This window comes from Limnohabitans rimovensis (SeqCode), assembly GCF_965234775.1.
Classification (GTDB): domain Bacteria; phylum Pseudomonadota; class Gammaproteobacteria; order Burkholderiales; family Burkholderiaceae_C; genus Limnohabitans; species Limnohabitans rimovensis.
Genome location: NZ_OZ248562.1, coordinates 1643974 through 1701644, shown reverse-complemented (window position 1 = coordinate 1701644; position 57671 = coordinate 1643974). Strand labels below are relative to the sequence as shown.

The 57671-nt window shown below is 55.4% G+C and carries 43 protein-coding genes, 3 tRNA genes, 3 rRNA genes and 2 pseudogenes (2 of these 51 only partly in view); 28 read left to right on the top strand and 23 right to left on the bottom strand.

The genetic code is table 11. The features are described 5' to 3' along the window. A protein-coding gene (locus AC8GFZ_RS08215) for a hypothetical protein (protein WP_506644154.1) crosses the window boundary here: on the bottom strand, window positions 1–581 show its 5' portion. It extends 19 nt beyond the left edge of the window; 581 of the gene's 600 nt are visible here — the first part of the coding sequence; the start codon lies at window positions 579–581; the stop codon falls past the left edge of the window. 184 nt (window positions 582–765) lie between these two features. Between AC8GFZ_RS08215 and AC8GFZ_RS08210 the strand changes: the two genes are divergently transcribed. From AC8GFZ_RS08210 to AC8GFZ_RS08170, 9 genes and pseudogenes are all read left to right on the top strand, one after another. After that, a tRNA-Phe gene (locus tag AC8GFZ_RS08210) sits at window positions 766–841 on the top strand. Window positions 842–1137: 296 nt separating this feature from the next. After that, window positions 1138–1248: pseudogene (locus AC8GFZ_RS08205) on the top strand (hypothetical protein); the annotation flags it as partial. 137 nt (window positions 1249–1385) lie between these two features. Beyond that, entirely contained in the window at window positions 1386–2825 is a 1440-nt protein-coding gene (locus AC8GFZ_RS08200; protein ID WP_506644152.1) for a hypothetical protein, read from the top strand. Window positions 2826–2987: 162 nt separating this feature from the next. Further along, on the top strand, window positions 2988–3977 hold the full coding sequence (locus tag AC8GFZ_RS08195; protein WP_506644150.1) for a glycosyltransferase family 10 domain-containing protein: 990 nt from the start codon (window positions 2988–2990) through the stop codon (window positions 3975–3977). Then, window positions 3971–4882, top strand: coding sequence for a glycosyltransferase family 2 protein (locus AC8GFZ_RS08190; protein ID WP_506644148.1), 912 nt, complete (start codon window positions 3971–3973; stop codon window positions 4880–4882). Before AC8GFZ_RS08195 ends, AC8GFZ_RS08190 begins: the two co-directional genes overlap by 7 nt. A 40-nt stretch (window positions 4883–4922) precedes the next feature. Further along, window positions 4923–5639 carry a DUF268 domain-containing protein gene (locus AC8GFZ_RS08185; protein ID WP_506644146.1) on the top strand — a complete coding sequence of 239 codons (717 nt, stop codon included), beginning with the start codon at window positions 4923–4925 and terminating at the stop codon, window positions 5637–5639. Next, window positions 5636–6856, top strand: a complete 1221-nt coding sequence (locus AC8GFZ_RS08180; protein WP_506644144.1) for a CgeB family protein — start codon at window positions 5636–5638, stop codon at window positions 6854–6856. The genes AC8GFZ_RS08185 and AC8GFZ_RS08180 overlap by 4 nt, the downstream gene beginning before the upstream one ends. Then, window positions 6856–7671 (top strand): glycosyltransferase family 2 protein, encoded by an 816-nt coding sequence (locus AC8GFZ_RS08175; protein WP_506644142.1) that lies wholly within the window; start codon window positions 6856–6858, stop codon window positions 7669–7671. Before AC8GFZ_RS08180 ends, AC8GFZ_RS08175 begins: the two co-directional genes overlap by 1 nt. Window positions 7672–7719: 48 nt before the next feature. Continuing rightward, the gene (locus AC8GFZ_RS08170; RefSeq protein ID WP_506644140.1) at window positions 7720–8910 is read left to right on the top strand and encodes a glycosyltransferase family 4 protein; all 1191 of its coding nucleotides are present in this window, start codon (window positions 7720–7722) and stop codon (window positions 8908–8910) included. 10 nt (window positions 8911–8920) lie between these two features. On the opposite strand, the gene AC8GFZ_RS08165 is transcribed toward AC8GFZ_RS08170, so the two are convergent. Both AC8GFZ_RS08165 and AC8GFZ_RS08160 read right to left on the bottom strand, forming a co-directional pair. Further along, complete coding sequence (locus AC8GFZ_RS08165; RefSeq protein WP_506644138.1) at window positions 8921–9793, bottom strand: DMT family transporter; 873 nt, start codon at window positions 9791–9793, stop codon at window positions 8921–8923. A gap of 4 nt (window positions 9794–9797) precedes the next feature. After that, complete coding sequence (locus AC8GFZ_RS08160; RefSeq protein ID WP_506644136.1) at window positions 9798–11876, bottom strand: ATP-dependent helicase; 2079 nt, start codon at window positions 11874–11876, stop codon at window positions 9798–9800. Between the two features lie 54 nt (window positions 11877–11930). Here AC8GFZ_RS08160 and AC8GFZ_RS08155 point away from each other — a divergent pair, with 54 nt between their 5' ends. Next, entirely contained in the window at window positions 11931–12899 is a 969-nt protein-coding gene (locus AC8GFZ_RS08155) for an AEC family transporter (protein WP_506644134.1), read from the top strand. Between the two features lie 4 nt (window positions 12900–12903). Here AC8GFZ_RS08155 and priA read toward each other — a convergent pair whose 3' ends face one another. The 3 genes from priA to AC8GFZ_RS08140 form a co-directional block, all read right to left on the bottom strand. Further along, complete coding sequence (gene priA, locus AC8GFZ_RS08150; RefSeq protein ID WP_506644132.1) at window positions 12904–15063, bottom strand: replication restart helicase PriA; 2160 nt, start codon at window positions 15061–15063, stop codon at window positions 12904–12906. A 335-nt stretch (window positions 15064–15398) separates the two neighbouring features. After that, on the bottom strand, window positions 15399–16514 hold the full coding sequence (gene hemE, locus AC8GFZ_RS08145) for a uroporphyrinogen decarboxylase (protein ID WP_506644268.1): 1116 nt from the start codon (window positions 16512–16514) through the stop codon (window positions 15399–15401). Between the two features lie 58 nt (window positions 16515–16572). Further along, window positions 16573–18732: a protein-disulfide reductase DsbD family protein gene (locus tag AC8GFZ_RS08140; RefSeq protein ID WP_506644130.1), complete on the bottom strand. Its 2160-nt coding sequence runs from the start codon at window positions 18730–18732 to the stop codon at window positions 16573–16575. Between the two features lie 76 nt (window positions 18733–18808). On the opposite strand from AC8GFZ_RS08140, the gene AC8GFZ_RS08135 reads away from it, so the two are divergent. Further along, a complete protein-coding gene (locus tag AC8GFZ_RS08135) occupies window positions 18809–19615 on the top strand; it encodes a creatininase family protein (protein WP_506644127.1) in 807 nt (268 codons plus the stop codon). An 8-nt stretch (window positions 19616–19623) separates the two neighbouring features. On the opposite strand, the gene AC8GFZ_RS08130 is transcribed toward AC8GFZ_RS08135, so the two are convergent. The 4 genes and pseudogenes from AC8GFZ_RS08130 to AC8GFZ_RS08115 form a co-directional block, all read right to left on the bottom strand. Further along, window positions 19624–20295: a histidine phosphatase family protein gene (locus AC8GFZ_RS08130; RefSeq protein ID WP_506644125.1), complete on the bottom strand. Its 672-nt coding sequence runs from the start codon at window positions 20293–20295 to the stop codon at window positions 19624–19626. A 72-nt stretch (window positions 20296–20367) separates the two neighbouring features. Beyond that, window positions 20368–21225: a PhzF family phenazine biosynthesis protein gene (locus tag AC8GFZ_RS08125; protein WP_506644123.1), complete on the bottom strand. Its 858-nt coding sequence runs from the start codon at window positions 21223–21225 to the stop codon at window positions 20368–20370. Between the two features lie 32 nt (window positions 21226–21257). Further along, a pseudogene (locus tag AC8GFZ_RS08120) lies at window positions 21258–21874 on the bottom strand (LysE family translocator). A 36-nt stretch (window positions 21875–21910) separates the two neighbouring features. After that, window positions 21911–23812, bottom strand: a complete 1902-nt coding sequence (locus tag AC8GFZ_RS08115) for an ATP-binding cassette domain-containing protein (RefSeq protein WP_506644121.1) — start codon at window positions 23810–23812, stop codon at window positions 21911–21913. Window positions 23813–24375: 563 nt separating this feature from the next. On the opposite strand from AC8GFZ_RS08115, the gene AC8GFZ_RS08110 reads away from it, so the two are divergent. The 5 genes from AC8GFZ_RS08110 (at window position 24376) to rrf (ending at window position 29667) form a co-directional block, all read left to right on the top strand. Further along, a 16S ribosomal RNA gene (locus AC8GFZ_RS08110) occupies window positions 24376–25906 on the top strand. Window positions 25907–26004: 98 nt separating this feature from the next. After that, window positions 26005–26081, top strand: a tRNA-Ile gene (locus AC8GFZ_RS08105). Window positions 26082–26154: 73 nt separating this feature from the next. After that, a tRNA-Ala gene (locus AC8GFZ_RS08100) sits at window positions 26155–26230 on the top strand. A 327-nt stretch (window positions 26231–26557) separates the two neighbouring features. Next, window positions 26558–29439 (top strand): 23S ribosomal RNA (locus AC8GFZ_RS08095). A 114-nt stretch (window positions 29440–29553) separates the two neighbouring features. Continuing rightward, a 5S ribosomal RNA gene (gene rrf / locus AC8GFZ_RS08090) occupies window positions 29554–29667 on the top strand. Together the 16S, 23S and 5S rRNA genes with 2 tRNA genes alongside form the textbook arrangement of a ribosomal RNA operon. Before the next feature lie 55 nt (window positions 29668–29722). Here rrf and AC8GFZ_RS08085 read toward each other — a convergent pair. Continuing rightward, complete coding sequence (locus AC8GFZ_RS08085; RefSeq protein WP_506644119.1) at window positions 29723–30637, bottom strand: MBL fold metallo-hydrolase; 915 nt, start codon at window positions 30635–30637, stop codon at window positions 29723–29725. Between the two features lie 76 nt (window positions 30638–30713). Here AC8GFZ_RS08085 and AC8GFZ_RS08080 point away from each other — a divergent pair, with 76 nt between their 5' ends. Genes AC8GFZ_RS08080 through AC8GFZ_RS08050 form a run of 7 tightly spaced genes read left to right on the top strand, consistent with a single transcriptional unit; the run spans window position 30714 to window position 38476 of the window. Beyond that, window positions 30714–31583, top strand: coding sequence for a CorC family transporter (locus AC8GFZ_RS08080; RefSeq protein ID WP_506644117.1), 870 nt, complete (start codon window positions 30714–30716; stop codon window positions 31581–31583). Further along, window positions 31580–33157 (top strand): apolipoprotein N-acyltransferase, encoded by a 1578-nt coding sequence (gene lnt, locus AC8GFZ_RS08075; RefSeq protein ID WP_506644115.1) that lies wholly within the window; start codon window positions 31580–31582, stop codon window positions 33155–33157. The genes AC8GFZ_RS08080 and lnt overlap by 4 nt, the downstream gene beginning before the upstream one ends. 51 nt (window positions 33158–33208) lie before the next feature. After that, window positions 33209–34114: a glycine--tRNA ligase subunit alpha gene (gene glyQ, locus AC8GFZ_RS08070; protein ID WP_506644113.1), complete on the top strand. Its 906-nt coding sequence runs from the start codon at window positions 33209–33211 to the stop codon at window positions 34112–34114. Between the two features lie 2 nt (window positions 34115–34116). Then, the gene (gene glyS, locus AC8GFZ_RS08065) at window positions 34117–36252 is read left to right on the top strand and encodes a glycine--tRNA ligase subunit beta (protein ID WP_506644111.1); all 2136 of its coding nucleotides are present in this window, start codon (window positions 34117–34119) and stop codon (window positions 36250–36252) included. 18 nt (window positions 36253–36270) lie between these two features. After that, entirely contained in the window at window positions 36271–36846 is a 576-nt protein-coding gene (gene gmhB / locus AC8GFZ_RS08060) for a D-glycero-beta-D-manno-heptose 1,7-bisphosphate 7-phosphatase (RefSeq protein WP_506644109.1), read from the top strand. A gap of 4 nt (window positions 36847–36850) precedes the next feature. Next, window positions 36851–37588 (top strand): lysophospholipid acyltransferase family protein, encoded by a 738-nt coding sequence (locus AC8GFZ_RS08055; RefSeq protein WP_506644107.1) that lies wholly within the window; start codon window positions 36851–36853, stop codon window positions 37586–37588. 9 nt (window positions 37589–37597) lie between these two features. Continuing rightward, window positions 37598–38476 carry a M48 family metallopeptidase gene (locus AC8GFZ_RS08050; RefSeq protein WP_506644105.1) on the top strand — a complete coding sequence of 293 codons (879 nt, stop codon included), beginning with the start codon at window positions 37598–37600 and terminating at the stop codon, window positions 38474–38476. On the opposite strand, the gene AC8GFZ_RS08045 is transcribed toward AC8GFZ_RS08050, so the two are convergent. After that, complete coding sequence (locus tag AC8GFZ_RS08045; protein ID WP_506644104.1) at window positions 38448–39518, bottom strand: MBL fold metallo-hydrolase; 1071 nt, start codon at window positions 39516–39518, stop codon at window positions 38448–38450. The genes AC8GFZ_RS08050 and AC8GFZ_RS08045 overlap by 29 nt on opposite strands. 115 nt (window positions 39519–39633) lie before the next feature. Here AC8GFZ_RS08045 and AC8GFZ_RS08040 point away from each other — a divergent pair, with 115 nt between their 5' ends. The 5 genes from AC8GFZ_RS08040 to AC8GFZ_RS08020 are packed head-to-tail and all read left to right on the top strand — an operon-like array spanning window position 39634 to window position 44200. After that, window positions 39634–40035 carry a MerR family transcriptional regulator gene (locus AC8GFZ_RS08040; protein ID WP_506644102.1) on the top strand — a complete coding sequence of 134 codons (402 nt, stop codon included), beginning with the start codon at window positions 39634–39636 and terminating at the stop codon, window positions 40033–40035. Beyond that, on the top strand, window positions 40032–40466 hold the full coding sequence (locus tag AC8GFZ_RS08035) for a PaaI family thioesterase (RefSeq protein WP_506644100.1): 435 nt from the start codon (window positions 40032–40034) through the stop codon (window positions 40464–40466). The genes AC8GFZ_RS08040 and AC8GFZ_RS08035 overlap by 4 nt, the downstream gene beginning before the upstream one ends. A 14-nt stretch (window positions 40467–40480) precedes the next feature. Next, complete coding sequence (gene can, locus AC8GFZ_RS08030; protein WP_506644098.1) at window positions 40481–41167, top strand: carbonate dehydratase; 687 nt, start codon at window positions 40481–40483, stop codon at window positions 41165–41167. Window positions 41168–41191: 24 nt separating this feature from the next. Further along, a complete protein-coding gene (aceK, locus tag AC8GFZ_RS08025) occupies window positions 41192–43000 on the top strand; it encodes a bifunctional isocitrate dehydrogenase kinase/phosphatase (protein ID WP_506644096.1) in 1809 nt (602 codons plus the stop codon). Window positions 43001–43018: 18 nt separating this feature from the next. Further along, window positions 43019–44200 (top strand): acetyl-CoA C-acyltransferase, encoded by a 1182-nt coding sequence (locus tag AC8GFZ_RS08020; protein WP_506644094.1) that lies wholly within the window; start codon window positions 43019–43021, stop codon window positions 44198–44200. An 18-nt stretch (window positions 44201–44218) separates the two neighbouring features. Here AC8GFZ_RS08020 and AC8GFZ_RS08015 read toward each other — a convergent pair whose 3' ends face one another. From AC8GFZ_RS08015 to AC8GFZ_RS07965, 11 genes are all read right to left on the bottom strand, one after another. Next, a complete protein-coding gene (locus AC8GFZ_RS08015; RefSeq protein ID WP_506644092.1) occupies window positions 44219–46141 on the bottom strand; it encodes a helicase HerA domain-containing protein in 1923 nt (640 codons plus the stop codon). Between the two features lie 71 nt (window positions 46142–46212). Next, window positions 46213–47043 carry a prepilin-type N-terminal cleavage/methylation domain-containing protein gene (locus tag AC8GFZ_RS08010; protein ID WP_506644090.1) on the bottom strand — a complete coding sequence of 277 codons (831 nt, stop codon included), beginning with the start codon at window positions 47041–47043 and terminating at the stop codon, window positions 46213–46215. A gap of 10 nt (window positions 47044–47053) precedes the next feature. Then, window positions 47054–48283, bottom strand: a complete 1230-nt coding sequence (locus AC8GFZ_RS08005; RefSeq protein ID WP_506644088.1) for a hypothetical protein — start codon at window positions 48281–48283, stop codon at window positions 47054–47056. Between the two features lie 346 nt (window positions 48284–48629). After that, window positions 48630–49562 carry a hypothetical protein gene (locus tag AC8GFZ_RS08000; RefSeq protein ID WP_506644086.1) on the bottom strand — a complete coding sequence of 311 codons (933 nt, stop codon included), beginning with the start codon at window positions 49560–49562 and terminating at the stop codon, window positions 48630–48632. A gap of 8 nt (window positions 49563–49570) precedes the next feature. Next, window positions 49571–50377 carry a hypothetical protein gene (locus AC8GFZ_RS07995; protein WP_506644084.1) on the bottom strand — a complete coding sequence of 269 codons (807 nt, stop codon included), beginning with the start codon at window positions 50375–50377 and terminating at the stop codon, window positions 49571–49573. 128 nt (window positions 50378–50505) lie between these two features. Beyond that, a complete protein-coding gene (locus AC8GFZ_RS07990) occupies window positions 50506–51594 on the bottom strand; it encodes a type II secretion system F family protein (protein WP_506644083.1) in 1089 nt (362 codons plus the stop codon). Beyond that, window positions 51591–53336: a GspE/PulE family protein gene (locus AC8GFZ_RS07985; RefSeq protein ID WP_506644081.1), complete on the bottom strand. Its 1746-nt coding sequence runs from the start codon at window positions 53334–53336 to the stop codon at window positions 51591–51593. Before AC8GFZ_RS07985 ends, AC8GFZ_RS07990 begins: the two co-directional genes overlap by 4 nt. Next, the gene (locus AC8GFZ_RS07980; protein WP_506644079.1) at window positions 53333–53890 is read right to left on the bottom strand and encodes a hypothetical protein; all 558 of its coding nucleotides are present in this window, start codon (window positions 53888–53890) and stop codon (window positions 53333–53335) included. The genes AC8GFZ_RS07985 and AC8GFZ_RS07980 overlap by 4 nt, the downstream gene beginning before the upstream one ends. Beyond that, window positions 53868–55133 carry a type IV pilus inner membrane component PilO gene (locus tag AC8GFZ_RS07975; protein ID WP_506644077.1) on the bottom strand — a complete coding sequence of 422 codons (1266 nt, stop codon included), beginning with the start codon at window positions 55131–55133 and terminating at the stop codon, window positions 53868–53870. Before AC8GFZ_RS07975 ends, AC8GFZ_RS07980 begins: the two co-directional genes overlap by 23 nt. A 4-nt stretch (window positions 55134–55137) precedes the next feature. After that, window positions 55138–56820, bottom strand: a complete 1683-nt coding sequence (locus AC8GFZ_RS07970) for a secretin GspD/PilQ domain-containing protein (protein ID WP_506644075.1) — start codon at window positions 56818–56820, stop codon at window positions 55138–55140. 6 nt (window positions 56821–56826) lie between these two features. Further along, window positions 56827–57671, bottom strand: partial view of a TcpQ domain-containing protein gene (locus AC8GFZ_RS07965; RefSeq protein ID WP_506644073.1) — the 3' portion only. Its footprint extends 118 nt past the window's final position; the window shows 845 of its 963 coding nt (coding positions 119–963); the start codon falls outside the window, past its right edge; the stop codon is at window positions 56827–56829.

Genomic DNA, 57671 nt, shown 5'->3' with positions numbered 1-57671 from the left:
TTTAAGTGAACCCGGCCAGCGACCCATTGGGCAACACCTGTGTAGCGGACCACCCAAACAAACAACATAGATCCCAGCACTGCGCCGGCCAAGTCACCCACGGCCATGGCCACAAAGTCTTGCAATGAGGTTTCTGTATAGGCTTGTATCAGATGCCACAAAATGAAATGCAAGCTGGGGTTGATCAAGGTGTAAACACCTGCCAGCAACAGCAACTCCCTCAACTGGGTCAATGCGACAGGTCGATGGATCATCAAATGCAGTAAGCCGTAGGCGGCCACAGCGCTGCTGCAAGAAGCCAACACATTCATCCATGCCAAGCCATTTAAGAATTGGTTTGACAAAAGAATCAACTCAGCACCACCCAGGGCAGTGGCACAAGTGCCCCACAGGGGACCCAGAATCAACAAATTGGCCAAACGCAGAAAAGAGGGTAAGTAGACCCAAGAAATGTTGGGTGTGACCTCCCAAAATTCGAACACCCAAAGGTTGGCCAAATGGGCAGACATGTACACCAAAGAGCCGACCAGCATGAGCACGGCTTTCTCAACAGAGATCGAATAAAAACGGGAGATTTGCATTGCTCAATTATCTGAGTGAAGAGGCAAGTGTCAACCTTGCGTGTCAGTGCTTGCTGTAGACAAAGCGTCGGAAACGTTTGGTGCAAAAAAGCAACTCTTGCCAGCTTGGGACGGGTGATGTTGTGACCTCAAAGCCATGCGAGGACGCTGCTGGCGGGCAACGATGGTGATACAATTTGGCGATGGCCCGGTAGCTCAGTCGGTAGAGCAGAGGATTGAAAATCCTTGTGTCGGTGGTTCGATTCCGCCCCAGGCCACCAAATTTCAAATTCTCAAAATGCTAAAGCAGCAAATGCTAACCAGCCTATTTATTTGAACCGGCACGGAGGTAGCGTGCATTGCCTTAATTTTTTTATTGGTGGTTAAGAATAAAACAGATGATTTAACATCTTGGCTGATTCAAGGACTAAGTGCAACTTTATCAACTAAGCATTGGCTGGCTTGATACGTCTTTTTTTACAAGAAAAGATCCGTGTCTATGTGCATAAGCTTATCCAAATGGTGAGCAAGTTATAAATAGAGACTTCAATTTATTTAAGCAAGAGAGAGGAAGTCGAAATTCACGGAAAGTCAAATTGTTGGGATGTTGGGCGAAGGTGAAGCTGATCTGCTTGTGGCTGAAATATGCCGCAAACATGGTGTCTACAACGCCAATTACCACAAATGAAAAAGCAGAAAATTAGAACGATCTTATGCAAATTTAAATATATCAAAAAACGATTCGTATTCGACTCGCTCGCAAAGGTATGTTAACAATCACTCTAGCGCGTTGCGCATCCTAATAAATCAACAATTATGTAAAAAATGCTTAGTATTGCTATAGGTAGGATTGCTCAGTTTGCGCTTTTATTGCTTACGTTAAGGGCTGCGACAGAATTCTTGTTGCCGATAGAAATCGGAAAGGTTTCTATTGTCGTCTCGACAGTGGCATTTTTCGCATTGCTACTAATTAATCCAGTCGGTATGTTCATAAATCGGCGGATGAATGCCTGGAAACAAAAGGGTTTGCTTGTTGAATATTATGGTTTATTTTGGAGGTATCTTTTAATTGTAAACTTTTGTGCTGCGATGGTACTTGTAACATTGCATTTGTTTGATATATGGAAATCGAGCTTTGAAATGCTTTGGTTTTTATTGCTGGTTTGCGGAAACTTAATTTTCGCAACAATTAATCAAACGGTAATCCCTGCGTTAAATATGTTTGGATACAAAGGTTGGTTTGCCCTACTTACAGTAGCGACTGTTGCGGTGAGCTTAATAAGTGCTATTATTTTTGTGCATACATTATTGCCGAGTGCGGAGTATTGGTTATGTGGACTATTGTTTGGGCAAATAGCAATAGGAATGCTGGGAAAGAAAATTCTATATAAAAAATTACATCATTTAAAAGGCAGTCGAGGGAAGACTGTGATAGTTAATCAGCATAATATATATGCGCTATTAAATTATGCTTGGCCAGTATCTTTAGCTGTGGGATTCGGGTGGATTCACAGTCAAGGGTATCGGTATTTGATGGAAAATCAATTGGGATTGGCTGAGCTTGGATTGTACGTTGCAGGCTTTGGAATTAGTGCTGGCTTGATGATGGGAGTGGAGTCCATCTTATCAACATTTTTACAGCCAAAATTTTATAAAAGTCTAGAGGATTCTAAGGTGGACTCAATCCCTCGAGCGTGGATAGAGTATGCTCAAATAATCATCCCCTCACTACTATTGTTCACAATTTTTCTTACGCTAACAGCGTCAGAACTTACTCGAATATTTCTAGGAGTTGGCTTCAAACAGTCTTCACAGTTTATAGTATTTGGTGCAGCTGCAGAGATGGGTAGGCATGTAACTGCTATATATAGTTTGGCAGCTCATGCGCACATGAATACCAAAGTGCTTATTTTGCCTAACTTTGTTGGGGCTGTTGCAACAATTGCATTGTTGTACCTTCTCATGCCTCACTATGGCTCATTAGGTGTAGGTGTTTCAATGATTCTTGCTTCAATAGCGGCCATGACAGTTAGTGCTATTTTGACTAATCAATACTTTAAAATAATATTGCCGCTAAAATTCATTGTTAAGAGTGCAGTAATGGGATTAGGGCTTTGGGTTTTATATTCAGTCATTAAACAAATATTTAATAATGAACAAAGTATTATCGAGGCATTAATAGTTTTGGGTCTTATTGGATTATGCTATACTGTTTTTCAGTATTTTCTTCTACGCCCATCGTTTAAAGATGTGGTGCAGAATTAAAAATTAACGTGATAAAAATCAATGGTGCAAATGATGCATATCGCTTTATGTAGTAATTTTGAGGTATTCAAAGGTGACCGATTGCGCGATAAGCAATGGAGTCGAAGATTTCCTGGATCGGGTTGGGTTACGTGTCTTTATCAACTCGGTGTCGAGTCATGCGTGAACATTGTATCGGGTGATATAGCTATAGAGAATATTAAAACTCATAAATGGATGGCTAAAGAGGTATTGGTGATACAAGATTTAACATCACAGGAGGCCGAATATTTGCTAAGCATGGGCGCCGTTCCATTCATGATCACCTGTTTTGAATCGCCAATTTATGAACCTAATTTCTATAAATATGCTGATGAAATATCACGCAAATTCAAGTATAAACTGGGATTTTCCTTTGTGAATGATGGAGTTGGCATTGACAAATCAGATGAGGTTTTGGAATGTAAATTTCCATCTTATTATCGTGAGGACATGAGAGATATACGACCATGGAGTACAAGGAAGAATATCGTTGCAGTCGCCGCAAATAAGTACAGAACCAATAAAATATTTAGGCCAAAAAGGTTGACTTTCATGGCTGTGGCGAGACAAATAAAAACCATTATGTGGAGCTTACGTTCTGCCTCATTCAAAAGAGCGTTGGCAGAATCGCTTCATGATCAACGACTAGAGGCTCTGGCCTTTTTCGCTGAGCAGAGAAATATTGATATATATGGAAAAGACTGGGACAATTGGGGTGAGTTGCCAAATAACTTGGCTAAAAGATTTGAGGAGGTGATCCATAGTGCATATATGGGTATTTGTCAGGATAAATTAGATTTAATTTCAAATTATCGTTTTACATTGTGTTTTGAAAACATGGTTCAACCAGGATACATCACCGAAAAAATAATTGATTGCTTTGTCGCTGGCACTTTGCCTATTTATTTTGGAGCGCCTGATATTGAAGACTATTTACCGTCAAATTCTTATGTTGATGTGAGAAAATTCGCCACATATGAGCAACTCAGGGTTTTCCTGAGTTCAATGGATGAAAATGATGCCCTGGACATGATAAAGGCGGGTCGAGATTACCTAAAAACAGATTTAGGTCAAATGCACAGTTATGAGGGATTTTCGTTAAACATTTTTAGATTGATAAAAACATGTTGAGTATTACGGTATGTATATTATCCTTCAATCGCGCTGAATATTTACGAGAGGCAATTCTTTCAGTTTTAGGTCAAACCAAACTGCCGCAGAAGATACTTATATATGATAATGGAAGTGACAGATCTGTTTATGAATGCATTCAGCATTTATTGGATGACTGGGTGCTTTGGATAGATGTGGACGTAACTCAGCCTTACGAGTCGAACTTTCAAAGGGCCATGAATGAATGCAAAACACAATACGTGATGATGCTTCATGATGATGACAAGCTATGTACGAGCTTCATTGAAGATCAAATGGAACTTTTCATAAAAAATCCGAGGCTTGTTGCGGTATCGTGCAATGGGTATGTAATAAACGAAAAAGGTAGTCGGAATGGTGAAACGCTAACAACATTTCGGGAAATAGAAAATGTTGAGATAATTTCGTGCAGTGGGCAAGTCGCTTTGAAATATGCATCAAATTCATGTATTCCTTTCTCCCCTGCAATTTATAGGGCCGATGTGGCTAAACATATTAAGCTGAGAAAGGAGTATGAAAAGGTTGGTGATGCTGTATTTTTTTGTGATTTGGCAGAATTTGGCCCAATTGCATATCAAGCAAAACCACTCTACGAGTGCCGCAGGCACTCGGGACAGGACTCTAAACATTTTGATTTCGACTTGCTAAGCCAATTGGAAGCATTTTTTTGGACCAGAACCTGCATCAATGATGATGAAAAATCGAAGTTGCATGCATTATTACTAAATCAAAATATGCTAAGAAAGTCGAGGCAAATAGCAAATTACATACAAAGTGGATATTTCAGAAAAGCAATGAACTTATATAGAGATCCAAGTTTCAGTATATGTAAGGCAATTCTTGCAATCTATGCGCGCATTCGTCAAAAGATGAAACAAAATTAGTGGAAGGTCCTATGAAATGAAAATAATAAGGCACTGGTTAATGGCCTTTCTGTACCCTAGGCCTTTGATCGGCTTGTTTTTTCTTCCTCGATTTTTAATCCAATGGATGAAATATTGCATTGCATCAAAAGAAACAAATATCAGGTTTTCAGACACACATCCTTGCTTGGGTGACTGGACAACACACACGCCATTCGATGCTCATTATTTTTATCAAGGGGCTTGGTTAGCAAGAAGAGTGTTAATAAATAAGCCATCCAAACACACAGATGTTGGATCGAGCGTTTTGACTATAGGCGTATTGAGTGCAGCAGTTGAAACAGTATTTGTCGATTTTCGCCCACTCAAGGTTAATCTACATTCTTTGACTTCAGTGGCAGGGAATATTCTAGATCTTTCATTTCCTGATAATTCGATCGAATCCTTGTCATGCCTTCATGTGATAGAACACATTGGTTTGGGGCGCTACGGTGACCCGATTGATCCAGAGGGAAGTCACAAAGCCGCTGCAGAACTTCAGCGTGTTGTGTGTCCTGGCGGAAAACTCTATTTGTCTTTGCCGATCGGTCGTGAACGAGTCTGCTTTAATGCACATCGGGTATATGCCCCATCAACAGTATTGGCTATGTTTGCTCAAATGAAGTTGATTGAGTTTTCGATTGTGGATGATGAAGCGCTATATCGTGAGCATGCATCAATACAGGATAGCGATAAACTGGAATATGGTTGTGGACTTTTTATATTCAATAAATTGTGAAGATTCTTTGTGTTTTAGGGGAGCATAACTACGGCAACCCAGAGCGAGGTGATTGCTATGAATATGTGAATTTTTTGCCTGCATTGCGCAATCTTGGACATAAAGTGGAATTCTTCGAGTCATTTAATCGAAGTCGATATCAAAATTTCGCTGAACTCAATCGAAAATTGCTGGAGACGGTGATAGACGATCAACCCGATGTCGTTCTATGTGTATTATTAGGTTACGAAGTATGGCAAGAAACTTTGCAACTGATACGTGATCAGTCGACTGCAACATTGATCAATTGGTCAACGGATGACTCTTGGAAGTATGAGCAATTTTCCAAATTGGTTGCTCCTGTATTTCATTTGTATGCAACAACTTATGCAAGTGCCTTAGAAAAAGCTAAAAAGGATGGATATAAAAACTTCTACTTGACGCAGTGGGCTGCAAACTCGAACTCAATGCAAAAACCATTGCTTGCAAGCGAGTGCAAGTATCAAGTGACATTTATCGGAACGGCATATGGTAAACGCCCACAATTGGTGTCACGCTTAGCTGAAGAGGGAATAAAAGTAGAGTGTTTTGGCTTTGGATGGAAGAATGGGCCAGTTCATTCAGAGGACATCCCTCGGATCATAAGAGATTCTGTCATCAGTTTGAACTTTGGTGATTCAGGCATTCAGTGGAAAGGTATTAGACCGGTACGCAGCAGGCAGATAAAAGCCAGAATATTCGAGGTGCTAGGCGCGGGTGGATTTTTGATCACGGAAAATGCAGAAGGATTGAGGAATTTCTACTCTCCTGATGAAATTGAAACATTTGAAGGGGTGGATGAGCTTGGAAGTAAGATCAAAAAATATTTGACAGAATATGCATATCGAGACCGAATCGCTGAGTCTGGATATAAAAGAACTATTGATCATCATACCTACGAACTTCGTTTCAGTAAACTGCTTGATGCCGCTGAGAAAATGAAGATAAAAAGAGACGAATATTTGACCACTGAGATCGATATGCAAATGTTCTCGGTTATCGAAAAAAAGCACCAGGTAGGCATTGCCCTGCGACTTTTTGGACAATTGTGGCGGCTCCCTTTTATATTGCTATGGGGCAAAGTGCGCGGACCACGTGCTGCGAGAAGGCTCATGTTTGAGTTAAGCTGGCGATTGATGGGGCGCAAGACGTACTCAGCATCTGGCTGGACAGGTCGACTGTTTTATCTGGAAAGTTAATGCGCGCACCAGTTAGTGTTGTCATACCCTGTTATCGATGCTCGGAAACAATAGATCGTGCGGTGTGGTCAGTAATTCGGCAAACATGTCCACCCAGAGAGATCCTACTGGTTGAAGATTGCAGCAATGATGAAGGTTTGACTATTGCCGCATTGCATCGACTTAAAGAATCACATTGTGGAGATACTCACATTCAGATCGTACAACTGAAAGAGAATGTGGGACCAGGTGGCGCAAGAAATGCGGGCTGGGATTTGGCCCGAGAGCACTATATTTCATTCTTGGATGCAGATGACAGCTGGCATGAACGCAAGCTGGAACTTCAACACCAGTGGATGGACGCTCACCCCGAGGTGATGATGACTGGGCATAGAAGTATTTTATGGTTGGCAGACAACAAGTCTGCTGAGGTAAGCGAGCAACTGAAAGCCTGGCAGGTCAGTAGTCGTGGCATGCTGATATCAAACCGTTTTCCAACGAGAACGGTCATGCTGCGAAAAAATTTACCTTGTCGCTTTGATCCCAAGAAAAGGCATGCCGAAGATTACTTACTCTGGCTTCAAATAGTTTTGGGTGGTTGGTCAGCATGGTTAATTGATGCAACGCTAGCCTATTCATACAAAGAAGAATTCGGAAAAGCTGGACTGTCCAAACATTTATGGCAAATGGAACGGGGCGTGCAAGATACCTTGCAGAGAATTTGCAGGGAAAAATTGATCTCGAATGCGGCATGTCTTTTCGCCATGCTGTTTTCAATATTGAAGTTCATCAGAAGACTGGTATGGGTACACGCTTATTACCGTTGGAAAAAATGAACACGCCGCCCACAGTCAAAATCACGAAATGAAATTAATTTCGTATGAATGGGTGAAGTTCAGATGAAACATGCTGAATTGAATCTGCATAGGTTGGACTTGAAACCCACCATACTATTTGTGGCAACAACGCCCTTTGCAGTCAATCCATTTTTGTCAGCTCACCTGGTTGCCTTGTCGGGCAAGTACAAGGTTGTTCTGTGTGTCAACGTTGAGGCTTATGAACTGATCCCCTCTTTGGCTGATTCAGTCAAAGTAGTCCATATCCCATTCGCCAGAAAAATGAATCCGCTGAGGGATTTAATAAATCTATTTCAGCTTTTGATATTGGTTTGGCAGATCAAGCCACTGTCCATTCACAGCATCACGCCCAAGGCTGGGCTGCTGGCGATGCTCGCTGGTTATTTGCGACGAGTGCCCAATCGATGGCACACCTTCACAGGGCAGGTTTGGGTCACAAGAAAAGGCTGGAGTCGTTTTTTGTTAAAAGCGCTTGATCGACTGATCGTTACATTGGCAACGAAGGTATTTGCAGACAGTGAATCTCAATGTCGATTTTTGGTGGTTGAAGGTCTGGTTGATCGAGATGGCATTGGTATGTTGGGAGCTGGCTCCATCGCCGGCGTCGATTTACAGCGTTTTAAGGTGGATCCCATTGCACGTCGCAGACTGCGACAACAAATGGGTGCTGTGGAAGAAGCCTGCGTCTTTATATTTGTGGGCAGATTGGCCCGAGACAAAGGGGTGTTTGACCTTGTTCAGGCTTTCAAAAAAATGGCAGATACTGTTGCAAGCGTAGAAATGTGGATGGTCGGTCCAGATGAAGAGGGGCTGCTCCCTTCACTACAGCAAGCAGGAAGCGGTTGCTTGGCTCCAATCAGATGGCTGGGAAAAACATCTGAACCAGAAAAATACATGGCAGCTGCCGATGTTTTGATGCTGCCGAGTTATCGAGAAGGGTTTGGATCGGTCATCATCGAGGCGGCTGCTTGTGGCATACCTGCCATCGCTTACCGAATTGATGGCGTTATTGACGCGGTTGTTGAAGACGTCACAGGAATTCTCGTGCAAGTGGGCTCGGTCCACGACTTGGTAGATGCAATGAACGCCATCCATCAAGATGGCAATCGCAGATCCCATCTCGGAGACTGTGCGCGAAAAAGGGCAGAGCAAGAATTTAGCGGTCAGGTCGCCACAGCTGCATGGCTAAAACATTACCACGATGCGTTGGGTGCGTGAGCTTATGTGGCTAACGCCCCCGAATTTCTCTCCACAACAAATACAACCCACTCCCCACCACCACGCAAGCCCCCAAAAGAACAGCCGAGTCAGGCACATTTCCAAACACCAACCAGCCTAGCGCAGACATATAAATAATTTGCTGATACAAAAAAGGGCCCAGCACTGCAGCCGATGCCCGGCGGTGGGCCAGGGTGACACAGTAGTGGCCCAAGCCTCCGAGCAGGCCGGTCAGTGCGATCCAGCCCCAGGTGCTCCAGTGTTGTGGGGTTTGCCACTGCCAGATTCCAAAAGGTGTGAGCACCACGGCGGCGACTGCGGCAGCCAGCCATTGCGTTGCTTCTGCTGATTCGGTTTTGGCCATGTGGCGCGTCAGCAAATTAAAGCTGGCATACAAGATGGCATTGAGCAAGGTGAGCAATATCGCCGGGTGAAAAGCGTGCGATCCCGGTCGGATGATGATGAGCACGCCCGCAAAACCGGCCAATATCGCGATCCATCGGCGCAGATCGAGTTTTTCGCCCAACCAAAGAGCGCTGAAAACCGCGATCAAGATGGGCACAGAAAACTGCATCGCACCCGTTTCGGCCAATTGCAAATACTGCAATGCCCAAAAATTCAGCGCCGTCATGGCACACATCATCAAACCGCGCAAAGCGTGCAGGCGGGGGCGTTGAACGGTGATCAACAGACGTCCATGTTGTGGCCACAGCAGTGCTGCCATGATTAACACATGGGTGGCAAAGCGCAACCAAACCACTTGAAGCACGGGCAGTTCTTGGACCAAATATTTGGCCAAGGCGTCCAAGGATGCAAACATCAGTGTGGTGAAGCTCACCAGGGCGATGCCGATGCGGCGCTGCTCGGGGCTGTTGGGCAACATGGGCTTAGCTGTCTTGCGTCGCTTGTGAAGCCGCCTTGGCCGCAAACTCAGCCCGTAATGCACGCAGTTTGGCGCGTGGGTCTTCTTTGACGGTCGTGTCGTCCAATCCCATTTCTGCGATGAAGCGACTGGGCACCCCCACCACCATGTCCCGGCCCTTTTTGCGCTTGCGCGCCCAACTGACCGCCAAGGTGTGTTGGGCTCGGGTGATGCCCACATACATCAAGCGGCGCTCTTCCTGCAAATGAATCGCTTGTAATTCGGTCAACACGCCTTCCACCACGGGGGTGTCTTGCCGAAAGGGCAGCAAACCTTCGTTGACGCCTACCAACATGACGTGCGGCCATTCCAGGCCCTTGGCGGCATGCAATGTGGACAAGGTGACGACGTTTTGATCGGTTTCGCGCTCGCTCAGGGTCGATAGCAAAGAAATGGTTTGGGCCACTTCGAGCAAATTTTTACGCTCGGATACCAAGCTCACCCCAGCCGCGTCATCGATGACGCCGCCACAGCGCTGGGCCATCCACTCGCAAAAGTCCAACACATGGCCCCAGCGTGCAACGGCCATTTTGTCGGTATCTTCTTGGTCATGCAGATGTTGCTCATAGCCAATGTCTTTGAGCCAGTCCATCAAAAAGCGTTGAGCGTCTTCAGCGCCTTCGGTGTGGCGGGCCCGGTATTGCAAGTCATTGATGCTGCGGCCAAACTCATGCAGTGACGCCACGGCCCTGGCGCTCAGCACACTGCCCAAGCTGTGGCTGAACAAGGCTTCAAACAGGCTCAGCTTGTATTGATTGGCAAACTGACCCAGTTGTTGCAAAGTTTGGTGCCCCACGCCACGCTTGGGCGTGGTGATGGCGCGCACAAATGCTGGGTCGTCGTCGTTGTTGACCCACAGTCGCAACCAAGCGCACAGATCTCGGATTTCAGCGCGGTCAAAAAAACTTTGACCACCTGAAACTTTGTAGGGGATGCTGGCCTTTCTAAAGGCCTTTTCCAGCACGCGCGATTGGTGGTTGGCGCGGTACATCACACAAAAATCGCGCCATTCACGCGGTGAGGCCGTGCTGCTGGCCCCATCGGCTGCGCGCAGCGACTGAATGCGCGCTACCACGCGTTCGGCTTCATGCTCCTCGTTGTCGGCGTCCACCACCCGTACTGGATCGCCTTCCCCCAACTCGCTGAACAAGGTTTTCGGATAGAGCTTGGGGTTGGGGCGAATCACATTGTTCGCAGCCCGCAAAATGGCGCGGCTGGAGCGGTAGTTTTGCTCCAACTTGACCACCCGCAAGCGTGGAAAGTCAGCGGGCAGTTTCTTAAGGTTGTCCAGCGTGGCGCCACGCCAGCCATAAATGGATTGGTCATCGTCGCCCACAGCGGTGAGGCATTGGCGTTCACCGGCCAGCAGTTTGAGCAACTCATACTGCGTGGCATTGGTGTCTTGGTATTCGTCCACCAACCAATGGCTGATTTGTTCTTGCCATTTCGAACGCACTTCGGGGTGGTTTTGCAACAGCTTTAGAGGCAGACCGATCAAGTCGTCGAAGTCCACGCTTTGGTAAGCGCTCAAGCGCTCTTCATATCGCGCCATGATGCGCGCAGTGATGCGTTCATTGTCATCTTGCGCCTGGGCTTCGGCCATGGCGGCATTGAGCCCCATGTTTTTCCACAAGCTGATGGCCCACTGCCATTGACGGGCGGTGGCCGCATCGGTGGTGCCGCCGGCGTCCTTGAGCAAACTGGTCACATCATCGCTGTCCAAAATGCTGAACTGGGGCTTGAGTCCCAAAGCCGCACCGTCTTGTCGCAAGATGCGAACGCCCAGGGCATGAAACGTACAGACCGTGACCTTTTGTGCGGCCTTGCCGATGAGTTTTTTGACCCGCTCGCGCATCTCGGCCGCGGCTTTGTTGGTGAAGGTGATGGCGGCAATCGCGCTGGGATCGACGCCAGACTGGATCAGCAGTGCCAACTTGTGGGTGATGACGCGGGTTTTGCCCGAACCTGCACCGGCCAAAACCAAGCAAGGGCCTTGCAAAATGTGGACGGCTTCGAGTTGGGCGTTGTTCAGGCCAGTTGACATGCAGATGACACGCAGGGGCAAAACGCTTGATCATAGCCGGGCACAATGCCACCCATGTCAACTGTTTTGTGGGTCACTTTTCCTTTTTTCGCACTGGTGTTGGCGGGTTTTGTGGCGGTCAAGCTCAAATTTTTGAGCATGGAGGCCATACCTGGCTTGAACAGCTTTGTTTTGTTTTTCGCGCTCCCTTGTTTGCTGTTTCGCTTTGGCGCCAACACCCCCATTGCGCAGTTGTTGGATGTGCCCTTGTTCATCACCTATGCGATTTGTGGTTTGCTCATGGTCACCTTTGTCGTGGCTTGCAGCTTGAACGATCGCATTCGGTGGAACGACGCATCCTTGGGAGCACTGGTCGCAGCCTTTCCCAACACCGGTTTTTTGGGCGTGCCTTTGTTGGTGGCCTTGCTGGGTCCGAGCTCTGCCGGTCCGGCCATCGTGTCCATCATTGCTGATTTGCTGTTCACTTCGTCCTTGTGCATCGCCTTGTCTCGATTGGACAGCGCAGGTGAACACGGTTTTCGCCATGCGGCGGTCAACGCGGTCAAGGGGGTATTGGCCAATCCCATGCCTTGGGCCGTGTGTTTGGGTGCATTGTTTTCTGCCAACGAGTGGCATTTGCCCGAGGCGGTGGACAAAACTTTGGGGCTGTTGGCAGACGCGGCGTCCCCGGTGGCTTTATTCACCATTGGTGCGGTACTCGCACGTTCACATGCGCGCGCCCGCATGAGTCAGCAGTCTGTCACTTTGATGCGCGACTATTTGCCTGTGGCCGTCGTCAAATTGGTGCTGCACCCCATGCTGGTGTTGCTGGTGGGAACCAGTGCCATTCAAATGGGCGCGGCCCTGGACCCCTTTGCTTTGATGGTGGTCGTCTTGGTGGCCGCTTTGCCCAGTGCCAGCAATGTGTCCATGCTGGCCGAGCGCTTGGGGGCCAACAATGGGCGCATCGCTCAAATCATCTTGGTCACGACCGCCTTGGCGTTTTTGACTTTTTCTGGCGCGGTGGTGTTGCTCAAGCCATGAGGCCTTAAATCACCAAAGGATCGACGTCGATGGCCCAGCGCAACACTTGGCGGTGGTGTTGCCGAGCCGATCTGAGCAAGGGCTGCCAGGCGGTTAAAAAGGATTGCAAGGCGGTGCGAGAAGTGCCTTCGACCAACATTTGAGCCCGCTCCACTTGGGCCACCCGTTGAATACCCAAAGGAACCGGCGGGTACAAAGTGAGCTGATGGGCACCTGGCAAATCCGTCGCCACTTGGGCCACAGCGGTTAAAAAGGCTTGGGCCGCTTCTTGTGTCCGCGCCTCAGCGCGCAGCAAGGCCTGAAAGCTAAACGGTGGCATGCCGGCCTGGGCCCGCTCTTGCAGTTGATCTTGGGCAAATTGGGGGTAGTCGTGGCGCTTCAAGGCGTCAAACAAGGGGTGTTGTGGAAAGTGGGTTTGTATCCACATCTCACATCCGTGGCCTTCTTGAAGCGACCATTGGGCGTCTCGCCCAGCCCGCCCTGCGGCTTGCATCAGCAGGCTGAACAAGCGCTCAGGGGCGCGAAAGTCGCTGGAGAACAAAGCGCCATCGGTGTCAATGGCCGCGACCAGGCTGACGCGGCGAAAGTCATGGCCTTTGGCAATCATTTGCGTGCCCACCAGCACATCGACCTCACCCGCATGCACTTGTGCCAACTGTGCCTCCAAGGTCCCTTTGGCACGGGTCGAGTCGGCATCGATGCGGGCAATGCGCGCTGCCCCACCGCCGGGCCGAACCACCCCTTCCAGCTGAGCGGCCAAAAGCTCCTCCAACTGTTCTGTGCCGCGGCCCATGGCCCGCACATCGGTGTCGCCACATTCGGGGCAGGCACGCGGTACCGCTTGGGCAAAGCTGCAGTGGTGACACCGCAAACTGCGATCCAGTTTGTGAAACACCTGAAATGCACTGCAGTGCGGGCATTGGCTCTTCCAGTGGCACGAAGGGCAGTGCAACACCGGTGCATAGCCGCGGCGATTGAGCAGCACCAACACCTGTTGACCCATGGCGATGCGCTCGCGCATGGCGTCCAGCAACACCGCCGAAAAAATGGTCCGTCGAGGCTGGCGGTTCATGTCCACCCGCCGCACCAAGGGCAATGCACTCTCCCCCACCCGCGCGGGCATGTGCAGCCGCACATAACGCCCCGCTGGCTTGTCCTCGCTGGCGGGTCGGCTGTGGTGCCAACTCTCCAGTGAAGGCGTGGCCGAACCCAGCAGCACTTTGGCGCCTTCGAGCTGGCCGCGGTAAATGGCCAAGTCGCGTGCCGAGTAGCGCGCCCCCTCTTGTTGCTTGTAACTGGGGTCGTGTTCTTCATCGACCACAATCAGGCGCAAATGGGGCAATGAAGCCAGCACCGCCATGCGGGTGCCCAGCACCATGCGCGCTTGACCGCTGTGGGCCGCCAACCAACTGGCCAGTCGCTGGGCTGGCGTCATGGCGCTGTGCATCGCGACCACGCAACCTGGTCCCAACCAAGGTTCAAACCGTTGGCGAAAGCGTTGCTCCAACTGGGGTGTGAGGTTGATCTCGGGCACCATCACCAAGGCTTGTGCCATGGGCTCAGCCTGCAACAAGCGTTGAACCGCTTGCAAATACACCTCGGTTTTGCCACTGCCTGTGCTGCCAAACAGCAAAAAGGGGCCTTTGTTTGCCGCCAATTGACCCAAAACGGTTTCTTGTTCCGCGGTGAGCACCAAGCCCTGTGGGGGTGCACCCAGACTCACCTGCGGCGGCGACTGGGTTTGTGTCACACCGGTGGTTTTGGCCTTGCCTTTTGGGATGCCCGCTTTGCGCTCAAGGCGACGCGTCAATTGCACCGGGCTGAGTTCACGCAAGGAAGGGGGCAGGGCGGCCAAAGCCACTTCGCCTTCACTGCGCTGGTAATAGCTGGCGGTGAAGCGAATCAGTGCTTGCCAACTGGCATTGAGAGGCGGCAAGCCTGTCAATTCACCAGAAATGGCACGCAAACGAAGGGGTTTCACAGGTGGAACTGGGTCGTCTGCCTGTGGCTGGTGGGGCCACACAATGCCAAGCAACTCGCGTTGGCCCAGTGGGACGCGAACCAAGGTTCCCAGCGCAAGTGCCTCCTCACTCAAATAGGTCAAAGGCCCGCCAATGCCGCTGTGCGCTGGGGTTTGGACCAAAACGGACAGGTGGACGGGCATGGCGATGGGTTTGTGTGCGGATGGTCAAGCGATGGACATGAAATCGGGTTTAAGTGCTTGATTTGCAAGCGCTTTGAACTAACCCCAAGATTCTGTGGATAACTTTGTTGATATCTTGCATTTCAGCCGCTCAAACCCTTGTCTGGCAAGGCTTTGAACAGAATGCCCGATTTTCAGGCAGTTCTGCAGCGCTATATGAATCAATGACTTAGGGGAATTTCAAGGGGCGAAAAAAAGAGCGGTCTCCAAACAGGGGCTTACTGCACCGCAACACAAATTTTGTGCATAAGTCAAGTCTCCCGACTAAACTTTGTTCGTAAAAGTGACCCAAAACATCATTTTTTCCGCAAAAACCGTGAGTGGCTGTGCACCGCGTCCACCAAGGCGCTGACATGCTCGGGCGGGGTGAACTGGCTGATGCCGTGACCCAGGTTGAAGATATGCGTCGGGCCGGTGGTGGTGGTGTCGGTGTGGGGTTTGCCAAAGCTGTCCAGCACGCGATGCACCTCGGTGGCGATTTGTGCAGGCGGCGCAAACAAAATATTCGGGTCGATATTGCCTTGCAGCGCTTTGCCAGGGCCGCCGACCTCACCGCCCACCAAACGTCTTGCGGTGCCGAGGTTCATGGTCCAGTCCAAGCCCAGCACCTCGCAGTCCAGGTCTTTCATCTCGGGCAGCCACAAACCGCCGCCCTTGGTGAACACCAGGCGTGGAATCACCGCGCCGTCATGGCTGCGTTTGAGCTGCGCCAACACGCGGCGGGTATAGGCCAGGCTGAAGTCTTGGAAGGCACCATCGGCCAGCACGCCGCCCCAGCTGTCAAACACCATCACCGCTTGGGCACCGGCTTCGATTTGGGTATTCAAATAGAGGGCCACCGCGTCGGCATTGATAGCCAAGATGCGGTGCATCAGGTCGGGGCGGCTGTACATCAGGCTTTTCACCAGCCGGTAATCGTCCGAGCCGCCGCCTTCCACCATATAGCAAGCCAGCGTCCAAGGGCTGCCGGAAAAACCGATGAGGGGCACGCGGCCGTTCAAGGCTTTGCGGATGCTGGTGACCGCGTCAAACACATATTGCAGCTTGTGCATATCGGGCACGGCCAGTTCGGCCACAGCGGCTTCGTCGCGCACCACTTTGGCAAACTTGGGCCCTTCGCCTTGGGCAAACGACAGACCCAAGCCCATGGCGTCGGGCACGGTCAAGATGTCAGAAAACAAAATCGACGCATCCAGCGCATAGCGGTCCAGCGGCTGCAAGGTTACTTCGGTGGCGTAGTCCACGTTGGTGGCCAGCCCCATGAAACTGCCCGCCTTGGCGCGGGTGGCACAGTACTCGGGCAGGTAGCGTCCGGCTTGGCGCATGAGCCAAACGGGGGTGTGGTCGGTGGCCTGACGCAAGCAGGCTTTAAGGAAGGTGTCGTTGAGGAGTGGTGCGTTCATAAAGCTTATTGTGGCAGGGCGTGGGGAGCGGTTGACACCGGGTCTTCACGGTGAGGAGGTGGCGGGATCAGCGCTGCGCCATGGTGTTCAGGATCAGATCTGGGCTGAGCAATTCAGACAGGACTTGTGGCGGTTTTCCCGGCCTGTAAAGCACGTAGACAGGCACGCCGCTGCGCCCCAATTCGGTCAAGGCGCGGGTGATGGCCGGGTCACGTCGTGTCCAGTCTGCCCGCATCAGGGTGGTCTGGCTCTGCGCAAAACCGCGCAAAACCTCGGGCTGGTTCAGGGTGGTTTGTTTGTTGAGTTGACAAGTCACACACCAAGCGGCTGTGAAATCGACAAAAACTGCTCGACCCTGGTTCAACTCTGCTTCGACGGCGGTCGGTGACCAGTTTTGCCAAGCCGATTCCGCCGCCCGGCCCGACGCTTCAGGCGCATTCAAGCGGGGCCAAACGAGTCCTGCGCTGGCCACACATGCCAGCAGTGCCACAGGCCCAAGCCAACGGCGCATGGATTGGGGCAAGTGCCAGGCCCATATCAAAGCGCTCACGGCCAACAAGACAAGCAGCATGGCCATGGCCGCGTCCAAACTGGTTTGTTGGCCCAAAACCCACAACAGCCACACCACCGTCACCCACAAGGGGAAAGCCATCAGCGTTTTGAACACACCCATCCACGCGCCTGGCCGGGGTAAAAACTGGCCCAGCGCGGGCCAATGGCTGAGCAGCGCATAGGGCAGGGCCATGCCCAGGCCCATGGTCGCCAAAACCGCCAAGGCGCTGGGCCAGGTTTGGCTCAGGGCCCAACCCATGGACACCCCCACAAAGGGTGCAGTGCAGGGAGAAGCCAGCCCCACTGCCAGCACCCCTGAGGCAAATGCATTGATGCTTGAATGGCGCGATTGCCAACCACCCCAAGCGGCGGGCCAGATGTTCCCCCATTCAAACAAGCCCATCAAATTCAGCGCGAGGGTGGTGAACAGCAAGGCCAGGGCGCTGACAAACAGCGGGGACTGCAACTGAAATCCCCAGCCGAGTTGCTCACCGGCCGAGCGAAACATCAACACCGCTGCACCCAGGGCGACAAAAGTGAGCACCACCCCAGCGCTGTAGGCCATCCCATCCCAACGCCGTTGCCGAGCGCTTTGCCCCGGCAAACCCAAAGCCACCACCTTGATGGCCAAAACCGGTAACACGCAGGGCATCAGGTTGAGCACCAAGCCGCCCAAAAGGGCGGTGATCAAGGCCAACCAAAAACTGGCACCCCATGTCGCATCGTTTGGATTGTTGCTGGCGTTCGTGGGGATGGGTGGCAGTGCTGACGGCAAGCCATGGGTGCTGGCGCCAGGTTGGGGCAGCGCAGGCCAGTCGCCTCGCACGGGCAGGTTTACCCGCCAGGCCGTGGACTCAGATCCGGTGTTGAAAACCAACAACACAGGCAGCTGATCAGGCTGGGTGCTGCGCATGGGGTGCAGGGGCAAACCGATTTGTAACTGGTCATCACGCCATTGGCTTTGGCTGCGTGGGTGGGTTTCGCCGGCATGGTCGGTCACTTCGGGCAACTCGACAAACACCGCAGGTTTTTGGCCCCAAAGGGCACGCGGCAGGCCCGCAACCGTCAGCGCCAATCGGTCTGGGTGCACTTGCGCATTGGAGGCACCCAGTGGCAGCACCTGCGGTTGTTGGCGCAACAAGGCTTCAAACAGGGGGCCGTGCACCGCTTGGCTGCTTTGGCTGGCGATGCGCAACACAAAGCGGCCTTCTTGAGGAATGCATTCTTGACGGCACACCAGCCAGTTGGCTTGCAACACCAATTCGGACGGTTCAGACAGACGGGCCGATGCGTTCAGGGTCACAGGCGCGGCCAACAAAACCTGGCCTTCGAAGCCATAGTTGGTCATCTCTCCCACTCGGATTTTTTGCGGGATGGGCCAATGGGTATCGCCAACCGTCCAGCCCGCGGGCGCTTGCCACTGCAATTGGGTGGGCAAGCCAGAGTCACCCGGGTTTTTCCAGTAGGTGTGCCAATCTTTTTGATGCTGGATGTGCAAACCCAACCACATGGTTTGACCGGGCCCCATGCCTTGGGGGGCCCATACCATCAATTCCGCACGCACTTGAGGCGTGGTGACCACCGCTGGGTTGCTTTGTGCCCAAAGGCCGCCCACAAAGCCCAAGGCCAGAGCCAAGGCGGACAAGCCATTGCGAAGGTGAATAAAGCAGGACATGGGGTGTCGATGGTAGCGAATGGTCTAAAACAAGTCAGCGCGGCCCGCTTTGTCGCAAAGTCCTTAAGATCCAGGGATGGACATCCAATCTCATTTCTGGGCCCAACTCACCACCACCGACTTTGCACAACTCGACGTCGCACGGGCCGTGGCCGTTTTGCCCTTGGGTGCCACCGAACAGCATGGCCCCCATTTGCCCTTGAATGTGGACACCACCCTGGTGGATGGCGTGGTGGCGGCTTCGCTCAACCACTTGACCAGCGCTGATCCAGTGCTGTTTTTGCCCACCCAAAACCTGGGTCTGAGCACCGAGCACACGGCGTTTGCGGGCACCCTCAGCGTGGCCCCGGCCACCTTGATCGAACTGTGGTGTGACATCGGCGCTGGTGTGGCCCGTGCGGGCTTGAAAAAAATGGTCTTGTTCAACGCCCATGGGGGAAATGGCGGGTTGATGGATGTGGTGGCCCGCGAGTTGCGCGCCCGCCATGGCCTTTTGGTGTTTGGCACCAGTTGGTACCAATTGCCGTTGGGAGAAGCGGTGATGGGCTTGTTCAGCGCCGAGGAACACCGCTTCGGCGCCCATGCAGGTGCCATCGAGACGGCCATGATGTTGGCCTTGGCGCCCAAAGGTGTGCGGATGGACCAGGCCCAAAACTTTTTATCAGCGGCACAGCACAAGGCCGCGCATTACCCCATCTTGGGCGACGGGCGCAGCGCCAAACAAGGTTGGCACATGCAAGACTACAACCCCTGTGGGGCGGTGGGCAATGCCACATTGGCCAAGGCCGAAGATGGTCAAGCTTTGGTGCAGGCTGCAGGTTTGCAGTTGGCGCGATTGCTGCGCGAGGTGGTTGAATACCCCCCGCTGGGATTGGGCCAATAGGCCACCCATCAGGTGTAAGTGACCCAGCCTTGGTGGGCCAGCCCATCCAGGTGGTTGATGGTGTTGTGGCTGACCAATGACAAACGCTTGGGTGTGTAGTGCATTTCACTCACCGCGGTATTGCGGATGCGCATATTGATTTCAATCGTCACTTCTGGGGGCGTTTGCAAGACATGGCCCACCGCTGTGGCGATGGGCCCGCCGCTGGACACCAGCAACACATCGCCACTGTGCTGGGCCTGCACATGCACCAAGGCGGACGTGACGCCGTGGACAAAGTCGGGGTAAGACGGCATGCCTTGGGGCTGGGCTTGGCCGCGCATCCAGGCTTGCAAGCCTTGGCGCAACAAACCAAAGTGGTGTTTGTAAAGCTCAGGGGTGTCGGGCTTGGCCAAGGGCTCGGGGTGGATGGCGTGAATCACCGCATGGCTGTCGTATTCGTTCAAGCCGGGCCACACCAAATGCTGCAGCTCGGCTTGGCCCATGCCTTGGGCAATGCCCCGCCATGTTTGCTGTTGACGCTTCAAGCTGCCGGTGATGACGGCTTCAAATGTCAATCTGCGCTCTTGAAAATAAGCGCCTAAGCGGCGACTTTGGCGCTGGCCGAGTTCGGACAACTGGTCATAGTCGTCGGCGCCAAACGAGGCCTGGCCGTGGCGCACCAAGTAAAGAGTTCCCATGGCGGGCATTGTCGCGAATCGGTGTTCGTTATGTCGTCTCGCGGGGGACGCGGGCCGCATCAAGCCAGGGGATCAAAGCGTCACTTGGCCTTTGATGCAGACCACGGACTCCCCGCCCACCCACACCTGCCCTTGGGCATCTTGTTGCACATGCACCCGACCGGCGCGGCCCAAGGCCGTGCCTTGGCGCGCCACGTAATGAGTGGGCGCAAGCCCTGCGCCGATCAGCCATTGGCCCAAGGCGGCGTTCAGACTGCCGGTGACCGGGTCTTCGGTCAAGCCCCCATGGCCTGGGAAAAACGCCCTGACCTCGAACGCCTCTGCTGGACCGTTCGTGCTCTGCTGAGACGCTTGATCCAAGGGGGCCACCACCCCAACCTCCATACCCGCCAAAATCTGGGCGTTGGGTTGGAGGGCCAGCACTTGCTGGGCACTGGCCAGCATGACACCGCGCCACTGGGGCCCGTTGTCGCACCAAGCGTGGTGCAAGATGTCTTTTCTGGCCAAACCCAAGCCCTGCGCAATGCGCAGCACCTCATCTTCGGGCAATGGGCCGCTGCGCCGCAGCGGGGGTGCGGCAAAGGCCAGCCGCTGACCGTTGCGCCGAATGCGCACCAAGCCCACGGCGCATTCCTGCACCACTTCTGCGCCCTGGGGCATACCGCCCGCGTCCAACCAAGCATGGCAACTGCCCAAGGTGGGGTGTCCAGCGAAGGGCAGCTCGCGGCCTGGGCAAAAAATGCGCAGCGCATAGTCAGCCCCTGCTTTGGTGGGGGGTAAAACAAAGGTGGCTTCAGATAAGTGGGTCCAGTCGGTGAAGGCCTGCATGACTTCGGTCGATAAGCCTGTGCCATCCAACACCACCGCCACGGGGTTGCCCAGGTAGGGGGTAGCTGTGAAGACATCTATTTGGGCGAAAGCGCGTTGCATGGCTGAACTCTTGTTTGCAAAGGAGGGATCCATCATGCCCGCAAAATCCAGCCAGCGGTGATGACCAACAGCAAGGCCATGCCCCGGTTGAACCAAATGAGGCGGTGGCCCTTTTCCAACCATTGCCGCAACACCGATCCGATGCACGCATAAGTGAAGTTGCTGCAAAAGGCAAATGCCATGCCCACGCCAACCACTTGCACCAAACGCTCAGTGGGGTTGGTTGCCGCTTGTCCATTGGCATGGATGACCCAACCGCCGGTCAAGGTGATGGCCAACATCCAGGCTTTGATGTTGAGAAATTGAAGCCCCACGCCTTGCCAAAACCCCAAATTCAAGCGTGATTCGTCTGCCGTGCCCAAGCGTTTTGTGCGGCTGAGCTTGAAGGCCAACCACAACATATATACGCTGCGCCAGAACATTGAATGGCCCAGCGCAGTGGCGGGTTGTCGGTGATCAACAAGCCCAAGCCTGCGCCGCACAGCACCAACAGCAAGGCCCAACCCAGGGGCACCGCCAAACAAAAGCGCAATGCCCGGCGCAGGCCGTGGTTGGCCGCCAGCGCTGTCGATAAAGTGGTGTTGGGGCCAGGGGAAAAGCTGACCGCCGTGCACATCGCCAGCAAAGCCGCCCATTCGGAGTTACCCATGGCGCCCCCATGCGGCTTTGGATGGGTGGCGCCACATCAACGACTGCCCAGGGTGTCCCAGCGTTGCAGAGCCTGCATCAACTCGGACTCAATGGCCTCGATGCGCGACCCCAGTTGGGCCGCTTTGACATGGTCTTGGATGAACAACTGGCCGTCGGCCAAAAGTTGATTGAGTTCGTTTTGTTCACGTTCCAAGGCCTCGATCAAGGCCGGCAAAGCATCCAACTCGCGCTGCTCTTTGAAGCTGAGTTTGGTTTTTTTGGCCGGCGGGGTGGAGGTTTCTTCTCGGTTTGGTGACGCAGGCAACATGGTGGGTTGACTGGCGATTGGTTCCACGTAGGAGCCCGCGTTGAGGGCCATGGCCCGGCGTGACTGCTGCAGCCAATCTTGCACGCCACCCACGTATTCACGCCAACGTCCGTCGCCTTCGAAGACCAAGGTATTGGTGACCACCTCATCCAAAAATGTGCGGTCGTGGCTCACGATGAACACCGTGCCATCGTAGTTTTGCAACAACTCCTCCAGCAACTCCAAGGTGTCAATGTCCAAGTCATTGGTGGGTTCATCCAACACCAACACGTTGGCGGGTCTGGCGAACAAACGCGCCAGCAGCAAGCGATTGCGCTCGCCGCCCGACAGCGACCGGATGGGAGAGTGCGCTCTGCCAGGCGAAAAAAGAAAGTCTTGCAAGTAGCTTTTGACGTGCTTGCGCTGGTTGCCAATTTCAATCCATTCGCTGCCCGGGCTGATAAAGTCTTCAAGGCTCGCGTTCAAGTCCAGGGCTTGGCGCATTTGGTCGAAATACGCGACTTGAATTTTGGTGCCTTGGCGCACTTTCCCGCTGTCGGGGCCAATTTCCCCCAAGATCAGCTTGAGCAGGGTGGTTTTGCCCGCGCCATTGGGGCCCATCAGACCCACTTTGTCGCCACGCAGCAAGGTGGCGCTGAAATCTCGAACCACGGTTTTGCGCTCGCCATTGGGGCCCGCGAACCACTTGCTCACGCCTTCCAGTTCAGCCACGATTTTTCCGCTGGGTGCGCCGCTGGACAGGCCCATGTTCACCCGGCCCTGTACTTCACGGCGTTGAGCGCGCTGTTGGCGCAATTGCTCCAACCGCACAATGCGACTTTGGCTGCGCGTGCGGCGCGCTTCCACCCCTTTGCGCACCCATACCTCCTCTTCAGCCAGCAACTTATCGGCCCGCGCTTGGACCACGGCCTCTTGTGCCAACTGCACCTCTTTTTGTTGTTGGTATGCCGCGTAATTGCCGGGATATGACAGCAAGCGACCCCGGTCAAGTTCAACAATGCGCGTGGCCACTTTGTCCAAAAAGCTGCGGTCGTGGGTGATGATGACCATGCTGGTGCGCGACTCGATCAGCAGGTTTTCCAGCCACTCGATGCTGTCGAGGTCCAAATGATTGGTGGGTTCATCCAGCAACAAGATGTCGGGTTGTTGCACCAATGCCTGGGCCAGCGCAACCCGTTTGGCGGTACCGCCCGAAAGTTCAGAAACCCGCGCCAGAGGATTGAGGCGCAGACGGTGCAACGTCTCCTCTACCCGTTGCTCCCAGCCCCAGCCGTGGCGCGACTCGATGGCGTTTTGCAACAGATTTAAGTCGCCTTCGCCCAGCGAATAGCTGTCGATCCAGGCGATCACCTCAGACAGGCCTTGCCGCACCGCCTCATGAACGGTCCATTCAGGGTCGAGCACAGGCTCTTGTTGCACCAAAGCCAAACGAACCCCTTGTTGCAACTGCAATTGACCATCATCCGGTTTTTCAAGGCCCGCCAAAATGCGCATGAGAGAGGATTTGCCCGTGCCGTTGCGACCAATCAAGCCCACGCGCTCAAGGGGTTGCAGTGAAAAATCCGCATGATCGAGCAATGCGGCTTGACCAAACGCCAATTGGGCTTGTTGTAGTTGAAGCAGGCTCATGATGTGGGGTAAGAGTAGGAGGTGCGCGCAGCCATCTGGCAGAGCGAACAGTCTGCGTGTAAACGCACAGCAGTTCAATCATTCTCGCTGACAAAAAAGAGGCGCTGTTCAAGAGAGACCCCCGAGCCGGCCATCGACACCAGATCAAAACACTTTCTCAAAGAAATTAAGTCATTTAGATTCAACGGCTTAGGTGATCTTGGCGCGTGAGATCACTGGTTCATGAGGAAAATAAATGCAGTTAGTTGACCGTGGTCTAAATTCCGGTATATACTGCAAGGCTTCGCTCAAGCGGAATGGCCTTCAAATGGCCATCCAAATGGGTAAAGACCCTAGGTGTTGACAGGACTTAAATAATCGTGTCATAATCCTTGGCTCAGCTGATCACAGCTAATCAACGGTTCGTTAACAACTTACAGCCGATAAGCGTGGGCGTTTGAAGGCAATTGCCAAGGTTCTAGTAACCGAGGCCGCAAGGCCTCAAACGCTCATGAGAATAGAAGTGAAGTTCACTTCAATTCCTTTTCTATGAGTTGCTCGAAAGAGCAAAAAAATTCAAGATCGAACTATAGAGTTTGATCCTGGCTCAGATTGAACGCTGGCGGAATGCTTTACACATGCAAGTCGAACGGCAGCACGGGGGCAACCCTGGTGGCGAGTGGCGAACGGGTGAGTAATACATCGGAACGTGCCCAGTCGTGGGGGATAACGTAGCGAAAGTTACGCTAATACCGCATACGATCTACGGATGAAAGCGGGGGATCGCAAGACCTCGCGCGATTGGAGCGGCCGATGTCAGATTAGGTTGTTGGTGAGGTAAAGGCTCACCAAGCCGACGATCTGTAGCTGGTCTGAGAGGACGACCAGCCACACTGGGACTGAGACACGGCCCAGACTCCTACGGGAGGCAGCAGTGGGGAATTTTGGACAATGGACGAAAGTCTGATCCAGCCATTCCGCGTGCAGGACGAAGGCCTTCGGGTTGTAAACTGCTTTTGTACGGAACGAAAAAGCCTTGGCTAATACCCAGGGTCCATGACGGTACCGTAAGAATAAGCACCGGCTAACTACGTGCCAGCAGCCGCGGTAATACGTAGGGTGCGAGCGTTAATCGGAATTACTGGGCGTAAAGCGTGCGCAGGCGGTTTTGTAAGACAGAGGTGAAATCCCCGGGCTCAACCTGGGAACTGCCTTTGTGACTGCAAGGCTAGAGTGCGGCAGAGGGGGATGGAATTCCGCGTGTAGCAGTGAAATGCGTAGATATGCGGAGGAACACCGATGGCGAAGGCAATCCCCTGGGCCTGCACTGACGCTCATGCACGAAAGCGTGGGGAGCAAACAGGATTAGATACCCTGGTAGTCCACGCCCTAAACGATGTCAACTGGTTGTTGGGTCTTTGCTGACTCAGTAACGAAGCTAACGCGTGAAGTTGACCGCCTGGGGAGTACGGCCGCAAGGTTGAAACTCAAAGGAATTGACGGGGACCCGCACAAGCGGTGGATGATGTGGTTTAATTCGATGCAACGCGAAAAACCTTACCCACCTTTGACATGTACGGAATTTGCCAGAGATGGCTTAGTGCTCGAAAGAGAACCGTAACACAGGTGCTGCATGGCTGTCGTCAGCTCGTGTCGTGAGATGTTGGGTTAAGTCCCGCAACGAGCGCAACCCTTGTCATTAGTTGCTACGAAAGGGCACTCTAATGAGACTGCCGGTGACAAACCGGAGGAAGGTGGGGATGACGTCAAGTCCTCATGGCCCTTATAGGTGGGGCTACACACGTCATACAATGGCTGGTACAGAGGGTTGCCAACCCGCGAGGGGGAGCTAATCCCATAAAGCCAGTCGTAGTCCGGATCGCAGTCTGCAACTCGACTGCGTGAAGTCGGAATCGCTAGTAATCGCGGATCAGCATGTCGCGGTGAATACGTTCCCGGGTCTTGTACACACCGCCCGTCACACCATGGGAGCGGGTTCTGCCAGAAGTAGTTAGCCTAACCGCAAGGAGGGCGATTACCACGGCAGGGTTCGTGACTGGGGTGAAGTCGTAACAAGGTAGCCGTATCGGAAGGTGCGGCTGGATCACCTCCTTTCTGGAAATAGCAATTAAATTCAAACGCTCACACTTATCGGTTGTTAGAGGTAGTCGCCACCGACCTGGCTTTTGCTTGGGTCTCGATGCGCCCGGCTTGGGTCTGTAGCTCAGTTGGTTAGAGCACCGTCTTGATAAGGCGGGGGTCGTTGGTTCGAGACCAACCAGACCCACCATCAAAGCCTGTTGGCTTGGGGTGGCGACAAAGGGTGCGGCGGCACACAATCTCAGCAGCCCAACGGGTTTCGAGGGGGATTAGCTCAGCTGGGAGAGCACCTGCTTTGCAAGCAGGGGGTCGTCGGTTCGATCCCGTCATCCTCCACCAATATCAACAACAAAGTGCCTTTATTAAAGGGTGCTTTGTTGTTGGTCTTATGACCAACAATCCAACCGAAAGGTTGACGGCTGTTCTTTAAAAATTCATAGAGTCGAATCAGCGTTGTTAGCGGAAACTGCACATTCGTAAAGGTTTAGTGCAGACCGTGCCGCTAGCAACAATTTTTTGATTGCGTCACATGAATATTCAATTTGGTTTGAAATTCATAAAGTAAATAAGCGAAAGCTTAGTTACGGCATAACGCGTCAGGTGAAAGACCTGACAGACAGTCCTTGAAATAAACTTAGTGTTTCGCAAGAAACGCCAAAGTTATAGGGTCAAGTGACTAAGAGCATGTGGTGGATGCCTTGGCGATGATAGGCGACGAAAGACGTGATAGCCTGCGATATGCTTCGGGGAGCTGGCAAATAAGCTTTGATCCGGAGATTTCTGAATGGGGAAACCTACCCAGCAGTGGGTATCGCACAGTGAATACATAGCTGTGCGAAGCGAACCGGGTGAACTGAAACATCTCAGTAGCTCGAGGAAAAGACATCAACCGAGATTCCGAAAGTAGTGGCGAGCGAAATCGGAGAAGCCTGTTAGTGATAGCACAAGACTTAGCGAAACGGTCTGGAAAGGCCGGCTACAGAGGGTGATAGCCCCGTACGCGAAAAGACCTGTGTGATACTGAGCTAACGACAAGTAGGGCGGGACACGTGTAATCCTGTCTGAATATGGGGGGACCATCCTCCAAGGCTAAATACTCATCATCGACCGATAGTGAACTAGTACCGTGAGGGAAAGGCGAAAAGAACCCCGGGAGGGGAGTGAAATAGATCCTGAAACCGCATGCTTACAAAAAGTAGGAGCCTCGCAAGGGGTGACTGCGTACCTTTTGTATAATGGGTCAGCGACTTACATTCAGTGGCAAGGTTAACCGAATAGGGAAGCCGTAGAGAAATCGAGTCCGAATAGGGCGTTCAGTCGCTGGGTGTAGACCCGAAACCAAGTGATCTATCCATGGCCAGGATGAAGGTGCGGTAACACGCACTGGAGGTCCGAACCGACTAGTGTTGCAAAACTAGCGGATGAGCTGTGGATAGGGGTGAAAGGCTAAACAAACTTGGAAATAGCTGGTTCTCTCCGAAAACTATTTAGGTAGTGCCTCAAGTATTACCGTCGGGGGTAGAGCACTGTTTTGGCTAGGGGGTCATGGCGACTTACCAAACCAATGCAAACTCCGAATACCGACGAGTACAGCTTGGGAGACAGAGCACCGGGTGCTAACGTCCGGACTCAAGAGGGAAACAACCCAGACCGCCAGCTAAGGTCCCTAAAATTGGCTAAGTGGGAAACGAAGTGGGAAGGCTATAACAGTCAGGATGTTGGCTTAGAAGCAGCCATCATTTAAAGAAAGCGTAATAGCTCACTGATCGAGTCGTCCTGCGCGGAAGATGTAACGGGGCTAAGCCAGTTACCGAAGCTGCGGATTTGCAATTTATTGCAAGTGGTAGGAGAGCGTTCTGTAAGCCTGTGAAGGTGGTCTGTAAGGACTGCTGGAGGTATCAGAAGTGCGAATGCTGACATGAGTAGCGTTAAAGCGGGTGAAAAGCCCGCTCGCCGTAAGCGCAAGGTTTTCTACGCAACGTTCATCGGCGTAGAGTGAGTCGGCCCCTAAGGCGAGGCAGAGATGCGTAGTTGATGGGAAACAGGTCAATATTCCTGTACCGATGTGTAGTGCGATGTGGGGACGGAGAAGGTTAGCTCAGCAGACTGTTGGACGTGTCTGTTCAAGCCTGTAGTCGTGCCTGGTAGGTAAATCCGCCGGGCTTAGATGAGGGGTGATAACGAGGAAGCTTGCTTCCGAAGTGAGTGATACCCTGCTTCCAGGAAAAGCCACTAAGCTTCAGCTACACACGACCGTACCGCAAACCGACACTGGTGCGCGAGATGAGTATTCTAAGGCGCTTGAGAGAACTCTGGAGAAGGAACTCGGCAAATTGACACCGTAACTTCGGAAGAAGGTGTGCCTTTAGTAGGTGAAGTCCCTCGCGGATGGAGCCCAATGAGGTTGCAAAAAATCGGTGGCTGCGACTGTTTAATAAAAACACAGCACTCTGCAAAGACGAAAGTCGACGTATAGGGTGTGACGCCTGCCCGGTGCTGGAAGATTAAATGATGGGGTGCAAGCTCTTGATTGAAGTCCCAGTAAACGGCGGCCGTAACTATAACGGTCCTAAGGTAGCGAAATTCCTTGTCGGGTAAGTTCCGACCTGCACGAATGGCGTAACGATGGCCACACTGTCTCCTCCAGAGACTCAGCGAAGTTGAAATGTTTGTGATGATGCAATCTCCCCGCGGAAAGACGGAAAGACCCCATGAACCTTTACTGTAGCTTTGTATTGGACTTTGAACAGATCTGTGTAGGATAGGTGGGAGGCTTTGAAGCAGGGTCGCTAGATCTTGTGGAGCCAACGTTGAAATACCACCCTGGTGTGTTTGAGGTTCTAACCTAGGTCCATTAGCTGGATCGGGGACAGTGCATGGTAGGCAGTTTGACTGGGGCGGTCTCCTCCCAAAGCGTAACGGAGGAGTTCGAAGGTACGCTAGGTACGGTCGGACATCGTGCTAATAGTGCAATGGCATAAGCGTGCTTAACTGCGAGACTGACAAGTCGAGCAGATGCGAAAGCAGGACATAGTGATCCGGTGGTTCTGTATGGAAGGGCCATCGCTCAACGGATAAAAGGTACTCTGGGGATAACAGGCTGATACCGCCCAAGAGTTCATATCGACGGCGGTGTTTGGCACCTCGATGTCGGCTCATCTCATCCTGGGGCTGTAGCCGGTCCCAAGGGTATGGCTGTTCGCCATTTAAAGAGGTACGTGAGCTGGGTTTAAAACGTCGTGAGACAGTTTGGTCCCTATCTTCCGTGGGCGCTGCAGATTTGAGGAAGCCTGCTCCTAGTACGAGAGGACCGGAGTGGACACACCTCTGGTGTATCGGTTGTCACGCCAGTGGCATTGCCGAGTAGCTAAGTGTGGAAGAGATAACCGCTGAAAGCATCTAAGCGGGAAACTCGTTTCAAGATGAGATCTGCCGGGGCCTTGAGCCCCCTAAAGAGTCGTTCAAGACCAGGACGTTGATAGGTCAGGTGTGGAAGCGCAGTAATGCGTTAAGCTAACTGATACTAATTGCTCGTGCGACTTGACCCTATAACTTTGGCTTAAAGCCAAGGGTGTTATGCCAAGTGACGCATTCAAAATCGAAAAGCTGATTTGCTCTATGAATTCTTTGTCTTGTTGGTAACAAGACAATCAAAAGTTATGCCTGATGACCATAGCGACGTGGTACCACTCCTTCCCATCCCGAACAGGACAGTGAAACGCGTCAGCGCCGATGATAGTGCGGATTGCCCGTGTGAAAGTAGGTCATCGTCAGGCTTTTACAGCCTCAAAAAGCCCAACTCGAAAGAGTTGGGCTTTTTGTTTTGGCGGGTTACAAGTTGCTTAAAACGGGACCGTCGATGCGCGCAGCACCAGAAGCAACCAATTGTTGAACGATGGATGAAATCCAAGTGGAAATATCAACATCGGTTTGGCGGTGCATCAGCTGTAGATAAGGTGTTTGAATGGCCCAAGCCAAGAAATCACTCAAGGGCAGCGACTGAAATTCCATCAGTTTGAACTTCAGCAAGACCTTGCTGGCGTAAGCCTGGTGCTTTTCGGGCTGACTTACAAACTGATCCAGACGGCTTCGTGCACGGTCAATGGCATCACAAACATCCATAAATGCAGGACCATGACCAGGGTAAACAATATTGGCTCCCAGGCTTTGTATCAAATCCAAAGTCGATGACACTTCGTCAAAGGCGTCCATTCCCTCGAGTTCTGGAAATACAACGCCAAAACCGTTGGACCACAAAGCATCAGCAGAAATCAAAACCTTCTGTTTTGGTTCAAACAAAACCACCGAATGGCTATCATGTCCTGGCGCCGCATGTACCTCCCAGGTAAATGAACCAGATTCAACACTGCTCCCAGGTTTCAAAACATGATGAGGTACAAAGCGAGGACATTGTTGGCCCGTGGATTTGTAAGTCAATAAATCCTCATCCCAATGTAAAACAGCATCAAAATGGCCAGGTGGAATCCAAATTTGGGTATCTGGGAAAGCCGCTTGTAGCTTTGCGTTGCCCCCGCAGTGATCGCTGTGCAAGTGCGTATTGAGAATGCGGCTCAATGAACGGCCAGACAACTGAGATAGAACCAAGGCCAATGTTTGCTCAGCATGGGTGGCATAACCGGTATCAATCAGTGTGGTGTGTTCATCATCCATCAACAGAAAGTTGTTAGAAGACAGCCAGCCACGCTCAAAAAAATAAAACCCGGGTGGGTGAGGGATGGTGTGCATCCAGTCATATTAAACCGATATGGATTTGGGCTATGCTTGAAGCATATAGACAACAGCAGTAAAGAGCTGCACCACTGTGGGCGAACACACCTCACCGATACCACCCAAACTCGCTCGATTGAGCTGGCTGCAAGAATGGACGCAGCGATGGAAAAGGGCGCCCAGAAGCAAGGATGACTTGGTCAAAGCCTTGTTGGCCGCTCAACAACACCAAATCATTGACATGGACAGTCGCCACATGCTGGAAGGCGTATTGTGGATGGCCGATAAAACCGTGGCCGATGTGATGGTGGCCGCACCCAAAATGGATTTGATCGACATTCATGCATCGCAAGACGAACTGTTGGCCTTTGTGATTGACAAGGCGCACTCCAGATTCCCAGTCTACGAGAGCCAAAAAGAAAATATCTTGGGCATCTTGTTGGCCAAAGACCTGCTCAAACTCCAACGTGCCCCCGAGCTGAACATCAGAGCGTTGTTGCGACCGGCTGTGTTTGTCCCCGAAAGCAAAGGCCTGAACGACTTGCTCAGAGAGTTTCGACACACCCGCAATCACCAAGCTTTGGTGGTTGACGAATTCGGTAGGGTTTCAGGCTTGGTCACGATTGAAGATGTCTTAGAGGAAATTGTGGGTGAAATCGAAGATGAATTCGACACCCAAGAAATTGAGACAGATATTTTTGCCTTGGCAGATAACGTTTATCGGGTGAATGGCGACACATCCATGGATCGAATCAAGGATGCGTTCGATGTCGAATGGCCCAATTTGGATGAAGAGACCTTTGAAACCATTGGTGGCTACATATCGCATGCCATGGGCCATGTGCCGCGCCGTGGTGAGCATTTGCAAATCGATCATCTGCGCTTTGAAGTGCTGCACACCAAAGGTGGGGCGGTCAAATGGTTTCGCGTGACACGCCACACATCCGCGCAAGCCGAATCATGATCAGCATGGGGTGGCTGTGCCTGGGTGGCTTGGCGCAGGCACTGGCTTTGGCTTGGTCTTGGGGGGGGCAAACTTTGCCTGCTCTGCAAATCATCGGCATGGCGACACTGGCTGCGCACTTGAGCCATTGCCAAAAGGCGAAGACAGCGTTTTGGCACAGTTGGTGGTTTGCGACGATGTGGTTGGTGGGCACCTTCTGGTGGTTGTTCATCTCATTGCACACCTATGGTGGCATGCATGCGCTATTGGCCGCACTGGCCGTGGTGCTCTTGGCAGCGGCATTGGCCCTTTATTACGCAAGTGCCGGATGGGCCACCGTGAAAATCGTGGGATCTGAGCGAAGCTCCATGGCGGCGAGCATTTTCGTCTTTGCCAGTGCATGGACATTGGCAGAAATAGCCCGCGCTGTGCTGTTCACCGGATTTCCATGGGGAGCCGTGGGGTATGCACACGTTGATGGCGTGCTGTCTAGCCTGGCACCCTGGTTGGGGGTTTATGGCATGGGTTGGGTGGCCGCAGCCACAGCCATGGCGATCGCACATGCCATTCGACAAGCTCGCCATTCGTCAAAATACCAAGGCAAGCCAGAGAGCCTGATGTGGGCGGGACTGGCACTGGCCAGCTTGTTGGTGCTGCAGTTGCCCGGATACAAACACAACTTCTCTCCAACGTATTCCTCTGGAGACCTTCAAGTTCACTTGTTGCAAGGCAACATCGCCCAAAGTGAAAAATTTCAACCCAATACCGGCATTGCGCAAGCCCTGCGCTGGTACCAACAAGCGCTGCTAAATGTCCAAAGTGGCTTGGCCATTGCGCCTGAAACCGCATTGCCCTTGTTGCCCATGAACTTACCCGCTGGGTATTGGGAACAATTGCGCCAGCATTTCACGACCGGATCTGCTGCGGCCTTGGTCGGCGTGCCATGGAAAACCAATGGGCCCAGCGGTGAGCCCATGTACAGCAACGCCGCCATCGGGTGGAAGCCTGATCAAACCGAAGACTACCGCTACGAAAAAGACCACTTGGTGCCCTTTGGTGAATTCGTGCCGCCTATGTTTCGCTGGTTTACCCAACTGATGAACATGCCCTTGGGTGACTTCAAAGCCGGGGGCCCACACCCGGCCACATTCGATTGGCAAGGGCAGCGCATCGCCCCCCATATTTGCTATGAAGATTTGTTTGGCGAAGAACTTGCACGCAGCTTTATCGACCCCGCTCGCGCCCCCACCGTGATGGTCAACATCAGCAACATTGCTTGGTTTGGTGACACCATCGCTATAGACCAACACCTCAACATTGCCCGCCTGCGCAGCATGGAGATGCAGCGCCCCATGGTGCGGGCCACCAACACCGGCATGACCGCCGTGATTGACCACCAAGGCAAGGTCACCGCACAGCTGCAACGACACAGCGTGGGCGTTCTCGTGGCCTCGGTAGAAGGGCGCACTGACCCCCCCACCTGGTTTGCACAATGGGCATCGCGTTGGGGTTTGTGGCCACTGACGACTCTGTGCGCCTTGATCTTGCTGTGGGCTTGGGTCCACCGGCCTCGCACGCCCGTGGCGGGGGCATAAAATCAAACCCATACCTTCCCGCTGGGTCGGTGACAACCAATCCCACAGCCCATGCTGACCTTTCAAAAAATCATCCTCACCCTGCAAAACTACTGGGACCAGCAAGGTTGTGCTTTGCTCCAACCCTACGACATGGAAGTGGGTGCAGGCACCTCGCACACCGCCACTTTCTTGCGCGCGATCGGTCCTGAGCCATGGCGCGCTGCTTATGTGCAGCCCAGCCGCCGGCCCAAAGACGGTCGCTATGGCGAGAACCCTAACCGCTTGCAGCACTATTACCAATACCAAGTGGTGCTCAAGCCCGCACCGGCCAACATCCTCGACCTGTACCTCGGCTCCTTGACCGCTTTGGGCTTTGACCTGAAAAAAAACGACATTCGCTTTGTTGAAGACGATTGGGAGAACCCCACTTTGGGCGCATGGGGTTTGGGTTGGGAAGTCTGGCTCAATGGCATGGAAGTCACCCAGTTCACCTACTTCCAACAAGTCGGCGGCATCGACTGCCGCCCCATCACCGGCGAAATCACCTATGGCTTAGAGCGCTTGGCCATGTATTTGCAAGGCGTGGACAACGTCTACAACCTGCAGTGGACCGACGAACTCAAATATGGTGATGTGTATTTGCAAAATGAAAAAGAGCAATCGGCCTACAACTTCGAGCACAGCGATGCCGATTTTTTGTTCACCGCATTCACGGCCCATGAAAAGCAGGCCCAATACTTGATCGGCCAACAACTGGCCTTGCCAGCATACGAGCAAGTGCTCAAAGCGGCCCACACCTTCAACCTGCTGGACGCCCGTGGCGCCATCAGCGTCACCGAGCGCGCCGCCTACATTGGGCGCATACGCAACTTGGCACGCAGCGTGGCGCAAAGTTATTTCGAAAGCCGCGAACGCTTGGGCTTCCCCATGGCACCGCGCGAGTGGGTGGCGCAACTCAACCAAAAGGCGGCATGACCATGGCCCACACCCTGAGCCCACAAGCGCCCTTGCTGGTTGAACTGCTGGTCGAAGAACTGCCCCCCAAAGCCCTGTCCAAATTGGGGCAAGCCTTTGCGCACGGTATTTTTTCGCAACTCCAAAGCCAAGGCCTGTTGGCAGAGGCTGCACAAATCAAGTCCTTCGCCTCACCACGCCGGCTGGCCGTCCACATCGACAAGGTGCTCGCACAGGCCCCAGCGCGCCAAGTGCAACACAAACTCATGCCGGTGAGCGTGGGCTTGGACGCCCAAGGCCAAGCCACCCCAGCGCTGTTGAAAAAACTGGGGGCACTGGGCTTTGATGCCGCCGTGGTGGCCCAACTCCAACGCACGGGTGAGGGCAAGGCCGAGGTGCTGATGCTGGACCAAACGGTTGACGGCATGGGTTTGGTGTCTGGCTTGCAGTTGGCCCTCGAACATGCATTGGCCAAGCTGCCCATCCCCAAAGTGATGAGCTACCAACTGGAGCAGGGTTGTGAGTTGCCCGGCTGGAGCAGCGTGAGCTTTGTTCGGCCCGCCCATGGACTGGTGGCCTTGCATGGCGACCAGGTGTTGCCTGTGCATGCTTTGGGTTTGCAGGCGGGGTCTACCACCCAAGGCCATCGGTTCGAGGCCACCTGCAACCCAGTGCGCATCGCCCATGCAGATGCGTATGCGGACACATTGCTCAAAGACGGCGCAGTCGTGGCCGATTTTGAGCAACGCCGCGCCGACATCGTGCGTCAACTCAATGCCGCCGCCGCCAACATCGGTGCAGGCGTGCGCCCGATTGAGGACGCAGCCTTGCTCGACGAAGTCACCGCTTTGGTCGAGCGGCCCAATGTGCTGATTTGCGCCTTCGAAAAGCAATTCCTCGACGTGCCCCAAGAGTGCCTCATCCTAACGATGAAGGCCAATCAAAAATACTTTCCCCTGCTCGACACCACGGGCAAGCTCACGCATCAATTTTTGGTGGTCAGCAACATCACCCCTGACGACGCCTCTGCGGTGATCGGTGGCAACGAACGCGTGGTGCGCCCGCGCTTGGCCGACGCCAAGTTTTTCTACGACCAAGACCGCAAAAAGACGTTGGATTCGCGCGTGGCGGGTTTGGACAAAGTGGTTTATCACAACAAACTGGGCACCCAAGGCGAACGTATGCAGCGCGTGTGCGCCATTGCCCACGCCATTGGTTTGCAAATGGGCGGCCAGGCCTTGGCCGACAAAGCCCAGTTGGCGGCCCGCTTGGCCAAAACCGATTTGCTCACCGACATGGTGGGCGAGTTCCCCGAGCTGCAAGGCATCATGGGCCAGTACTATGCGCGCCACGATGGCCATGGCGACGACATCGCCCAAGCCATTGCCGACCATTACCGGCCGCGCTTTGCGGGTGACGAATTGCCCGCCAACGACGTGGGCATCGCCGTGGCCTTGGCCGACAAATTGGAAACCTTGGTCGGCATGTTTGGCATTGGCAATTTGCCCACCGGCGACAAAGACCCGTTTGCCCTGCGCCGCCATGCGCTGGGGGTCATCCGCATGCTGATCGAAAAAGACCTGGCATTGGATCTGCCCTTGCTGATCGCCCTGTGCTTGCCCGTGTTTGGTGACAAAGTCAGCGATGCTTCTCAAGCGCTGATGGACTTCATTGACGAGCGCTTGTCGGGCAATTTGCGCGAGCAAGGCTACTCCGCCCAAGAGGTGGACGCCGTCTTGGCGCTGCATCCACCGCGCTTGGGCGATGTCCCCAAACGTCTGCATGCCGTGCGCGCCTTCGTCGCCCTGCCCGAAAGCCCCGCCTTGGCCGCTGCCAACAAGCGCATTGCCAACATCCTCAAAAAAGCGGGCGAGGTCGATGCCCATGTCAACACAGCGCTGCTCAGCGAAGATGCCGAAAAGCAACTCCACGCCGCCATGCAGCAATTGCTGCCCCCATCTGAGGCGCAGTTCAAGTCTGGCGACTACACCGCGTCCTTGCAAACCTTGGCCGCCTTGCGCGCTCCGGTCGACGTTTTTTTTGAAGGCGTGATGGTCAACGCCGATGAAATGGACTTGCGCTTGAACCGCCAGGGCTTGCTCAAAATGCTGCATGTGGCGATGAACCGCGTGGCCGACTTGTCGCGCTTGGCTGTTTGACACTCCGCACCCTTAGCCATGAACAACAAACTCGTCATCTTGGACCGCGACGGCACCATCAACCAAGACAGCGACGACTACGTCAAGTCGCCCGAAGAATGGATACCCCTGCCCGGCGCACTGGAGGCCATCGCCCGCCTCAACCACGCGGGCTGGCAAGTGGTGGTGGCCAGCAACCAATCGGGTTTGGGGCGCGGCTTGTTTGACATGGCCACCCTCAACGCCATGCACGCCAAGATGAACAAGTTGTTGACGGCTGTGGGCGGTCGCATCGATGCGGTGTTCTTTTGCCCGCACGGGCCAGAAGACCAATGCAACTGTCGCAAGCCCTTGCCGGGCTTGTTTGAACAAATTGGTGAGCGCTTGGGCATTGTTTTGAACGGCACCCATGTCGTGGGCGACAGCTTGCGCGACCTGCAAGCCGGCGTGGCCGTGGGCTGTGTACCGCACCTGGTGCACACTGGCAAAGGGGTTGTCTTTCAAGGGCAAGCTTTGCCCGACACCTTTCCCAGCCACACCCAGACCCATGCCGACCTGGCGGGCTTTGTGGATTGGTTGTTGGACGAGCCGTCCACGCACTTGCGCAGCCACTGACACCATGGCCTTCATCCGCTCTGTGTTGCATGCGCTGTGGATGTTGATCACCGTGGTGCCCTATGCGTTTCGCATTTTGGGTTTGGCCGCCGTGGGGGTGCGCGGCGACCGCTTGTACTGGATCGCCGCTGCATGGTTGCGCCAATGCATCGTCTCTGCCCAATGGATTTTGGGCATTCGCTACCGCATCCAAGGTGAAGAAAATTTACCTGTGGGCCAAACCAGCCCGGCCATCTTATTGGTCAAACACCAATCCACCTACGAGACCTTTTTGTTCCCGGCCATCATGCCCCACCCCTTGGCCTATGTGTTCAAAAAAGAGCTTTTGCGTGTCCCGTTTTTTGGCTGGGCCATGTCGCGCTTGGACATGATCCACATCGACCGCAGCCAGCGCGCCCAGGCCTTCAACAAAGTGGTGCTGCAAGGGCGTGAGCTGCTTGCGCGCGGTATATGGGTCATCATGTTTCCCGAAGGCACACGCATTGCGCGAGGCGAACAAGGCCAATATAAATCCGGTGGCACCCGCTTGGCCATCGAAACCGGTGCCCCCGTCATCCCCATTGCCGTGACCTCGGCCAAGTGCTGGCCGCGCAAAGCCTTCATCAAAACGGCGGGTTGGGTCGATGTCTCCATTGGTGCACCCATTCCTTCCGAGGGCCGCGAACCCGAAGAAATGATGGCCCAGGTCCAAGCCTGGATCGAGTCGGAAATGCGCCGCCTCGACCCCGACGCCTACCTCTGAACGCAGCCCATGAAAAGCTTGGTGCAAATGGCGCTCGACTTGTTCGACCCACCGGCACCCCCGCCCGTGCTGGCGCCCGACCCCCGGCCCACCATGGCACTCAGCGACGCCATGGCACCGGCCCAGTTTGCTCACCCGCAAGCCAACCGCCAAATCCTGTTGCGCCATACCCGGGTGGCTTACCACTTCAAACGCGCCAAACGCCGCACCATCGGCATGGTGGTCGGGCCCGATGGTTTGGTGGTCAGCGCACCGCGTTGGGTGGTGCTCACTGAGGTTGAATCCGCGCTGCAAGAAAAAGGCGACTGGATTGTGCGCAAGCTCGATGAAATGCGCGAACGCAGCCAACGCATGGCCCAGCAAACCATGGTCTGGCAAGAGGGCAGTTGCTTGCCCTTTTTGGGCGAAACCATGGTCTTGGTGCTCGACCCGGGGCATCAATTCCAAGAGGCGGGCGCCAGCTTGCTGCCACGCAGCCCCGACGCTGCGCCAGATGTGCCCCACCGCTTGTGCCTGGGCTTGCCGCATCACGCCGACCCGGCGCAAATTCGCGATGCCGTTCAGGCCTGGTTGATGCGCCAGGCCAAGCGCATCTTCACCGAGCGGCTCAACCACTTCGCACCCCGCTTACAAGTGCAGTGGCACAAGCTCTCACTCAGCAGTGCCACCACCCGCTGGGGCACGGCCAGTGCCGACGGCGCCATTCGCCTGAACTGGCGCTTGGTGCATTTCAAAATGGATGTCATCGACTACGTGGTGGCACACGAACTCAGCCACCTGCGGGTGATGAACCACGGCCCCCAATTTTGGGAAACGGTGGGCACCGTGGTGCCCGACTACGCCCAGCGCCGCCAACTGCTCAAAGACGACTCTCTGCCACGCTGGTAAAGCGCCACACCCCTTGCGCATCGGCGCTGCGGCGCAACTGACCGGCATGCCACAGGCAGTGCAAATGCGCCACCGCCTCGCCCATGGCAAACGTGGTCTGGTGCAAATCCAATGGGCGCTTGAACAGCACGGGCAACACATCGTGGGCACTGCAAGCGCGTTGGGCGCAAGCTTCAAACACCTCATCCAACCGGTCCTGGTGGTGCGCATGCAGTTGCACAATGCGCTCGTGCAAGCCGACAAAAGGCTTGCCATGCGATGGCAGGGTCAGGGTGTTCTCGGGCAGGGGCTTGAACTTGTCAATCGACTCTAAAAACAAACGCAGGTTATCGGCCTCGGGCTCGGCGTCGTACACGCTCACATTGGTCGAAATGCGCGGCAACACCATGTCGCCACTGATCAACACGCCCGCATCCGCCTGAAACAAAGCGATGTGCTCAGGCGCATGACCAAAGCCACTGATGCAGCGCCAATCTTGGCCATTGATCACCACGGTTTGCCCCTCTTGCAAGCGGTGAAATTGGGTGGGAATTTTCGGCACCATCCCGGCGTAGTAGGTGGAGCGCCCACGCACCTGCTCCAGTGAGGCTTCGTCGTGCAAGCCATGCCGCTGAAAAAACGCCGCCGCCGCATCGCCGCCAAAACTGTCGCGGTGCAAAGTGGCCAACACCGCGGCTTGGTAATCGGTGAAGCTGATCCACAACTGCGCTTGCCAGCGCTCACACAACCAGTGGCCCAGACCCAAGTGGTCGGGGTGCATGTGGGTCACGATCACCCGCCACAGCGGTGCGCCTTGCAAGTGCTGGTCCAACACCGCTTGCCAATGTTGGCGCGTCATCGGGTTGTCAATGCCGCAATCCACCGCGGTCCAACCCACCACGCCATCGCGAACATCGCGCAGCAGCCACAAATTGATGTGGTCCAAGGCAAAGGGCAGGCCCATGCGCAACCAAAACACGCCCGGGGACACCTCCAAGGTGTCGCCAGGGGCCGGCAACTGGTCGCCCAGGGGGTAGTGGAGTCGGTTTTCGAGTGGCGTCATGGGTGAATTCATGGATAATTGACGTTTACGTAAACGTCATGGGCATTGTAGGCGGCGGCTTCAGCGCCAAGCCTCTTGCCCTGTCACACAAGGGCCAAGCCCAACACAAACGCACATGGCAAGCACTTACAGCATCAGCGACCTGGCCAAAGAGTTCGACCTCACCACCCGTGCCATGCGCTTTTACGAAGATTTGGGCTTGCTGCAACCCACGCGCACGGGGCCTGGCGGTCGCAACCGCACCTACACCACCCGCGACCGCACCCGCTTGCGCCTGACCTTGCGCGCCAAACGCCTGGGCTTGTCGCTGACCGAAGCGCGCGACCTCATCGACATGTACGACAGCCCGCGCGACACCGTGCCGCAGTTGGAAAAGTTCCTGCTCATCCTGGCTGAACACCGCAGCCAGTTGGAGGCGCAATTGGCCGAAATCGAGGTCAACCTCGACGAAGTCAAAGCCCACGAAAAAGAAGCCCGTGCCCTGCTCATCAAACACCGCAAAAAGGCCAAACCATGAATGCCGATCAAATTGCCCACGACCGCGTGCAACAAAGCTTTGAGCGCCAAGGCATGCTGCGCGTCATGGGCGTCGAATTGGTGCGCGTGCAAGTGGGCGAAGTGGAATTGCGCTTGCCCTACAGCGACGCCGTGACCCAACAACAAGGGGGCTTCCATGGCGGCGCGATGGGCGCCTTGGCCGATGTGGCGGCAGGCTATGCCGGCCTCACCGTGGCCGCGCCCGACAGCGAAGTCACCACCGTCGAATACAAAATCAATTTCCTCGCGGCGTTCCAGGGCGGCGATTTGCGCGCCATTGGCAAGGTGGTGCGCGCGGGCAAGCGCATCATCGTCACCACCGCCGAGGTCAGCCACCATGCGCCCGATGGCCAGGTGCGTGACTGCGCCTTGATGCAGCAAACCCTGGCCCCCGTGCCCAAAACCTACTGAGGCCCGCCCACGCCATGAGCAAAGACCTCAACGAACTGTTTGACCGCAACCGCCAGTGGGCGGCCGCTACCGAGGCACAAACGCCTGGGTTTTTCACCGGTTTGCTCTCCCAACAGCAGCCCAAATACATGTGGCTCGGTTGTGCCGACAGCCGCGTGCCGGCCAACGAACTGGTCGACCTCTTGCCCGGCGAATTGTTTGTGCACCGCAATGTGGCCAATTTGCTGGTCCACTCCGACCTCAATGCCTTGAGCGTCATCCAATATGCCGTCGATGTGCTGGGCGTGCAACACATCATTGTGGTGGGCCACAGCAACTGTGGTGGCATCCGCGCCGCCCTGAACAACCAGCGCGCCGGCCTGGTCGACAACTGGTTGCGCCATGTGCAAGATGTGCGCGATGCACAGGCAGGCTTTTTGATGGGCTTGGACGAAAGCCTGCGGGTGGACGCCTTGGTCGAGCTCAATGTGCTGGAGCAAGCGCGCAATGTGTGCCGCACCACCGTGGTCTCCGACGCCTGGCAACGCGGCCAAAGCGTGGTCGTGCACGGCTGGGTATACGGCTTGCACAATGGCCTGCTGCAAGACATGGCCGTCACCGCCGAAAACGCTGACGAAGTCACCCCCGCTTACGACCACGCCTTGCGCGCCTTGCACCAACGCTGGCGCGCCCGCCACCAAGCCCTCAACAACCGAGCTTGATCCACCTGCAGCCCAGCCTCAGCCATGTTCCCCCAGCGACTCGACTCCTCCCTGGCCTACGACATCGCCAAAGCCATGATGGATGGCTTCAACCACCATTACCGCTTGTTCCGCGCCGAATCGGCGCGCGCCCAACACCGCTTTGAAACCGCCGATTGGCACGGCCAGCAACGCGCTCAGCGCGAGCGCATCGCGTTTTACGACCTGCGCGTCAAAGAATGCTCCACCCGCTTGGAGCGCGAGTTTAAAGCGCATCAACAGGCCATGGAGGTGTGGCAACAGGTCAAGCTGCATTTCATTGGCTTGCTGGTCGATCACCACCAACCCGAGCTGGCCGAAACCTTTTTCAACTCGGTGACCACCAAAATCCTGCATCGCAGTTACTTCCACAACGACTTTATTTTTGTGCGCCCAGCGGTCAGCACCGAATACATCGAAAGCGACGACCCCCAGCACCGCCCGACGTATTTTTCTTGGTACCCACAGTCCAATGAATTGCGCCCGGTCTTGTTGGACATGGTGCGTCATTACGGCCTGCACCGCCCTTTTGAAAACCTCGACCGCGACATCGACGCGGTGCTCGTGCGCTTCAACCAAATTTTGGGCTCGGTCAAAACCCGCGCCAACTTTCAAATCCAAACCTTGTCGAGCCTGTTCTACCGCAACAAGGGCGCGTATGTGGTCGGCAAGGTCATCAATGGCTTTCATGAGCAGCCCTTTGCCTTGCCCATCTTGCACACGCCGCAAGGGCAGTTGGTCATCGACGCGGTGCTCAGCGGCGAAGACGATTTGCTCATGCTGTTCAGCTTTGCCCGCGCCTACTTCATGGTCGACATGGAGGTCCCCTCGGCCTATGTGCAGTTTTTGCGCGGCATGATGCCGCGCAAACCACGCGCCGAGTTTTACAACGCCTTGGGGCTCATCAAACAGGGTAAAACCCTGTTTTACCGCGACTTTCTCTACCACCTGCGCCACAGCAGCGACGCCTTTCGCATCGCACCCGGCATCAAGGGCATGGTCATGCTGGTGTTTGACTTGCCCTCATTCCCCTACGTGTTCAAAGTCATCAAAGACTTTTACCCGGCGCCCAAAGACACCAGCCGCGAGCAAATCAAGGGCAAGTATTTGCTGGTGAAACAGCATGACCGGGTGGGGCGCATGGCCGACACCATGGAATACAGCAATGTGGCCTTTCCGCGCGAGCGCTTCAGCGACGAGCTGCTCGCCGAAATCGAAAAGTTCGCCCCCAGCCAACTCGAGATCACCCACAACAGCACCACGGGCACGGCGGAAGTGGTCATCAAACACATCTACATCGAGCGGCGCATGATCCCGCTCAACCTGTATTTGCAAGAGGCGTTCGACGCCCCCCAAGACCCGCGCTCGCAGCAGCAAATGGCGCGCAGCGTCATCGAGTACGGCAACGCCATCAAAGATCTGTTGGCCGCCAACATCTTCCCCGGCGACATGCTGTGGAAAAACTTTGGCGTTACCCGCCATGGCAAAGTGGTGTTCTACGACTACGACGAAATCGAATACCTCACCGACTGCCACTTCCGCGCCGTGCCCACGCCGCGCAATGAAGAAGACGAAATGTCCGGCGAAATTTGGTACCACGTGGGCCCGCGCGACGTGTTCCCCGAAACCTTTGGCCCGTTTTTGCTGGGCAACCCAGCCGTGCGCGAAGTGTTCATGCAGCACCATGCCGACCTGCTCGATCCCCTTTATTGGCAAAGCCACAAAGAAAAAATCCAAGCCGGCCACGTCCACGATGTTTTCCCCTATGACGCCGACAAGCGCTTGCCGCACCGGCGTGCCAACCCCAGCCTTTGACATCACCAGGAGTTATCCATGTCCGATCCCATCGTCATCGTCAGCGCCGCCCGCACCCCCATGGGCAGTTTCCAAGGCGACTTTTCAGCCCTCGCCGCCCACGACCTGGGGGGCGCGGCCATTGCCGCCGCTGTGCAACGCGCAGGCATTGCACCCGCATCTGTCACCGAGGTGTTGTTCGGCAACTGCTTGATGGCTGGTCAAGGCCAAGCGCCTGCGCGTCAGGCCGCCTTCAAAGGCGGTTTGCCCCAAAGCGCAGGGGCTGTGACGCTGTCCAAGATGTGCGGCTCGGGCATGCGGGCCGCCATGTTTGCGCACGATATTTTGAGCGCTGGCAGCCAAGACGTGATGGTGGCGGGTGGCATGGAGAGCATGACCAATGCGCCCTACTTGATGCTCAAAGGCCGTGGTGGTTACCGCATGGGCCACGACAAAATTTACGACCACATGATGCTCGACGGCCTGGAAGACGCCTACGAAGCTGGCCGTTCCATGGGTACCTTTGGCGAAGACTGCGCCGCCAAATACAACTTCAGCCGCGACGCCCAAGACCACTTTGCCATGACCAGCGTGGAGCGCGCCAAGGCCGCCACGGCATCGGGCGCTTTCACCGCTGAAATTACTCCTGTCACCGTCAAAGACCGCGCCGGTGAGCGTGTCATCGGCATCGACGAAGGCCCTGGCAAGGTCAAGCTGGACAAAGTCAAAACCTTGAAGCCCGCTTTCAAGAAAGACGGCACCATCACCGCCGCATCCAGCTCCTCCATCAACGACGGTGCGGCCGCATTGGTGATGATGCGCGAAAGCACCGCCAAAAAATTGGGCTGCACACCCTTGGCCCGTGTGGTCAGCCACGCCACGTTTGCGCAAGCCCCCGAGTGGTTCACCACCGCACCCGTGGGCGCCACCCAGCAAGCCTTGGCCCGTGCCGGTTGGAAGGTGAGCGATGTCGATTTGTGGGAAGTCAACGAAGCCTTTGCCGTGGTCCCCATGGCCCTGATGCACGAACTGAAAGTGCCCCACGACATCGTCAACATCAACGGCGGCGCTTGTGCCTTGGGTCACCCCATTGGTGCTTCGGGTGCGCGCATCATCGTCACCTTGCTGCATGCCCTGAAAGCCAAGGGTTTGAAAAAAGGTTTGGCCACCTTGTGCATTGGCGGCGGCGAAGCCACGGCCATGGCGTTTGAGATGGTCTGACAGGCCCTGCGGCGGGCATCATTCGACCAGCAGTTGTCGCCCGTCGTACAAATTGGCTTGCATGGGCACCACATAGCGGTGCGATTGGGTCAGCACCTGCATCAAGCCCGGTGTGCGGTTGAAGCGGATGGCATTCTCACAGCCCTGAAACGCCACCTGTAACTCGCAAATACAGTCCACCTCTTTTTGGCTGGACATGTGGCCGATGAAAAAGTTTTCGGTTTGCGCCAACAAGTCGGGGTTGATGGTGGTGGGCGATTGGGTGGCGTAGGCAATGCCAATGTGAAACTTCGCCCCTTCTTTGGCAAAGCGCGAATACACGTTGGTCATCAGCGACCCCTGGATCGGAAAAATGTCGTGGGCCTCTTCAAAATAAATTTGGATGTAGCGCCCCGCCAAGCTGTTCAGGTTGAACTTGTGCTCTTGCTCGGCAAAAATGGCCATGCACATTTTTTGCGCAAAGTAGCGCACCACCCGGTCGGGGGCATTGCTCAGGTCAACGATCACCGTGCGCCCCTCGTCCAGCGCGGACAAGATGTGCTGCGTGAAGTCCTCTGCTATTGGGCTGTGATAGGGCAAGCAACTGCGCAACTGGTAAGGCCCTTGACCACCCTCGGCGCACAAAAAGCGCATCAAAATGTTCTCTTCGTTGTCAAACACCGGGCGGCCTTGCACCGTCAAATGCGGGTCGTTGGCATAGGTGAGGCGAAAACGCGCCAGCGTGTTCATTTCGAACATCAGGCTGGCCATGGTGTTGGGCACCGCCGGGGCCGGGTGGTTGTGAATGGCCTGGTAGGCCGCTTGGCGCAAGCCCATCGAAAAACCTGGGTTGTAGGGTGTCGCAAAGCCCAGGCTGTCCAACCAGGACTTGAGGTGCTCGGGGTGGTAGGCAAAGCCCGCCGCGTCCAGCGCCGCCCACAGCAGCATCACCTTGCGCAGGTGTTTGAGTCGGGTGACTTCTGACTCATGGGGCACCGGTGACAGGTCGGCCATGCGGCAGGTCAAAACGCCGCGCACCGATTCCGATTCAGCGACCACTGGGGGCAGCAACTCCCGCATCACGTCCAGGGTCTGTGCGGGCGTTTGAAAAAAATTAAAGCGCAGCAAACGACCATCGGCATTGCCTTGGCGCTCAGTCAAAAAATACGCGATGCAGCGCCCTCGGTTGTGCGAGGCCAAGGTGATTTCGCCTTCGGGCGGGTTGGTGTTGGAGTATTCGCCACTCACATCGAACAGCAACTGCCCCACGTTTTGGGTGGTGGCGGTGTAGTCCAACATGCCTTGCGCGATGAGCTTGACCACATTCGATTTGCCCAAACGGGTTTTGCCCAGCATGGCCGTGCGTTTGGTCACCATGTCTTTCATGTTGATGCGGGTGTAAATGGCCTGCTTGCCCCAATCGCTTTGCTCGTTGTAGCGCAGACGGCCAAAGTCCATCAGCCCTTGGGGCGGCAGCGTGCCATTCACCAAGCCTTGCAAGACCTTGGGCGACGGTGCGTACACCCGAAATGCCGAGGCGGGTTTGTGCAAACTGATTTGGCTGGTGAAGCCCCAGGGTGCCTCGGGGTTGGGGGCTTGGTTGAAGCTGACCAAAATGGCGCAACGCAGCACATGGGTGTGGCCGTTGGGCAGTGGTGGGTGCGCCACCTCCCAGTCTTCCACCCGCACCACCACCAACTGCTGCACCAGCATGTTCACCGCTTGGCTGGCGTCTGAAGGCGGTTGGCTGGCCTCGGTGGCCAGCAACACCAAAAACTCGTTTTGTGAAATCGGGTGTTGGGCCAAAGCCTCTTCATGGATGTCCAGCCACACCTGGCGAAACTGCAAGTGATAACCCACGCCCATCAAAGGCATTTTTTCCAAATCGGCCGCTGAAAACCGCAAACCTTCATGCACCGGCGCAGCGCGCAAATGTGCCAAGGTGGTGATGGGGGTGGACATGGAGAGTTTCAGCCCTGTGGCTCAGTCATCGCGAGGGGCAAAGCGACGTGGCGATCGGGTGGATGTGCGATTCATTTAGTAGCCTCACTGGGTTTGAAGTTGTTTTGCAGCGCAAAGATGTCTTGCACGCCTTTGAACGTCGTGCCAGAACTGGCGCTGTTGTCATGGCGCAGCAAAGGGTTGTCAAGAAAGAACTTGTTGCCCAAAGCGAACAACTGACCATCGGTTTGCATGGCGTCGTCGTAAGACATCAAGGCCTTTGCCCCCAAGGTTTCACGCATCAAAGAAAGCCGCTCACCGCGTCGCATGCCAAAGTAGTTTGGGTTTTCTGCAAAGGGCTGGGTGTTGAACACCAAGCTGCGCAACTCGGGGGTGGTGCAGGTGTTGGTGGCGCTCACCGGTTTGCTGTTGCACATCGCTTGGATCAGCGAGGCATAGGTCAGCGGTGCCAAGGGGTAGTCGGTTTTGGCGGGGTCGAACGAACCGGCGTAGCTTTGGTACACCAGCCCCAAGCCGGGCCACACAAAGCTGGCATCAAAGGTCTTGCTCAGATAACCGCTGGCGATCAGCTCTGACACCAAGGGCTGCAGGCCATTGCTCACCACGGTGGTGGCGGTGGTGAGGCTACAGGCGCTGAAGTTCACATTGGGTTTGGGCTGGTTGGCTGCGTACACCACGGCGCTACAAGTGGCGGGCAGCGCTTTGATGCTGGAATAGTTGTCGCTCATAAATTTACCAAGCGCCGTGCTGACTTGCTGAAAGCGTTGGGCTTGCAAGCTGGCCAAACTGATGTCGGTCTCGATGCGCTGGTCGCGGTAGTAGCCAATGCTCAGTACCCCAAACAGCACGATGCCGATGAGCAGCTCTAAAAGAGTGAAGCCGGTGACAGTAAGTTTTTTCATGGCCGGTGAGTTATTGCAATGGAACCCATCGGCAATAAGTAAGTAGTGGTAAATGGGAATAAGTGTCTATGGTTCTGATGGGGGATTGATTTTTAAACCATGACGAGGCAGCGCAGAGATTGTTCAAGAAGAGATCCGGACCAGTCAATATGCGCGGCGCCATGTCCATAGGCAGAGTTTCGTCATTTGCCAAAAAGTATATGGCCCATGTTTCAACATCCGGTTGCCAACAGTAAGGGCCAACTTTTGAGCCTCCCGTGGGACTTGTTTCACAGTGCGTCCAAGGGGATGGCGTTTTGCTTGGTTCACAGTTGTTTGGGCTTTTTACATTCGAGGGTAAAGCAGCGGTATTGGGGTTTGCGACACACTTTAAAGGTTGGTACTTCATGGTCGGTATAAAGACGTTGATGTCGAAGCATGTGGGACCGAAACTGTCTTTTGTGCTGGCTCTAACGATGCGCGATATTGAACTACTGGCAAGCGCGACGATGTTCAAGTCTGTTGAAATATCGCAAGCGCTGTATGGCGCTTTCCAAACAATGTCTGTTGGTGAGGGCGTCGGCGGTGGCGTCGGTGTGGATGAAGTTTGTATGGGCATGTAAGTCGCTTGCAATGCCAACACCCCTTCAAAGCCAACGCCTGAGTCACTGCCACTGATGAACTTCAGCAAGTTGGGCAGTTGGTTTTTGTTGCCATCGCTGTACATCAAGCCATCTTTTTGCAACGCCCAGTCGTAAGAGACAAAGGCATTGGCGCCCAGCGTGGTGCGGGCTTGCATCAGCCGGTCTAAGCGTGAGAAGTTGACAAAGCTGTTGTTGGTATTGGCGGCAAACGGTTGGGCGTTGTAGACCAAGCTGTGCAGCACGGGTTTGTCACACACGGTGTCGGTGCTGGGTGCGACGCCGTTACACCATGGTTGAATTTGCACACGGTACTCGGGTGCTGCATAGCTGGAGCCAGCTTTAACGCCAGAGGCGGCGTACATGGTCAGTTGCGTGGGCCACAAAAAGCTGTTGCTGAAATTGGCGTCCAAGTAACCGGTGTTTTTAAGTTCGGTCAAGGTGGGTTGCAGGCCGTTGGCAACCGGGCTAGAAGCGGAGCCAGACAGAAACAGCGCGTTTATGCCGCAGCCTGTGGGTGCGGTGGCAGCGGTGGCTTCGGTAGCTTCGGTGAAGAGCTGCGGGGCTGAGCAGGTTTTGGGCTTGGGGATGGCTTTGAGCTGGTCGTAGTTGTTGGCCATGTACTTGGCCACCGCGTCGCTCACCATTTGGTAATAGCCCGCTTGGCTTTGCGCTTGGTTGATGGCGCTTTGGCGTGACTGGTTGTACAAATAGCCCAAGGTGATGCCAGCGGCGATCATGGCGGCCAGCATCAGTTCCAACAGGCCGAAGCCGGCGTCATCGCGGGAAGCGTTGCGATGTGGCGATCTGGATTGCTTCGCTTCGCTCGCAATGACGGAGGGGCTCGTAATGACAGAAGTGTTCGCAATGACAGGTAAGGATTTCATTTGATGATTCCTTGAGTGGGGTTGCAGATGCCTGGCTGCAAAGACATGGTGGTGGACATGGGCAGGCGTATTGAGCGCGTTACAACCTGGACCTTGTTGGCGCGGACTGCAACTGGACAACGCACTTTTTGGTGGGTGGCAGGGGCCTCACGGTTTTGGTGAGCTTGATCGTCAAGCGCTTGCCGGAATCGAAAACACTGAATGGCGCCCCCAACATAGGGACAGCTGTGCAATTGTTGCCAACTGAACAGAGAGAATATTTGAAGTTATTGTTGCGGGTCAGGTTGATGGTGACCACATCATCTGTTCCTGGAATCGAAAATGGCTTTGTTTTAATGATGGTCAGGGTGAGGTCCATTCGCAAGGAAGTACAGTTAATAAGATGAACCGGCATGGCTTTCCCCCTGACGGTGGACCCGGTGGTTCCCTCAACATTCCATGTGGCCTCCTTACCTCCGCCTATAGATAAGCATCCTTTTTCGTTGTTGTCTCTTGCGCTGAAGCGCACGTCAACGAAAATTTGCAATCCGGAATCGTGATTGCTGTCACTTATTAGTGTTGTCACAACAGGATTGTCTTTGCTATCTAAACAATAGGTGCGCGGATCAACAGCGCAATTGATGTTGTACAAAAATCGAATATTGACTGCGAATGGTGTTTCAGTTGGGCTGTCTCTTTCCCAATTCCAGTAATAAGGGGCTCCCCAATCAGTGGCGTAACCTGCCCAGGTGGTTCCAAAATTTCTGGAAAAATAAGCAAGCCACTCTCCACCACTGGCCAAGGCCCCAGGTGGGCAACCCGTCCACACCACAGACGCCTTGTGTGAGGTGATGACTTCTTGGATGGGTGTGGCATCCACGGTGTAGCTTCTGGCAGGTGCCGATTCGGTCTTGACGGTGCGGGTGGTGCAAGTATCCGCATGGCCCGTGCTGCTGAGCAAGAACCAGAGCACAAGGGCCAACAACACTGCCAAGTGGTGTCGCCATGGCTTTTGTATCAGGGCGGTTTTCATGGCGACACTCAATTGGCTGAGCACCGCACATCGGCTGCGTTTTGCACGGCCATGATGCCAGTGATGCCCTTGTTGTTGAACTTGCCGCTGGTGTCGGTGCTGTCGAAATAAACAATCGGGTTGGTCTGCGATGTTTGCTTGCCCACCCCGTACAGCTTGCCGTTGCCCTCGGTGTCAAGCGCCGTTTCCAAGGACATGAAGCCGTTGCTGCCCATGGTGTTGATGGAGGTGCCCAACATCTCGTTGCGACTGAGCTTGAAAAAGCTGCCAAGATCCGTCGGCGCAAAAGGCTGGGAGTTGAACGTCAGGCTTTTGAGTTGCATGGTGTTTGCGCAAGTCGCGGTGGCAGGCCCTGAGAGCCGGCTGCCGTCGCACCACAACTGGATGCGGTTGACAAACCGGCTGGGTTCGGTGTTGGAGCCGGTCAAGCAATCGGTGGTGCAAGTGCCTGAGGCTTTAGGCCCGTTGACCGTGCTGAGGGTGGGCCACATAAAGCGGTCTTCAAAACTGCTGTCCAGCATGGTGAGTTTTTTCAATTCGGTCACGGTGGGCTGCAAAGCATTGGTGGGGCTTTTCACGCCACTGGCGGCACCCGTGGTGAATTTGCAGTTGGTTGTGCTGGCGATGGCCGATGGCACACCACCTGCCGTCAAGCGCACTTGGGCGCAATCGGGCGGTATGACCTTCAGGTCCTCATAGAAGTTCAGCATGTATTTGCCCACCGCATCGTTGACGGTGAGGTAATAGCCTGCTTGTACCTTGGCGTTGCTGAGTTGGTTGTCCTGGGATTGGTTGTACAAGTAGCCAATGGTCATCATCGTCCCAAGTGCGATGACGAGCGAGATTTCCAGCAAGCTAAAGCCAGATTGCTTCGGGGCTTTGCCCCTCGCAATGACAGAGCTGCTTTCAAAGGCGGAGGGGTTCGCAATGACGTTAGGTTGTTTCATTTGAGTATCACTCCTTGGGTGGGGTTGCGGATGCCTGATTGCAATGACATGGTGGTCGAGAAAAACGCGAGCATCATGGTGGCCAGCAGCACACCGCACACCACCATCAGCGCGTTATTGAGTTGCTTGGCGCGTTTTTCGATGCGCAAAATCATCCGGTCGATGGAGCCCACGCCGATGTGGATGAAGGCCTCAATGGGGTTGCTGCGCTCAGAGGCGTCTTGGATGCGGTCTTCCATCTCTTGGTCAAACAAGCCGGTGGAAAAGGCTTGGCCAAAGGTGCCGTTGTTGGGCTTGGACAGGTTGATCAAAATTTGCCGGATGTGCCACTTGCCCCAGGGCGAGCTGTGCTTGTAGGTGCGCTCCAGCGACGAGCGCAGCGAGATGCCCGAACGCATGAGGGACGCCAAAGAAATCATCATCATCGAGCTGGCAAAGTCGCGGTACAGGTTGAGCGGCAGCCATTTGTCCAGTTGCTTGCGCACCGGCCCTGTCCAGCGCGGCAGGCTGTAGATCAAGCCCGCAAAAAAAGCCACGGCCAGCAGACCCACATAAATGCCGTAATGGGTGATGAACTGCGACACCGCATACAAAGCTTGGCCCAGCGGTGGCCAGTTGCTCGCGGGTGAGAGCTGCGTCAAGATGGGCACGGCGTTCACCGAAAAACCGGTCAACAAAGCCGCAAACATCAACAACAAAACGACCGGGTAGGTGACGGCCTTGCGCATGGTCACCGCCATGGCATCGGTTTTGTGCACGGTTTCAGACAAAAACATCAGCCCATCGGCCATGGTGGCGTCGCCAGCGGCTTGGGTGGCGTCGATCATGGTCAGCTCGGTGGTGGACGCAATGCCGCGCAGCGCCTCTGACAACGAGCCGCCCTCCAGCCCTTTGAGCATTTGCAGGTACATGGGGGCACTCAACGGTGTGCGTTGTTGTGCCCGCGACTCCAGCTTGCGAATCGTTGTGAACAAGGGCACGCGGTCTTTCAAGGTGGACGCCAGGTCGTAATAAAAGTCGGCGCGGCGCTCGTGCAAATCGCGCTTGGCAAACCACACGGGGATGGACATCACCAACTGTTTCATGCCGCACCCCGCATGACCGCCAGTTGGCGTGTGCGTGCAATGACAGCGGGAGAGCCAAAGGTGCGCTCGAAGTGATAAGGGTCGATGCGTCCTTGCGACATGTCAAACAAGGCGTGGCCCCAGGCTTCTTTGCCCAGCATGTCCTCTTGGTCAAACGCGGCTTGGCGCAAGCCCAACCAGTGGCTGCGGGCGGCAAAGTCGTTGCCTTGGTGCAGCAAGCCCAGCAAGGTGTTGTCCAAGGGCAGCACCTCGGCGCACACCTTCACACCTTTGACGCCTGAATGGTCGTGGTTGGCCGCCTCTATCCCTGGCACTTGGCAGCGTGGGCAACCCATGTCGCTGGCGCAGCGAAGCTGGGCCACATCCAAGCCAAAGTATTTTTCGTATTCCACCAAGGTCGGCACCGGCAAGGCAGAAATGGCGGGCACCTTGCAATGCTCGCAGTTGAGCGGCATGAGCACTTGGTAAACCAGCAGCGACAAAAACTCGGCGTTGCACACGTCTTCGCGCAACAAGCCAATGTGTTGCGAAGTCAGCCGAGACACAATCCCCAGCGCCGAGGTGGCGTGCACGGTGGTCAACAGCTTGTGACCGGTTTGGATGGCGGCATGCGCCATTTGCCCCGAGATGCGGTCGCGGATTTCGCCAAACATGCCCACGTCCGGGTCCATGCGCAAAAACGCCATCATGGCCGACTCAAAAGGGTTGTGGGTGCTGCCCTTGGCTTGGCGCTGGATGGAGAAGTGCGACACCCCCGGCACGATGTATTCCACCGGGTCTTCAATCGAGATGATCTTGCGCTGCCCTTGAGAGGCCAGCATGGACAACAACGCCGACAGCGTGGTGGTTTTGCCAGACCCGGTGATACCGGCGATGAACACGCCACCCCACGCCGATTGGGTGGTTTCACGCAACTGCTCGATTTGCCATGCGGTGTAGCCCAGCTTGTCGATTTGTGGCAACTCGGCATGGCTGACTTTGCCGGTGCGCAAGATGCGGATGGTCACATCAAAGCCGCCCACGCTGGGGTGGCTTTGGTAGCGCAGTTGCAGTTTTTGGCCATTGACTTCCATGGGGATCATGGCCGACTGGGGCAGGCCCGCATTGAAAGCCACCTCCGAGCTAGAGCCCTCTTGCGACAACACGGTGTAGCCCGCTGCAATGCCGCTGATCACCATGCGCGAGGGCAGGTGCTTGACCAAGCGCATCAAGCCGTCCAAGCGCACCCGCAACAGGGTGACATCGCCGCGCACTTCGAAATGAATGTCACTGCTGCCCAGTTGCAAGCAATGCGCCACGATGCCATTGAGCCAGCCCAAGGGGGCTGAGTCTTGGATGATTTTGGCGATGGTTTCGCGCTCGTGTTCTTGGGCTTTGTGAGCTTTCAGGGCATCTTTTTCGTGCACATGCTCTTGCAACACGGTTTGCAAAATATCGGGCGCGCAGGTGTAAGCCCCGGCAAAGCCCATCTTCAAGCGTTTGCCTTGCTCAATCAGGTTGAACCAGCCCGTGCTGCGGTATTCGCTGGGCAGGCACAGCACGATGAAGCGGCTGTTGTCGGTGCCCAGCGCCATCATGCTGGCCAGCTGGCCCTTGGGGATGGTGAGCACCGGTTTGACCCCATGCGAGAGCACGCTGTTGAAGGCGGGGATCTGCATGAAATCGTCGATGTGGTTGCGCTTGACCATCACCGGCTCGCTGCTGAGCTGGCTGTTGGGGTTGTGCAGGCTGGGGCCGCTCATGGCTTGGTCGGGTTGTCGTTGTCGGGCAGGGGTGGCAAGCCAATCAGGTTGTTGGGCAGTGGCCCACCCGTGGCCAGCGGCGCCGGCGCTTGCGGCAGGCCTGGCAGGTAATGCGACAGCGGCATGCCCGTGCTGGGGGGCACCAAAAACATCGGCTCGCGGGATGTGCCGGCCTTGGTATCGCGGGCCACCAGCCACAAGCCCTGAGCGCTGTACCGATCCACCGTCCAGCGGCCAAACTGGCGCTCGCCTTCGTGCAAGCGCAGCACGTGCATGGTGCCGTTGTCCAGCACCTCGGCCACCAACTGATGGTTGGCACCACTGAGCGTCCACAGCATGGGTGGCTCGAGCTTGCGCGCGGGCTGGCGGGGCTTGGCGGGGCTTGGCGTTTGGGGACCTTTGCCTTGCTCGCGTTTGGCCTGGGCGATCAGCTCGCCCAGGGTTTTGCTGGGCGCGGTTGGCGCGGGCGTTGCGGCGCACACCACCCAACCCCAACCCCAGGCCAAAGCCAGGCACATGGCGCGCGCGGCTTCAAGGCGTGTCCGGCCGTGCATAGTAGTCTCCAGTCAGCGCGTAGACCGGGCCCAGGGAGGTTTTCAGTTCGTTCACCGTGGCATGGGGGGGCAGCACCAAGTCAGCCGCCAATGACAGCGGCAACTCGGCCGACCAAGCGCCTTTGTGCATGGCTTGCTTGATCACCAGGCCTTCGGCTGGCGCATTCCACACCGGCGCTTTTTCCACTTGCAAGCTGCGCCCACCCAGCAAGCCCAGGTCTTGCAGCCATGAAGACTGGTTGCGAAATGCCGCTGCCAGCGCTGGCAAGTCAGCCGCCTTGGCATATGCGCGTGGCCCGGCCTGCACCGGGGTGGCATGGCTGGTTTGGATGCGTTGGGTGAGGGCGTCTTTGGTCACCGGCAAGTGCTGCGCTTGGCGGGTGCGCACCGGCAGTTGTGCATGAAAGTCGGCCACGCTGCCGTACTGGCGCTGCCAATCGGCCAGACATTGCTCGCCTTGGCAAACCACTTGGGTCAGCACCCAACCTTGGTGCGCCAGGGGCAGTTGCGAAATCAGTTGTATCCAGGCTTGGTACAAGGCCTGGCTTTGCAGGTGCAGGGTGCTCAGGCGTTGGCCGACGCTTTGGTTGTAGGCGGGGTTGGGGTCGGGTGGCGGGGGCGGGGGCAAGTTGGACAGCATCTGAGCGCGATCGCGGATTTGCCATTGGTACACCCCCGCCATGCCGGCCACCGCCAAGGCCAGCAGGCCAATCGCCACTGCAAAACTGCGCAGGCTGGGAATTTTTTTCAGCCGCGAGTCGGTGCTGGGCATGTCAAACACCGTGTTGGCGCTGAGTTGCTCCTCGTTGGCCAGGAGGCCCAAGTCGCCCACGCGGCGGATGGCCGAGCCTTCGTGGATGGCCTCAAACTCTTCAATCAGCGATTGCGCCTGGGCCATGTCGCCAATGAAGTCAAAGCCGGGCACCGGGCTGCGATCGTTCAAGGCCACCACGGCCACGCGCTGTTGGGTCATGCCAAACACAAACAACTCCAGGCCGCCTTGGCTCCACTGGTGGGCCAAGTGCAGGGCAGCAGAGTGCATGGGCTTGCGCGCTTGTGCAATGGCGCTGCAGGTGCCTACAAAGCTTTGCAAACCGCTGGACGCATACCACTGCATGCCCTCGCGGCGCAGTTGGGCCAAAGTGCTGCGCACCAGTTTTTCGGCCGGTTGCAGCGGGCGCCACTCCATGCCCAGCACAAAGTGGTGCTGGTCAAACTTCACCCATAAAGCGCTTTGGTTCATGGCGTCACTGGTCGATCAAACGGGGGGTGATGAGCACCACCGTGGTGGTGCGCTCGTTGCTGCCTTTGCGCGAGCCCGGCAACCTTTGCACCAAGGGGTCGACTTGTTCGCTGTTCAAGGCCTCGGCGTCAAAACCGCTGAGCACGATGGTCTCGCCCCCTCGCGCCACCAAGCGTTGCAACACCCCAAAGTTGGCGATGCTGGGCTGTTGGATGGTTTGCAAGCTCGCACCGCTGCCCGAGTTGAATGAAGTCAAGGACTTGAGCGAGCTGAGCGACAAGCCGCACTCGATCAGCACATGGTTGGAGTCGAGCAAGATGGGCAGCAAGGTCAGCGAAAACCCCGTGGTGATCTCACCCGGGGTCAGGGTGGCGCCACCATAGGTGGTGCCAGTGCTGCCCACGGTGTTGATGATGGTCGGGGTGACCGACTTCAAATAGCTTTGCGTGGTTTGGCTGCCCACCGGAACGGGTTGGCGGTTGACGGTGGTGACCACGGTGGAATAGGCCGAGCTGACGCGGCCAAACTTTTCCAGCGCCTGAAACAACAACTGGTTGGTGCTGCCCGATTTATTGGTCAACACCAGTCCGATGTTGGTGGCTGCATCCGCGCTGGCAACGGGCGTGGGCCCATTGATTTGCAATTGGCCCAGGCGCATGGACTGCGACACATAGCTCCAGTCAATGCCCGACTGGAACTCGCTTTTCAGGTTGACCTGCAACACCTCGACCGTCATGGCCACTTGGCGCATCAGGGTTTGGTTCAGGCCTTGGATGTATTTTTCAATCGCCTCCACATTGCGAAAGGCGTCGCGCACCGTCACCGTGCCGGTGTTGGGGTCGATCACCAGCCTGCCGCTGACCGACACCATGTTGGCCAGGTTTCTTTCAATGCCCGTCCAAATGTTGATGTCGCTGGAACTCGACGATGACGCCGTGCCTCCACCGGTGGATGTCAGGCTCAAAGCAGACGACAACTTCAAGCCACCAGGCAGTGTTTTGACCGCGATGTTGCGGGTGACCACCCGGTAAAACAAAATCCGTCCCGCTTCATAGGACCAACGCAAATCGGCGCGCAGCGCCACCTGATTCAGCAGGCCCGCCAGGCTGCCCGAATAGTTGATTTCGATGTCGTTGAGTCTGGTCGGGTCGGTCTCGGGGTTCAGGCGGGTGCCACCGGCGCGCTGAGCGCTGTCCAAAATTTGCTTGTCGCTCAGCACCGGTAACCCCGTCGCGCCAGCGGCCACCACCGGCGCCGCCACCGGTGTGGCGAAGCTCATGCCGATGGGCACAAACTGGCTGGCGGGCATGGTGGCGTCGCTGGACACATTGACCGGGATGTCGGTGGCGCGTTCAATCAGCGTGGCAATGGTTTTGACGCTGTGGCGACCGGGCAGGCGCAGCGTCACCGAGGCGATGTGGCTGGGCAGCATTTCGCTGCGGTCAATCGGGATGGACTGGGTGGTGAAGCGCGCCCGCTGGGTGGTGACCACAGCGGGTGTGGGCCCCGGGTAGCTGCGCAACAAGGCGTTGGCTTGCTCGGTGCGCTGGGCCATGTCGCCATGCCCGCTGCTGATTTGTTTTTCGAAGCGCGACAAGCTGCAACCACTGAGCAAGAGTGCCATTCCCAGTCCCAGGTACGCCAGCCCAGGGCGCGAACCAACAGGCAAAGCATTCAATGGGTTCATGGTTGGTCAACTGTCATTGCGTTGTTGATGGCGCACGATGCTCATCACGCGGGTGGCTTCGTTCATCACCGCCTGCAAGGGGTGGTCGGTGTTGCTCAGGGCATTCATCACCAATTGCACGGCGGCGCTGAAGCTGCCCTCGATGCTGATTTGCGCCTGGATGGGAAAGTCGCGCTCGGCCTCCCACATCAGTTGCCATTGGGCCGCCTGTGCCCAGCGGCTGAGGCTGTGATAAAGGGTTTTGTCTTGCGTTTGCAAGGTCCACACCGCGTCGGGTTCGGGGCTGGGCAGGCGCACCGGGTTGGCGCTGCCTGAGGGGTTGGGCAAGGTGGGTTTGGGCGGCTTGGCCCATTCCACGGTGATTTCAAATGCAGACGCCGCCCCTGGGGGGGTGGGCGTTGGCGCGCCAGCGCTGATGCTGGGCGTTTTGCTGGGGGCGTTGGGGGCTGGGGTGGGCTCTGCGGCCACGGTTTTGTCTTGCGGGGTGATCAAATACAGGCCTTGGGTGGCCACCATGCGCCAACCCCGTTGGTGCAGGGCTTGTTGAAACAGGTCCCAAGCTTGGGCCGGTGGCACAGCTTGGGCGCTTTGCAAAGTCAGCTGGCCTTGCACCCGGGTGTCCACCACCACCTGGCGGCCTGTGACGGCCCCCAGGCTGCGGGCCACACTGGCAATGTCGGTGTTGATAAATTGCAGCCACACCCCATCACTGCCAGCCACCGCCCCCCAACCCGCATTGGGCGGGGCTGAAGGGGGCGTGTGGTTGCCAACTGTGGGGCGTGGCTGGGTCGCGTTGCCGTGGATGGCGGCGCGCACAGCCGCCGGGCTTTGCAGCCCCGCCGCTGTGGTGG

What these genes read in the sequence shown, in the direction of transcription:
- AC8GFZ_RS08200 (WP_506644152.1), top strand. Translation starts at nt 1,386, where the DNA reads ATGCTTAGTATTGCTATAGGTAGGATTGCTCAGTTTGCGCTTTTATTG.
- AC8GFZ_RS08190 (WP_506644148.1), top strand. Translation starts at nt 3,971, where the DNA reads ATGTTGAGTATTACGGTATGTATATTATCCTTCAATCGCGCTGAATAT.
- AC8GFZ_RS08185 (WP_506644146.1), top strand. Translation starts at nt 4,923, where the DNA reads ATGGCCTTTCTGTACCCTAGGCCTTTGATCGGCTTGTTTTTTCTTCCT.
- AC8GFZ_RS08175 (WP_506644142.1), top strand. Translation starts at nt 6,856, where the DNA reads ATGCGCGCACCAGTTAGTGTTGTCATACCCTGTTATCGATGCTCGGAA.
- AC8GFZ_RS08170 (WP_506644140.1), top strand. Translation starts at nt 7,720, where the DNA reads ATGGGTGAAGTTCAGATGAAACATGCTGAATTGAATCTGCATAGGTTG.
- AC8GFZ_RS08165 (WP_506644138.1), bottom strand. Translation starts at nt 9,793, where the DNA reads ATGTTGCCCAACAGCCCCGAGCAGCGCCGCATCGGCATCGCCCTGGTG.
- AC8GFZ_RS08160 (WP_506644136.1), bottom strand. Translation starts at nt 11,876, where the DNA reads ATGTCAACTGGCCTGAACAACGCCCAACTCGAAGCCGTCCACATTTTG.
- AC8GFZ_RS08155 (WP_506644134.1), top strand. Translation starts at nt 11,931, where the DNA reads ATGTCAACTGTTTTGTGGGTCACTTTTCCTTTTTTCGCACTGGTGTTG.
- priA (WP_506644132.1), bottom strand. Translation starts at nt 15,063, where the DNA reads ATGCCCGTCCACCTGTCCGTTTTGGTCCAAACCCCAGCGCACAGCGGC.
- AC8GFZ_RS08140 (WP_506644130.1), bottom strand. Translation starts at nt 18,732, where the DNA reads ATGTCCTGCTTTATTCACCTTCGCAATGGCTTGTCCGCCTTGGCTCTG.
- AC8GFZ_RS08135 (WP_506644127.1), top strand. Translation starts at nt 18,809, where the DNA reads ATGGACATCCAATCTCATTTCTGGGCCCAACTCACCACCACCGACTTT.
- AC8GFZ_RS08130 (WP_506644125.1), bottom strand. Translation starts at nt 20,295, where the DNA reads ATGGGAACTCTTTACTTGGTGCGCCACGGCCAGGCCTCGTTTGGCGCC.
- AC8GFZ_RS08125 (WP_506644123.1), bottom strand. Translation starts at nt 21,225, where the DNA reads ATGCAACGCGCTTTCGCCCAAATAGATGTCTTCACAGCTACCCCCTAC.
- AC8GFZ_RS08115 (WP_506644121.1), bottom strand. Translation starts at nt 23,812, where the DNA reads ATGAGCCTGCTTCAACTACAACAAGCCCAATTGGCGTTTGGTCAAGCC.
- AC8GFZ_RS08085 (WP_506644119.1), bottom strand. Translation starts at nt 30,637, where the DNA reads ATGCACACCATCCCTCACCCACCCGGGTTTTATTTTTTTGAGCGTGGC.
- lnt (WP_506644115.1), top strand. Translation starts at nt 31,580, where the DNA reads ATGATCAGCATGGGGTGGCTGTGCCTGGGTGGCTTGGCGCAGGCACTG.
- glyQ (WP_506644113.1), top strand. Translation starts at nt 33,209, where the DNA reads ATGCTGACCTTTCAAAAAATCATCCTCACCCTGCAAAACTACTGGGAC.
- glyS (WP_506644111.1), top strand. Translation starts at nt 34,117, where the DNA reads ATGGCCCACACCCTGAGCCCACAAGCGCCCTTGCTGGTTGAACTGCTG.
- gmhB (WP_506644109.1), top strand. Translation starts at nt 36,271, where the DNA reads ATGAACAACAAACTCGTCATCTTGGACCGCGACGGCACCATCAACCAA.
- AC8GFZ_RS08055 (WP_506644107.1), top strand. Translation starts at nt 36,851, where the DNA reads ATGGCCTTCATCCGCTCTGTGTTGCATGCGCTGTGGATGTTGATCACC.
- AC8GFZ_RS08050 (WP_506644105.1), top strand. Translation starts at nt 37,598, where the DNA reads ATGAAAAGCTTGGTGCAAATGGCGCTCGACTTGTTCGACCCACCGGCA.
- AC8GFZ_RS08045 (WP_506644104.1), bottom strand. Translation starts at nt 39,518, where the DNA reads ATGACGCCACTCGAAAACCGACTCCACTACCCCCTGGGCGACCAGTTG.
- AC8GFZ_RS08040 (WP_506644102.1), top strand. Translation starts at nt 39,634, where the DNA reads ATGGCAAGCACTTACAGCATCAGCGACCTGGCCAAAGAGTTCGACCTC.
- AC8GFZ_RS08035 (WP_506644100.1), top strand. Translation starts at nt 40,032, where the DNA reads ATGAATGCCGATCAAATTGCCCACGACCGCGTGCAACAAAGCTTTGAG.
- can (WP_506644098.1), top strand. Translation starts at nt 40,481, where the DNA reads ATGAGCAAAGACCTCAACGAACTGTTTGACCGCAACCGCCAGTGGGCG.
- aceK (WP_506644096.1), top strand. Translation starts at nt 41,192, where the DNA reads ATGTTCCCCCAGCGACTCGACTCCTCCCTGGCCTACGACATCGCCAAA.
- AC8GFZ_RS08020 (WP_506644094.1), top strand. Translation starts at nt 43,019, where the DNA reads ATGTCCGATCCCATCGTCATCGTCAGCGCCGCCCGCACCCCCATGGGC.
- AC8GFZ_RS08015 (WP_506644092.1), bottom strand. Translation starts at nt 46,141, where the DNA reads ATGTCCACCCCCATCACCACCTTGGCACATTTGCGCGCTGCGCCGGTG.
- AC8GFZ_RS08010 (WP_506644090.1), bottom strand. Translation starts at nt 47,043, where the DNA reads ATGAAAAAACTTACTGTCACCGGCTTCACTCTTTTAGAGCTGCTCATC.
- AC8GFZ_RS08005 (WP_506644088.1), bottom strand. Translation starts at nt 48,283, where the DNA reads ATGGCCAACAACTACGACCAGCTCAAAGCCATCCCCAAGCCCAAAACC.
- AC8GFZ_RS08000 (WP_506644086.1), bottom strand. Translation starts at nt 49,562, where the DNA reads ATGAAAACCGCCCTGATACAAAAGCCATGGCGACACCACTTGGCAGTG.
- AC8GFZ_RS07995 (WP_506644084.1), bottom strand. Translation starts at nt 50,377, where the DNA reads ATGACCATTGGCTACTTGTACAACCAATCCCAGGACAACCAACTCAGC.
- AC8GFZ_RS07990 (WP_506644083.1), bottom strand. Translation starts at nt 51,594, where the DNA reads ATGAAACAGTTGGTGATGTCCATCCCCGTGTGGTTTGCCAAGCGCGAT.
- AC8GFZ_RS07985 (WP_506644081.1), bottom strand. Translation starts at nt 53,336, where the DNA reads ATGAGCGGCCCCAGCCTGCACAACCCCAACAGCCAGCTCAGCAGCGAG.
- AC8GFZ_RS07980 (WP_506644079.1), bottom strand. Translation starts at nt 53,890, where the DNA reads ATGCACGGCCGGACACGCCTTGAAGCCGCGCGCGCCATGTGCCTGGCT.
- AC8GFZ_RS07975 (WP_506644077.1), bottom strand. Translation starts at nt 55,133, where the DNA reads ATGAACCAAAGCGCTTTATGGGTGAAGTTTGACCAGCACCACTTTGTG.
- AC8GFZ_RS07970 (WP_506644075.1), bottom strand. Translation starts at nt 56,820, where the DNA reads ATGAACCCATTGAATGCTTTGCCTGTTGGTTCGCGCCCTGGGCTGGCG.